58 protein-coding genes and 1 tRNA gene are annotated in these 54,912 nt (G+C 70.6%); 25 read left to right on the top strand and 34 right to left on the bottom strand.

All coding sequences use genetic code 11. The annotated features are described in order from the left end of the window. Positions 1-32: 32 nt before the first annotated feature. The gene (nth, locus tag ACF09C_RS11795; RefSeq protein WP_392091207.1) at positions 33-998 is read right to left on the bottom strand and encodes an endonuclease III; all 966 of its coding nucleotides are present in this window, start codon (positions 996-998) and stop codon (positions 33-35) included. Positions 999-1,251: 253 nt separating this feature from the next. Here nth and ACF09C_RS11790 point away from each other — a divergent pair, with 253 nt between their 5' ends. Continuing rightward, on the top strand, positions 1,252-1,926 hold the full coding sequence (locus ACF09C_RS11790) for a Crp/Fnr family transcriptional regulator (RefSeq protein ID WP_015034542.1): 675 nt from the start codon (positions 1,252-1,254) through the stop codon (positions 1,924-1,926). Between the two features lie 114 nt (positions 1,927-2,040). Here ACF09C_RS11790 and ACF09C_RS11785 read toward each other — a convergent pair whose 3' ends face one another. From ACF09C_RS11785 to ACF09C_RS11765, 5 genes are all read right to left on the bottom strand, one after another. Beyond that, positions 2,041-2,925 carry a prohibitin family protein gene (locus ACF09C_RS11785; RefSeq protein ID WP_392091206.1) on the bottom strand — a complete coding sequence of 295 codons (885 nt, stop codon included), beginning with the start codon at positions 2,923-2,925 and terminating at the stop codon, positions 2,041-2,043. Positions 2,926-3,019: 94 nt separating this feature from the next. After that, positions 3,020-3,850, bottom strand: coding sequence for an MBL fold metallo-hydrolase (locus tag ACF09C_RS11780; RefSeq protein WP_362414897.1), 831 nt, complete (start codon positions 3,848-3,850; stop codon positions 3,020-3,022). Beyond that, on the bottom strand, positions 3,847-4,731 hold the full coding sequence (locus ACF09C_RS11775; RefSeq protein WP_392091205.1) for an NUDIX hydrolase: 885 nt from the start codon (positions 4,729-4,731) through the stop codon (positions 3,847-3,849). The genes ACF09C_RS11780 and ACF09C_RS11775 overlap by 4 nt, the downstream gene beginning before the upstream one ends. Before the next feature lie 87 nt (positions 4,732-4,818). Continuing rightward, on the bottom strand, positions 4,819-5,307 hold the full coding sequence (locus ACF09C_RS11770) for a RidA family protein (protein ID WP_392091204.1): 489 nt from the start codon (positions 5,305-5,307) through the stop codon (positions 4,819-4,821). Beyond that, positions 5,307-5,465, bottom strand: coding sequence for a DUF4177 domain-containing protein (locus tag ACF09C_RS11765; protein ID WP_017947820.1), 159 nt, complete (start codon positions 5,463-5,465; stop codon positions 5,307-5,309). The genes ACF09C_RS11770 and ACF09C_RS11765 overlap by 1 nt, the downstream gene beginning before the upstream one ends. A 72-nt stretch (positions 5,466-5,537) precedes the next feature. Here ACF09C_RS11765 and ACF09C_RS11760 point away from each other — a divergent pair, with 72 nt between their 5' ends. Both ACF09C_RS11760 and ACF09C_RS11755 read left to right on the top strand, forming a co-directional pair. Beyond that, positions 5,538-6,500, top strand: a complete 963-nt coding sequence (locus ACF09C_RS11760) for an ArsA family ATPase (protein ID WP_392091203.1) — start codon at positions 5,538-5,540, stop codon at positions 6,498-6,500. Then, positions 6,497-7,933 carry an ArsA family ATPase gene (locus tag ACF09C_RS11755; RefSeq protein ID WP_392091202.1) on the top strand — a complete coding sequence of 479 codons (1,437 nt, stop codon included), beginning with the start codon at positions 6,497-6,499 and terminating at the stop codon, positions 7,931-7,933. The genes ACF09C_RS11760 and ACF09C_RS11755 overlap by 4 nt, the downstream gene beginning before the upstream one ends. A 92-nt stretch (positions 7,934-8,025) precedes the next feature. Here ACF09C_RS11755 and ACF09C_RS11750 read toward each other — a convergent pair whose 3' ends face one another. After that, the gene (locus ACF09C_RS11750; RefSeq protein ID WP_181924596.1) at positions 8,026-8,370 is read right to left on the bottom strand and encodes a WhiB family transcriptional regulator; all 345 of its coding nucleotides are present in this window, start codon (positions 8,368-8,370) and stop codon (positions 8,026-8,028) included. 550 nt (positions 8,371-8,920) lie between these two features. Here ACF09C_RS11750 and ACF09C_RS11745 point away from each other — a divergent pair. After that, on the top strand, positions 8,921-11,158 hold the full coding sequence (locus tag ACF09C_RS11745) for a transglycosylase domain-containing protein (protein WP_392091201.1): 2,238 nt from the start codon (positions 8,921-8,923) through the stop codon (positions 11,156-11,158). A 102-nt stretch (positions 11,159-11,260) separates the two neighbouring features. Here the strand turns inward: ACF09C_RS11745 and ACF09C_RS11740 are convergent, their stop codons facing one another. Beyond that, positions 11,261-11,725, bottom strand: a complete 465-nt coding sequence (locus ACF09C_RS11740) for a GatB/YqeY domain-containing protein (RefSeq protein WP_362414911.1) — start codon at positions 11,723-11,725, stop codon at positions 11,261-11,263. A gap of 73 nt (positions 11,726-11,798) precedes the next feature. Here ACF09C_RS11740 and ACF09C_RS11735 point away from each other — a divergent pair, with 73 nt between their 5' ends. The 6 genes from ACF09C_RS11735 to ACF09C_RS11710 all read left to right on the top strand — a co-directional run bounded on the left by ACF09C_RS11735 (position 11,799) and on the right by ACF09C_RS11710 (position 15,605). Further along, on the top strand, positions 11,799-12,740 hold the full coding sequence (locus ACF09C_RS11735) for a metallophosphoesterase (RefSeq protein ID WP_392091200.1): 942 nt from the start codon (positions 11,799-11,801) through the stop codon (positions 12,738-12,740). A 37-nt stretch (positions 12,741-12,777) separates the two neighbouring features. After that, positions 12,778-13,059 (top strand): hypothetical protein, encoded by a 282-nt coding sequence (locus ACF09C_RS11730; RefSeq protein ID WP_392091199.1) that lies wholly within the window; start codon positions 12,778-12,780, stop codon positions 13,057-13,059. A gap of 38 nt (positions 13,060-13,097) precedes the next feature. Further along, a tRNA-Pro gene (locus tag ACF09C_RS11725) sits at positions 13,098-13,171 on the top strand. A 447-nt stretch (positions 13,172-13,618) separates the two neighbouring features. Beyond that, positions 13,619-14,335: a glycosyltransferase family 2 protein gene (locus ACF09C_RS11720; protein ID WP_392091198.1), complete on the top strand. Its 717-nt coding sequence runs from the start codon at positions 13,619-13,621 to the stop codon at positions 14,333-14,335. After that, positions 14,332-14,952, top strand: coding sequence for a DUF2064 domain-containing protein (locus ACF09C_RS11715; RefSeq protein ID WP_392091197.1), 621 nt, complete (start codon positions 14,332-14,334; stop codon positions 14,950-14,952). The genes ACF09C_RS11720 and ACF09C_RS11715 overlap by 4 nt, the downstream gene beginning before the upstream one ends. Further along, entirely contained in the window at positions 14,949-15,605 is a 657-nt protein-coding gene (locus ACF09C_RS11710; protein ID WP_392091196.1) for a class I SAM-dependent methyltransferase, read from the top strand. The genes ACF09C_RS11715 and ACF09C_RS11710 overlap by 4 nt, the downstream gene beginning before the upstream one ends. A gap of 150 nt (positions 15,606-15,755) precedes the next feature. Here the strand turns inward: ACF09C_RS11710 and ACF09C_RS11705 are convergent, their stop codons facing one another. The 3 genes from ACF09C_RS11705 to ACF09C_RS11695 are packed head-to-tail and all read right to left on the bottom strand — an operon-like array spanning position 15,756 to position 17,002. Continuing rightward, positions 15,756-15,893 carry a hypothetical protein gene (locus ACF09C_RS11705; protein ID WP_392091195.1) on the bottom strand — a complete coding sequence of 46 codons (138 nt, stop codon included), beginning with the start codon at positions 15,891-15,893 and terminating at the stop codon, positions 15,756-15,758. Between the two features lie 51 nt (positions 15,894-15,944). Further along, positions 15,945-16,442, bottom strand: coding sequence for a transmembrane transport protein (locus ACF09C_RS11700; protein WP_392091194.1), 498 nt, complete (start codon positions 16,440-16,442; stop codon positions 15,945-15,947). Further along, positions 16,439-17,002, bottom strand: coding sequence for an RNA polymerase sigma factor (locus ACF09C_RS11695; protein ID WP_392091193.1), 564 nt, complete (start codon positions 17,000-17,002; stop codon positions 16,439-16,441). Before ACF09C_RS11695 ends, ACF09C_RS11700 begins: the two co-directional genes overlap by 4 nt. Before the next feature lie 221 nt (positions 17,003-17,223). Here ACF09C_RS11695 and ACF09C_RS11690 point away from each other — a divergent pair, with 221 nt between their 5' ends. After that, positions 17,224-18,672, top strand: coding sequence for a glycosyltransferase 87 family protein (locus ACF09C_RS11690; RefSeq protein ID WP_392091192.1), 1,449 nt, complete (start codon positions 17,224-17,226; stop codon positions 18,670-18,672). Here ACF09C_RS11690 and ACF09C_RS11685 read toward each other — a convergent pair. Continuing rightward, positions 18,594-19,061: an SRPBCC domain-containing protein gene (locus tag ACF09C_RS11685; protein WP_392091191.1), complete on the bottom strand. Its 468-nt coding sequence runs from the start codon at positions 19,059-19,061 to the stop codon at positions 18,594-18,596. The two genes, ACF09C_RS11690 and ACF09C_RS11685, sit on opposite strands and share 79 nt — an antisense overlap. Then, positions 19,061-19,369, bottom strand: a complete 309-nt coding sequence (locus tag ACF09C_RS11680; protein ID WP_392091190.1) for an ArsR/SmtB family transcription factor — start codon at positions 19,367-19,369, stop codon at positions 19,061-19,063. The genes ACF09C_RS11685 and ACF09C_RS11680 overlap by 1 nt, the downstream gene beginning before the upstream one ends. Positions 19,370-19,474: 105 nt before the next feature. Between ACF09C_RS11680 and ACF09C_RS11675 the strand changes: the two genes are divergently transcribed. Together ACF09C_RS11675 and ACF09C_RS11670 are read left to right on the top strand one after the other, a co-directional pair. After that, positions 19,475-19,894: an SRPBCC domain-containing protein gene (locus tag ACF09C_RS11675; protein ID WP_392091189.1), complete on the top strand. Its 420-nt coding sequence runs from the start codon at positions 19,475-19,477 to the stop codon at positions 19,892-19,894. Between the two features lie 17 nt (positions 19,895-19,911). After that, positions 19,912-20,361, top strand: a complete 450-nt coding sequence (locus ACF09C_RS11670; protein ID WP_392091188.1) for an SRPBCC family protein — start codon at positions 19,912-19,914, stop codon at positions 20,359-20,361. A gap of 48 nt (positions 20,362-20,409) precedes the next feature. On the opposite strand, the gene ACF09C_RS11665 is transcribed toward ACF09C_RS11670, so the two are convergent. The 3 genes from ACF09C_RS11665 to ACF09C_RS11655 form a co-directional block, all read right to left on the bottom strand. After that, a complete protein-coding gene (locus tag ACF09C_RS11665; RefSeq protein ID WP_392091187.1) occupies positions 20,410-20,739 on the bottom strand; it encodes a TfoX/Sxy family protein in 330 nt (109 codons plus the stop codon). Between the two features lie 101 nt (positions 20,740-20,840). Next, a complete protein-coding gene (locus ACF09C_RS11660; RefSeq protein WP_392091421.1) occupies positions 20,841-21,344 on the bottom strand; it encodes a hypothetical protein in 504 nt (167 codons plus the stop codon). 5 nt (positions 21,345-21,349) lie between these two features. After that, positions 21,350-22,612, bottom strand: a complete 1,263-nt coding sequence (locus ACF09C_RS11655) for a molybdopterin-dependent oxidoreductase (RefSeq protein WP_392091420.1) — start codon at positions 22,610-22,612, stop codon at positions 21,350-21,352. A 430-nt stretch (positions 22,613-23,042) separates the two neighbouring features. Between ACF09C_RS11655 and ACF09C_RS11650 the strand changes: the two genes are divergently transcribed. Together ACF09C_RS11650 and ACF09C_RS11645 are read left to right on the top strand one after the other, a co-directional pair. Next, positions 23,043-24,041: a PP2C family protein-serine/threonine phosphatase gene (locus tag ACF09C_RS11650; protein ID WP_392091186.1), complete on the top strand. Its 999-nt coding sequence runs from the start codon at positions 23,043-23,045 to the stop codon at positions 24,039-24,041. A gap of 35 nt (positions 24,042-24,076) precedes the next feature. After that, positions 24,077-24,607 carry a MarR family winged helix-turn-helix transcriptional regulator gene (locus ACF09C_RS11645; RefSeq protein ID WP_392091184.1) on the top strand — a complete coding sequence of 177 codons (531 nt, stop codon included), beginning with the start codon at positions 24,077-24,079 and terminating at the stop codon, positions 24,605-24,607. Here the strand turns inward: ACF09C_RS11645 and ACF09C_RS11640 are convergent. Further along, the gene (locus tag ACF09C_RS11640) at positions 24,526-25,221 is read right to left on the bottom strand and encodes a hypothetical protein (RefSeq protein ID WP_392091183.1); all 696 of its coding nucleotides are present in this window, start codon (positions 25,219-25,221) and stop codon (positions 24,526-24,528) included. The two genes, ACF09C_RS11645 and ACF09C_RS11640, sit on opposite strands and share 82 nt — an antisense overlap. Before the next feature lie 104 nt (positions 25,222-25,325). On the opposite strand from ACF09C_RS11640, the gene ACF09C_RS11635 reads away from it, so the two are divergent. Then, a complete protein-coding gene (locus ACF09C_RS11635; protein WP_392091181.1) occupies positions 25,326-25,811 on the top strand; it encodes a nitroreductase family deazaflavin-dependent oxidoreductase in 486 nt (161 codons plus the stop codon). A gap of 6 nt (positions 25,812-25,817) precedes the next feature. Here the strand turns inward: ACF09C_RS11635 and ACF09C_RS11630 are convergent, their stop codons facing one another. From ACF09C_RS11630 to ACF09C_RS11585, 10 genes are all read right to left on the bottom strand, one after another. Beyond that, a complete protein-coding gene (locus ACF09C_RS11630; protein WP_392091180.1) occupies positions 25,818-26,081 on the bottom strand; it encodes a hypothetical protein in 264 nt (87 codons plus the stop codon). A 32-nt stretch (positions 26,082-26,113) separates the two neighbouring features. Next, on the bottom strand, positions 26,114-26,566 hold the full coding sequence (locus ACF09C_RS11625; protein ID WP_392091179.1) for a hypothetical protein: 453 nt from the start codon (positions 26,564-26,566) through the stop codon (positions 26,114-26,116). After that, entirely contained in the window at positions 26,553-27,815 is a 1,263-nt protein-coding gene (locus ACF09C_RS11620; protein WP_392091178.1) for a cation:proton antiporter, read from the bottom strand. The genes ACF09C_RS11625 and ACF09C_RS11620 overlap by 14 nt, the downstream gene beginning before the upstream one ends. Positions 27,816-28,017: 202 nt before the next feature. Continuing rightward, a complete protein-coding gene (locus tag ACF09C_RS11615) occupies positions 28,018-28,896 on the bottom strand; it encodes a hypothetical protein (protein ID WP_392091176.1) in 879 nt (292 codons plus the stop codon). A gap of 315 nt (positions 28,897-29,211) precedes the next feature. Further along, the gene (locus ACF09C_RS11610) at positions 29,212-29,481 is read right to left on the bottom strand and encodes a hypothetical protein (RefSeq protein ID WP_392091175.1); all 270 of its coding nucleotides are present in this window, start codon (positions 29,479-29,481) and stop codon (positions 29,212-29,214) included. Then, positions 29,478-30,776 (bottom strand): Na+/H+ antiporter NhaA, encoded by a 1,299-nt coding sequence (nhaA, locus tag ACF09C_RS11605; RefSeq protein WP_392091174.1) that lies wholly within the window; start codon positions 30,774-30,776, stop codon positions 29,478-29,480. Before nhaA ends, ACF09C_RS11610 begins: the two co-directional genes overlap by 4 nt. Positions 30,777-31,004: 228 nt before the next feature. Then, on the bottom strand, positions 31,005-32,543 hold the full coding sequence (locus ACF09C_RS11600; protein ID WP_392091172.1) for an alanine/glycine:cation symporter family protein: 1,539 nt from the start codon (positions 32,541-32,543) through the stop codon (positions 31,005-31,007). Between the two features lie 326 nt (positions 32,544-32,869). Further along, positions 32,870-37,711 (bottom strand): DNA repair ATPase, encoded by a 4,842-nt coding sequence (locus ACF09C_RS11595; RefSeq protein ID WP_392091171.1) that lies wholly within the window; start codon positions 37,709-37,711, stop codon positions 32,870-32,872. A gap of 99 nt (positions 37,712-37,810) precedes the next feature. Further along, a complete protein-coding gene (locus ACF09C_RS11590) occupies positions 37,811-39,817 on the bottom strand; it encodes an SPFH domain-containing protein (protein WP_392091169.1) in 2,007 nt (668 codons plus the stop codon). Positions 39,818-39,917: 100 nt separating this feature from the next. Then, positions 39,918-40,391 carry a hypothetical protein gene (locus tag ACF09C_RS11585; RefSeq protein WP_392091168.1) on the bottom strand — a complete coding sequence of 158 codons (474 nt, stop codon included), beginning with the start codon at positions 40,389-40,391 and terminating at the stop codon, positions 39,918-39,920. Positions 40,392-40,617: 226 nt separating this feature from the next. Here ACF09C_RS11585 and ACF09C_RS11580 point away from each other — a divergent pair, with 226 nt between their 5' ends. Together ACF09C_RS11580 and ACF09C_RS11575 are read left to right on the top strand one after the other, a co-directional pair. Beyond that, positions 40,618-41,679, top strand: a complete 1,062-nt coding sequence (locus tag ACF09C_RS11580; RefSeq protein ID WP_392091166.1) for a PucR family transcriptional regulator — start codon at positions 40,618-40,620, stop codon at positions 41,677-41,679. 79 nt (positions 41,680-41,758) lie between these two features. Beyond that, positions 41,759-42,061, top strand: a complete 303-nt coding sequence (locus ACF09C_RS11575) for a DUF3040 domain-containing protein (protein WP_392091165.1) — start codon at positions 41,759-41,761, stop codon at positions 42,059-42,061. 6 nt (positions 42,062-42,067) lie between these two features. Here ACF09C_RS11575 and ACF09C_RS11570 read toward each other — a convergent pair whose 3' ends face one another. Genes ACF09C_RS11570 through ACF09C_RS11555 form a run of 4 tightly spaced genes read right to left on the bottom strand, consistent with a single transcriptional unit; the run spans position 42,068 to position 44,815 of the window. Then, on the bottom strand, positions 42,068-42,379 hold the full coding sequence (locus ACF09C_RS11570) for a hypothetical protein (protein ID WP_392091163.1): 312 nt from the start codon (positions 42,377-42,379) through the stop codon (positions 42,068-42,070). Continuing rightward, positions 42,376-42,723, bottom strand: coding sequence for a hypothetical protein (locus ACF09C_RS11565; RefSeq protein ID WP_392091162.1), 348 nt, complete (start codon positions 42,721-42,723; stop codon positions 42,376-42,378). The genes ACF09C_RS11570 and ACF09C_RS11565 overlap by 4 nt, the downstream gene beginning before the upstream one ends. 18 nt (positions 42,724-42,741) lie before the next feature. Next, positions 42,742-43,461: a potassium channel family protein gene (locus tag ACF09C_RS11560; protein WP_392091161.1), complete on the bottom strand. Its 720-nt coding sequence runs from the start codon at positions 43,459-43,461 to the stop codon at positions 42,742-42,744. Further along, positions 43,454-44,815: a TrkH family potassium uptake protein gene (locus ACF09C_RS11555; RefSeq protein WP_392091160.1), complete on the bottom strand. Its 1,362-nt coding sequence runs from the start codon at positions 44,813-44,815 to the stop codon at positions 43,454-43,456. Before ACF09C_RS11555 ends, ACF09C_RS11560 begins: the two co-directional genes overlap by 8 nt. Positions 44,816-44,968: 153 nt before the next feature. Here ACF09C_RS11555 and ACF09C_RS11550 point away from each other — a divergent pair, with 153 nt between their 5' ends. The 5 genes from ACF09C_RS11550 to ACF09C_RS11530 all read left to right on the top strand — a co-directional run bounded on the left by ACF09C_RS11550 (position 44,969) and on the right by ACF09C_RS11530 (position 49,774). Then, positions 44,969-45,835, top strand: coding sequence for an alpha/beta fold hydrolase (locus ACF09C_RS11550; RefSeq protein ID WP_392091159.1), 867 nt, complete (start codon positions 44,969-44,971; stop codon positions 45,833-45,835). 95 nt (positions 45,836-45,930) lie between these two features. Then, positions 45,931-46,476, top strand: coding sequence for a hypothetical protein (locus ACF09C_RS11545; protein ID WP_392091158.1), 546 nt, complete (start codon positions 45,931-45,933; stop codon positions 46,474-46,476). Between the two features lie 257 nt (positions 46,477-46,733). Further along, positions 46,734-47,207 carry a hypothetical protein gene (locus ACF09C_RS11540; RefSeq protein WP_392091157.1) on the top strand — a complete coding sequence of 158 codons (474 nt, stop codon included), beginning with the start codon at positions 46,734-46,736 and terminating at the stop codon, positions 47,205-47,207. 110 nt (positions 47,208-47,317) lie between these two features. Then, positions 47,318-49,180, top strand: coding sequence for an NAD-binding protein (locus ACF09C_RS11535; protein WP_392091418.1), 1,863 nt, complete (start codon positions 47,318-47,320; stop codon positions 49,178-49,180). A 126-nt stretch (positions 49,181-49,306) separates the two neighbouring features. Continuing rightward, positions 49,307-49,774 carry a universal stress protein gene (locus ACF09C_RS11530; protein ID WP_392091155.1) on the top strand — a complete coding sequence of 156 codons (468 nt, stop codon included), beginning with the start codon at positions 49,307-49,309 and terminating at the stop codon, positions 49,772-49,774. 81 nt (positions 49,775-49,855) lie between these two features. Here ACF09C_RS11530 and ACF09C_RS11525 read toward each other — a convergent pair whose 3' ends face one another. The 3 genes from ACF09C_RS11525 to ACF09C_RS11515 all read right to left on the bottom strand — a co-directional run bounded on the left by ACF09C_RS11525 (position 49,856) and on the right by ACF09C_RS11515 (position 52,886). Next, a complete protein-coding gene (locus ACF09C_RS11525; protein WP_392091154.1) occupies positions 49,856-50,455 on the bottom strand; it encodes a DM13 domain-containing protein in 600 nt (199 codons plus the stop codon). A 145-nt stretch (positions 50,456-50,600) separates the two neighbouring features. Beyond that, on the bottom strand, positions 50,601-52,103 hold the full coding sequence (locus ACF09C_RS11520) for a LacI family DNA-binding transcriptional regulator (RefSeq protein WP_392091153.1): 1,503 nt from the start codon (positions 52,101-52,103) through the stop codon (positions 50,601-50,603). 498 nt (positions 52,104-52,601) lie between these two features. Then, positions 52,602-52,886: a helix-turn-helix domain-containing protein gene (locus ACF09C_RS11515; protein ID WP_392091152.1), complete on the bottom strand. Its 285-nt coding sequence runs from the start codon at positions 52,884-52,886 to the stop codon at positions 52,602-52,604. Between the two features lie 254 nt (positions 52,887-53,140). On the opposite strand from ACF09C_RS11515, the gene ACF09C_RS11510 reads away from it, so the two are divergent. Together ACF09C_RS11510 and ACF09C_RS11505 are read left to right on the top strand one after the other, a co-directional pair. Beyond that, entirely contained in the window at positions 53,141-54,028 is an 888-nt protein-coding gene (locus ACF09C_RS11510) for a hypothetical protein (protein ID WP_392091417.1), read from the top strand. After that, positions 54,025-54,723 carry an ATP-binding protein gene (locus tag ACF09C_RS11505; RefSeq protein WP_392091150.1) on the top strand — a complete coding sequence of 233 codons (699 nt, stop codon included), beginning with the start codon at positions 54,025-54,027 and terminating at the stop codon, positions 54,721-54,723. Before ACF09C_RS11510 ends, ACF09C_RS11505 begins: the two co-directional genes overlap by 4 nt. Positions 54,724-54,912: the final 189 nt, after the last annotated feature.

The following is a 54,912-nucleotide window of genomic DNA, read 5'->3' as shown; positions in this document are numbered from 1 at the left end:
ATCCGTGCGCCGGTTCGTTCCCCGGCCAGGTCTCACTCGGCGCCCGGGGCCACGCCGGTGGCGGGGGCGGCCGGTCGGCCGGGGTAGTCCGGCGGCGGGCTGAGGCGCTGGCCCGGATAGCCGCCCTTCTCGTACTTCAGGAGCTTCTTCGCCTTCTCCGGGTCCGTCTCGCCCTCGCCGTACGCCGGGCAGAGCGGGGCGATCGGGCAGGCGCCGCAGGCCGGCTTGCGGGCGTGGCAGATGCGGCGGCCGTGGAAGATCACCCGGTGCGAGAGCATCGTCCACTCGCTCTTCGGGAAGATCTCGGCGACCTCGGCCTCGATCTTGACCGGGTCGTCGCTCTCGGTCCACTTCCAGCGGCGGGCGAGGCGCATGAAGTGGGTGTCGACGGTGATCCCGGGCACCCCGAAGGCGTTGCCGAGGACGACGAAGGCGGTCTTGCGGCCCACCCCGGGCAGTTTGACCAGGTCGTCGAGGCGGCCGGGGACCTCGCCGCCGAAGTCGTCCCTGAGGGCGGCCGCGAGGCCCATGATCGACTTGGTCTTCGCACGGAAGAAGCCGGTGGGCCTGATCAGTTCCTCGACCTCCTCGGGCACGGCGGCGGCCAGGTCCTCGGGCGTCGGGTACGCGGCGAAGAGCGCGGGGGTGGTCTGGTTGACCCGCAGGTCCGTGGTCTGGGCGGAGAGGACCGTCGCGACGAGCAGCTCGAAGGGGTTCCGGAAGTCCAGCTCGGGGTGGGCGTACGGAAAGACCTCGGCCAGCTCCCGGTTGATCTTCCGGGCCCGGCGGACCATCCCGAGCCGGGATTCCGGTTTCGCGGCCTTGGGGGCGGCCGTCTTCGGGGCGGTCTTCGCGCCCGCCTTCCCGCCGGCCGCCTTCGGGCCCGCCTTCGCCGTGCTCTTCGCGGGCTTCCGGTCGGGCTTCCGGTCGGGCTCTGGGGCAGCCTCTGTCGTGCGTTTAGCGGCATTTGTCCGCTTCGGCGCACCCTGTTCGCCCACAGCGGAATTACCCTTCGCGGACACTCTTCCAGCCCCCTTGGCCTGCGCTCTCACCGGCGAGTTGGACACCCGGCCAGCCTAAGGGCCGCCACTGACATCCGCCCCGGGCACGACCGATGAGGACCCAATCGGGGCCCTGACGTACGGACGGGCGGTTCGGTACGTCAAACTTGTTGTGATTGATCGCACTGTTTTGTGCGTCCGGCATCATGGGATCAAGGTCCCCTGAGCAGGTCGACATAGGAGAGAACTCGTGGACGACGTTCTGCGGCGCGCCCCGCTCTTCGCGGCGCTCGATGACGAGCAGGCCGCGGAGCTGCGCGCCTCGATGAGTGAAGCGACGCTCGCCCGTGGCGACGCGCTCTTCCACGAGGGAGACCCCGGCGACCGCCTGTACGTGGTCACCGAGGGCAAGGTGAAGCTCCACCGCACGTCCCCCGACGGCCGCGAGAACATGCTCGCCGTCCTCGGCCCCGGCGAGCTGATCGGCGAGCTGTCCCTCTTCGACCCGGGCCCGCGCACCGCCACCGCGACCGCGCTGACCGAGGTCAAGCTGCTCGGCCTCGGCCACGGCGACCTCCAGCCCTGGCTGAACGCCCGCCCCGAGGTGGCCACCGCCCTGCTGCGCGCGGTCGCCCGCCGGCTCCGCAAGACCAACGACCAGATGTCCGACCTGGTCTTCTCCGACGTGCCGGGCCGCGTCGCCCGCGCGCTCCTCGACCTGTCGCGCCGCTTCGGCGTGCAGTCCGAGGAGGGCATCCACGTCGTCCACGACCTCACCCAGGAGGAGCTGGCCCAGCTGGTGGGCGCCTCCCGCGAGACGGTCAACAAGGCCCTCGCGGACTTCGCCCAGCGCGGCTGGCTGCGCCTGGAGGCCCGCGCCGTGATCCTGCTGGACGTGGAGCGGCTCGCGAAGCGCTCGCGGTAACCCTCCCGTACGGACGAGAAGGCCGCCCCGGTCAGGAACCGGGGCGGCCTTCTCGCATAGGGACCCGTAAGGACCCGTCGAGACCCGTAAGGACCCGTCAGGAGTGACGGGTGACTAGCGCTTCGAACCGTCCACGATCACCGGGGTGCCCGTGCCGCTGCCGCACGGGACCGCGTACACCGGGTTCTTCGCCGCGGCCTCCTTGTACGCGTCGATGCACTGGTTCGCCAGGACCTTGTCGGTCAGCGACTCGTTGAGGATCTTGTTGGCGCGGGCGATGCCCTCGGCCTCGATACGGCGCCGGTCCGCCTCGGCCTTGGCGGTGCGGGCCGCCTCGGTGGCGCGCTCGGTCGCCTGCTGCTGCTGGATCTTGCGGTCGATCTGGGTCTGCAGCGCCGCCGAGGGCTTCACGTTGCGCAGGTTGACGGCGGTGACGTCGATCCCGCGCGGGGCGAGGCGCTCCTTGATGAGCGCGCCGATCTCGGCGTTGATCTTCTCGCGGTCGCTCGCGTAGCCCTGCTCGCTCGTGTAGCGGGCGAAGACGTTACGGACGATCTCCCGGCTGTCCGGGTAGACGAGCCGCGTCTGGATCGACTCCTCGCTGCCCGCGAGCCGGTACAGCTCCACGGCCTTGGCGGGCGTGACCGCCCACTTCACGGTCACCTCGACCTCCATCACGCCACCCTGCGAGGAACGGACCTCGACCACGTCCTTGTCGGAGAGGTTGAGGTCGACCGGGCGGGTGGAGAAGGTCGTGACATCGGTGAACGGCGACTTGACGTGCATGCCCGAGGTCATCGGCTGGCCCACCTTGCCGAAGGCGACCGGGACACCGACCTCGTACGCGCTGACGACGTACGTCATGGAGGCGACGAGCGAGAACGCGCCGGCGAGGACCGCACCGACCGCGCCCAGCTTCAGCCCCTTCGAGTCGTTGGACCGGCCGACGAAGAACAGCACGACCGCTGCGACGAGCAGCAGAATCGATATGACGAACACAGGCTTTCCCCCCGAGGACTACGGTCAAAAGGTAAGCGGAGCGTAAAGCACGCTCCGGGCGCCGCGCGCCCTCGGGGGTGGATGGGGCGAGCGGTCAGATCAGACCGTGCTCCCGCAGGTACTCCAGCTGCGCCCGCACGGAGAGTTCGGCGGCCGGCCACAGCGAGCGGTCCACGTCCGCGTACACGTGGGCGACCACCTCCGACGGCGTCCGGTGACCGTTCTCGACCGCCGTCTCCACCTGGGCGAGCCGTCCCGCGCGGTGCGCGAGGTAGAACTCCACGGCGCCCTGGGCGTCCTCCAGGACCGGCCCGTGGCCCGGCAGCACGGTGTGCACCCCGTCGTCGACGGTGAGCGAACGCAGCCGGCGCAGCGAGTCCAGATAGTCGCCGAGCCGCCCGTCGGGGTGGGCGACGATCGTCGTGCCGCGCCCCAGGATCGTGTCGCCGGTCAGGACCGCCCGGTCGGCGGGCAGATGGAAGGAGAGCGAGTCCGAGGTGTGGCCGGGCGTCGGTACGACGCGCAGCTCCAGGCCGCCGACGGTGATGACGTCCCCCGCGCCGAGACCCTCGTCGCCGAGGCGCAGCGCCGGGTCCAGGGCGCGCACCCGCGTACCGGTCAGCTCGGCGAACCGGCCGGCGCCCTCGGCGTGATCGGGGTGGCCGTGCGTGAGGAGGGTGAGCGCGACCCGCTTGCCCAGCTTCTCGGCGGTCGCGACGACATGGTGGAGGTGGCCGTCGTCGAGCGGGCCCGGGTCGATGACGACGGCCAGGTCGGAGTCGGGCTCGGAGACGATCCAGGTGTTGGTGCCGTCGAGGGTCATCGCGGACGGGTTGGGCGCGAGGACGTTGACGGTACGGGCGGTCGCGGGACCGGACAGCACCCCGCCCCGCGGCTGCCCCGGCAGCGAACCGGCGGCGGTCACCGCGCACCTCCGCTCTCCGGAGCGGGCCCCGTCGGGATGTGCTTGGTGAACTCCTCGTGGCCCGGCCAGCTCAGGATCAGCTCGTCCCCTTCGAGGCGGGCCTGCGCGAGTACGGGGGTCAGGTCCTGGTCCACGGCGGCGGCCAGCGCCCCGGCGGCCGTACCGAAGCGTTCGAGGCCGCGCAGGGTCGAGATCGTCGGCGGCATCATCGTCAGCTCGCCCCGGTCGTAGCCGGCCGCGCCGTCGGCCGGGCGGATCCAGACCGTGCGGTCCGCCTCCGTCGAGACGTCCCGGGTGCGCTGGCCGGCCGGCAGGGCGGCCACGAAGAACCAGGTGTCGTACCGCCGGGACTCGAACTCGGGCGTGATCCAGCGCGCCCACGCGCCGAGCAGGTCCGAGCGCAGGACGAGCCCGCGCCGGTCCAGGAAGTCGGCGAAGGACAGCTCGCGGGCGACCAGCGCCTCGCGGTCCTTCTCCCAGTCCTCCCCCGTCGTGTCGTCGACGACGGAGTCCGCGGTCTCCCCGGCGAGGAGGACGCCCGCCTCCTCGAAGGTCTCGCGCACGGCCGCGCAGACGATCGCCTGCGCCTCCTGGGTACCCGTGACACCGAGTCGCCCGGCCCAGCTCTCCAGGGAGGGCCCGGCCCAGCGCACCGGGTGCTCGTCGCGCGGGTCGACCCCGCCACCGGGGTACGCGTACGCGCCGCCCGCGAAGGCCATGGACGTGCGCCGCCGCAGCATGTGGACGTGCGGCCCGTCGGCGGCGTCGCGCAGCAGCAGGACGGTCGCCGCCCGCCTGGGGGCCGCGGGCGTGAGCTCGCCCGCCGCGAGGGCGCGGATGCGGTCGGGCCATTCCGGTGGGTACCACTGACCATTCGGCATGGCCGGATGGTATGCGCAACTACCGTGATGCACGAGAGCCGATTCCCCCTGCGCGGGAGAACCGGCTCTTGACGGACGTACGGGCGGTCAGGCCTCGGCCAGCTCCACCTGGACCTCGACCTCGACCGGGGCGTCGAGCGGGAGGACCGCCACACCGACGGCGCTGCGCGCGTGCACGCCCTTGTCGCCGAGGACCGCGCCGAGCAGCTCGCTGGCGCCGTTGATGACGCCGGGCTGGCCGGTGAAGTCGGCGGCCGAGGCGACGAAGCCGACGACCTTCACGACCCGCTTGATCCGGTCCAGGTCACCGGCGACCGACTTCACGGCCGCGAGGGCGTTCAGCGCGCAGGTGGCGGCGAGCTGCTTGGCCTCCTCGGCGGTGACCTCGGCGCCGACCTTGCCGGTCACCGGAAGCTTGCCCTGCACCATCGGGAGCTGGCCCGAGGTGTAGACGTACACGCCCGACTGCACGGCCGGCTGGTAGGCGGCCAGCGGAGGCACGACCTCCGGCAGGGTCAGGCCCAGTTCGGCGAGCTTCGCCTCGACGGTGCCGGTCCCGTTCGCGGCGCCGCTCATCAGGACTTCTCCCGCTTCAGGTAGGCCACGAGCTGCTCGGGGTTGTTCGGGCCGGGAACGACCTGGACGAGCTCCCACCCGTCCTCGCCCCAGGTGTCCAGAATCTGCTTCGTCGCGTGCACGAGAAGGGGCACGGTCGCGTATTCCCACTTGGTCATGGAGCCGACTGTATCCGCTGCCACAGGCAGCCTCCTGCTTAGGCGAGCGCTCCAGTGGTTAGGCTCGAAGGCGTGAGCAGGCTCCAGGTCGTCAGCGGCAAGGGCGGTACCGGTAAGACGACGGTCGCCGCCGCCCTCGCGCTCGCCCTCGCGACGGAGGGCAAACGGACCCTCCTCGTCGAGGTCGAAGGCAGACAGGGCATCGCACAGCTCTTCGAGACGGAGGCGCTTCCGTACGAGGAGCGCAAGATCGCCGTTGCCCCGGGCGGCGGGGAGGTCTTCGCGCTGGCCATCGACGCCGAGCGGGCCCTCCTCGACTACCTCCAGATGTTCTACAAGCTGGGCACCGCGGGCCGTGCCCTGAAGAAGCTCGGCGCGATCGACTTCGCGACGACGATCGCGCCCGGCGTACGGGACGTGCTGCTGACCGGCAAGGCGTGCGAGGCGGTCAGGCGGCGCGAGAAGCACGGCGGCTACACCTACGACCATGTGGTCATGGACGCGCCTCCGACGGGCCGCATCACCCGCTTCCTCAACGTCAACGACGAGGTGGCCGGGCTGGCCAGGATCGGCCCGATACACAATCAGGCCCAGGCCGTGATGCGCGTCCTGAAGTCCCCGGAGACCGCCGTGCACCTGGTGACGCTCCTGGAGGAGATGCCGGTCCAGGAGACCGCGGACGGCATCGCGGAGCTGCAGGCGGCCGAACTGCCGGTGGGCCGTGTCATCGTGAACATGGTCCGTCCGCACGTCCTCGACGAGGCGGCGGTACGGGCGGCCTCCGGCGACCACCGGGACGCCGTCGCGCGCACACTGGCCGCCGCGGGCGTCCGGGGCGGCACGAAGCTGGTCGAGCCGCTCCTGGAGCAGGCTGCCGAGCACGCGCAGCGGGTGGAGCTGGAGCGCGAGCAGCGGGCGGTGCTGACGGGGCTCGACGTACCGGCGTACGAACTCCCGTTCCTGGGGGACGGGGCGGACATCGCGGGCCTGTACCGGCTGGCGAAGGAGCTGCGGAAACAAGGGGTGGGCGCGTGACGGGTCCGGTGAACGGCACGGCGAACGGTCTGGACTCCGTACCCGTCCTCGAACTCGATCCGCTCATCGACGACCGGGGCACCCGGATCATCGTCTGCTGCGGGGCGGGCGGTGTCGGGAAGACGACGACCGCGGCGGCCCTGGGCGTTCGGGCGGCGGAGCGGGGCCGCAGGGTCGTCGTCCTGACGATCGACCCGGCGCGCCGGCTCGCGCAGTCGATGGGGATCGACTCGCTGGACAACGTGCCGCGCAAGGTCGACGGGATCAAGGGGTCCGACGGCGGCGAACTGCACGCCATGATGCTCGACATGAAGCGGACCTTCGACGAGATCGTCGAGGCGCACGCGGACGCCGAGCGGGCCCGGGCGATCCTGGAGAACCCGTTCTACCAGTCCCTGTCGGCCGGCTTCGCCGGCACGCAGGAGTACATGGCGATGGAGAAGCTCGGGCAGCTGCGGGCCCGGGACGAGTGGGACCTGATCGTCGTCGACACCCCTCCGTCGCGGTCCGCGCTCGACTTCCTGGACGCGCCGAAGCGGCTCGGGTCCTTCCTGGACGGGAAGTTCATCAAGCTCCTGATGGCGCCGGCGAAGATGGGCGGCCGGGCGGGGATGAAGTTCCTGAACGTCGGGATGTCGATGATGACGGGGACCCTGGGCAAGCTGCTGGGGGGTCAGTTCCTCAAGGACGTGCAGACGTTCGTGGCCGCGATGGACACCATGTTCGGTGGCTTCCGGACCCGGGCGGACGCGACGTACAAGCTGCTCCAGGCGCCGGGTACGGCGTTCCTGGTGGTCGCGACGCCGGAGCGGGACGCGCTGCGGGAGGCGGCGTACTTCGTGGAGCGTCTCGCGGCCGAGGAGATGCCGCTGGCGGGCCTCGTCCTGAACCGCGTCCACGGCAGTGGCGCCGCCCGGCTCTCGGCCGAGCGGGCGCGGGCCGCGGCGGAAAATCTTGACGAGGGGCGCATGGTGGATCAGGGCGCCGGGAAGACTGGAGGGCGTGGCTCCCGCGCCACCGCCACCGCCACCGACGAGCCGTCGGACAACGAGCTGTCCGACTCAGCGACCGCCGCCGACACGACGACAGGCATCACCGCAGGCACGACTGCAGTCACCACCGCAGGCACGACCGCAGGCATCAGCGCGGACATCGCCCCGAGCACCGAGGCTGCCCCCACAGCCGACGAGGCCGATGTTCCTGCCGACCCCGACGCAGCGGACATCCAGCGACTGACCGCCGGCCTGCTCCGGCTCCATGCGGAGCGGATGCAGGTGCTCGCGCGCGAGCAGCGCACACGAGACCGGTTCACGGCGCTCCACCCCGAGGTGGCCGTCGCCGAAGTGGCCGCCCTGCCGGGCGACGTACACGACCTGTCCGGACTCCGCGCCATCGGCGACCGCCTCACGGCGGGCCGCATGCCGTCGTCCTGACAGTCGATCGCGCTCCGACAGTCGATCGCGCCGACAGCCGACGCTCTGGCAGCCGATCGCTCCGGCAGCCGATCGGTCCGAACGGCGGGCGGTCAGCCCACCGCCGCGTACGCCTCGTACGTCGCGTCGTCGTCGATCGCCACGGGCAGCAGGCCCGCTCCCCGCTCGTACTCCGTCCGCGCGGTCTCCAGCAGGCGCCGCCACGAGGTGACGGTCGGCCGCCGGCGCAGCAGGGCACGGCGCTCGCGCTCCGTCATGCCGCCCCACACACCGAACTCCACACGGTTGTCGAGGGCATCGGCCAGGCACTCGGTCCGCACCGGACAGCCGGTGCACACCGCCTTCGCCCTGTTCTGCGCCGCTCCCTGCACGAAAAGTTCATCCGGATCGGTAGTGCGGCAGGCCGCCTGCGCACTCCAGTCAGCTACCCAGCCCATACCGGCGCCGTCCTCTCCCGAATCGAGGCTCCCCCACGGCGGTAGCGGCATATTCACCGCTGCCAGTTGGTGACGTTACGGAAGGTGGGCACAGCGCAACACCCCCTTCGGGCCCAATCTTGAATGGCCCGAACGGACTATGCGTACGCGGCAGATCACCCAGGGGAGTGACCGATGGACATGCGTGTCGAATCGGGCGAACCGGTACAGTTCGCCCGGCTGAGTCGGTGCCACTTAGGGCGTCGAGTGACGCATGGGGCGGAATCGGACAGGGGGTTCCCAGGGTTCGGGGCCAAGGGATTCCTGCCGATGTCACGCCCGGGGTCTTGCCTGGACCTTGATGCGAAACCACACTGCTGTGACAGTTGGGAGCAGCTTAGGCCAAGGCATTCCCGTCTGTCCGGCGAATGCGAACGTCGACACGTCATGTCCGCGTCGTCATGGGCCCGGACCTGCCACGACCGGCCCGGATGTCACGGTCTCGTACTCGAACGCTCCGAGAGGCCCCCGCTCCTACGGAACGCTCATCACTACGGATTAGGCTGCCCCCATGGCAAAGAAGCGCTCGGGCGGAGGTCTGACCGGGACCCAGCAGGCCGCCAAGTTCCTCGGTGTCAGTGTGCTCGCGGGAGCGGTGCTGGCGGGCATCGCCCTGCCCGCGGCCGGTGCACTGGGTCTTGCGGCGAAGGGGACGGTCGAGGGGTTCGACGAGATTCCGTCGAACCTGAAGACGCCACCCCTGAGTCAGCGCACCACCATCCTCGACTCGGACGGCGGCGTCCTCGCCACCGTCTACTCCCGCGACCGGAAGGTCGTGCCGCTGGAGAAGATCTCTCCGTACATGCAGAAGGCGATCGTCGCGATCGAGGACTCGCGCTTCTACGAGCACGGCGCGATCGACCTCAAGGGCGTGCTGCGCGCGATCAACCGCAACGCCCAGTCGGGCGGCGTGGCCCAGGGCGCGTCCACGCTCACGCAGCAGTACGTGAAGAACGTCTTCGTCGAGGAGGCCGGTGACGACCCGGAGAAGGTCGCCGCCGCCACCCAGCAGACCATCGGCCGCAAGGTGCGCGAACTGAAGTACGCGATCCAGGTCGAGGAGGAGCTGGGGAAGAAGAAGATCCTCGAGAACTACCTCAACATCACCTTCTTCGGTCAGCAGGCCTACGGCATCGAGGCGGCGTCCCAGCGCTACTTCTCCAAGCCCGCCGCCGACCTGAAGCTGGAGGAGGCCGCGATGATGGCCGGCCTCGTCCAGTCGCCGAGCCGCTACGACCCGATCAACGACCTCCAGGAAGCCACCAAGCGCCGCAACGTGGTCCTCCAGCGGATGGCCGACGTGAAGGACATCAGCCAGGCCGAGGCGGACAAGGCGATCGCCGCGCCGATCAAGCTGAAGGTGAAGACCCCGAAGAACGGCTGCATCACCGCCGTCGACGGCGCCGGCTTCTTCTGCGACTACGTGCGCAAGACGATCCTCACCAACCCGGTCTTCGGCAAGACGGTCGAGGAGCGGCAGAAGCTGTGGAACCTCGGCGGCCTGACCGTCCGGACCACGCTCGACCCGCGCGCGCAGGAGGCGGCCAACGAGGCCGCCGTCGCCCACGTCAACGAGGACGACAAGGTCGCCGCCTCTGTCGTCCAGGTCCAGCCGGGCAGCGGCAAGATCCTGTCGATGGGTCAGTCGCGGCCGTACGGTCTCGACCAGAAGCAGCACCAGACCACGCTCAACCTGGCCGTGGGCAGCAAGATGGGCGGCACGACGTACGGCTTCCAGACCGGTTCGACGTTCAAGCCGATCACGGCCGCGGCCGCCCTGGAGAAGGGGCTGAGCCCCGCGCAGAGCTTCTCCACCGGCTACGAGATCTCCGTCCCGGAGAACTCGTACACCCGCTGCGACGGCAAGCCGGCCGGGTACGCGGACTGGAAGGTCGGCAACGAGCTCAAGTCCGAGACCGGCACCTGGGACATGACGAGCGCGCTCGGCAAGTCCATCAACACCTACTTCGCCAAGCTGGAGCAGATGGCCGGCCTGTGCGAGACGGTGACGATGGCGAAGAACGTCGGCTACGAGCGGGAGCTGGGCAAGAAGGTCAAGGAGAGCCCCTCGATCACGCTGGGCGCCATCGAAGCCACCCCGCTCGACATGGCCGCCGCCTACGCGACCTTCGCCAACCGGGGTACGTACTGCACGCCGATCGCCATCGAGTCGATCAAGACGGCGGGCGGCGAGCAGCTGAAGGTGCCCCAGACCGAGTGCTCGCGGGCGATGAGCGAGCGGACGGCCGACACCATCAACCAGATGCTGAAGGGCGTCGTCGAGGACGGCACCGGTACGAGGGCGGGTCTGAGCGACCGCGACAACGCGGGCAAGACGGGTACGACGAACGACCGCAAGGACGCCTGGTTCGTCGGGTACACGCCGAACCTGTCCACGGCCGTCTGGGTCGGCGACGACGTCGGCGAGAAGGTGTCGATGTTCAACATCACCATCGGCGGCCAGTACTACCCGAAGGTCTGTGGCGGCTGCCTCCCCGGCCCGATCTGGAAGATCGCGATGCGCGGGGCGCTCGACGCCTCCGAGACGCCGCGGTTCGCCCCCATCTCCGTACCGCGCGGCGAGAAGCCGGAGGAGAAGGACAAGGACAAGCCCGGCGACGACGGCAAGCCGAACAAGCCCAACAAGCCCAACCGGCCGAACCTCCCCGGGATCACGCTCCCGCCGGGTGTGATCGGCGGCGGGGACGGTGGCGGAGACGGCCGGGGCGGCGGCGGCAACGGCCCGTAGCACCGGCAGGGACATGACTGAGGGCGCCTCCCGCGCGGCGGGGGCGCCCTCAGTCGTCCGTACTGTCCGAACCGTCGGCACCGTCGGTACCGACGTCGCCCGCTAGCCGGCGAGCAGCTTCTTCACCGCGGCCGCCACGCGCCCGCCCTCGGCCTGGCCCGCGACCTTCGGGTTCACGATCTTCATGACGGCGCCCATCGCGCGCGGGCCCTCGGCGCCGGCGGCCTTGGCCTCGGCGACGGCCGCGGCCACGATCTGCTCGAGCTCCGCGTCGTCGAGCTGCTTCGGCAGGTACGCGTCGAGGATCTCGCCCTCCGCCTTCTCCCGCTCGGCCGACTCGGCGCGGCCGCCCTGGGCGAAGGCCTCGGCGGCCTCGCGGCGCTTCTTCGCCTCCTTGGCGATCACCTTCTGCACCTCGTCGTCGGAGAGCTCGCGCTTGGTGGTGCCCGAGACCTCCTCCTTGGTGATCGCGGTGAGGGTGAGCCGGAGCGTCGAGGAGCGCAGCTCGTCGCGCTCCTTGATGGCGGCGTTGAGGTCGTCCTGAAGCGTGGCCTTGAGCGTGGTCATGCCCCAAGTGTGTCAGGTGTCCCACCCCACCCGCCCGCGCATTTCCGCCCATCGGGTCTGCGACGATGGGGGGATGCGCGCACGGTACGGGATCCCCCTGAAGGTCACGGCAGGTCTCACGGCGACGGCCGCGGCCGGAATCGTCTACGCGGCAGGCTTCGAGGCCCGCTCGTTCCGGCTGCGCCGGGTGACGATCCCGGTTCTCCCGCGCGGGATGCGGGATCTGCGGGTCCTTCAGGTCTCCGACATCCACATGGTGTGCGGGCAGCGGAAGAAGCGCGCCTGGCTGCAGAAGCTCGCGGGGCTGCGTCCCGACTTCGTCGTGAACACCGGCGACAACCTCTCCGACACGGACGCGGTGCCGGAGGCCCTGGACGCGCTCGGCCCGCTGATGGAGTACCCGGGTGTGTACGTCTTCGGCTCCAACGACTACTACGGGCCGAGGCTGCGCAACCCCGCCCGCTACCTCCTGGAGAAGGCCCAGGGGCGGCACGGCCTGAACGGCAACAAGCCGGTGGTGGGCGCGGTGCACAACCCGTGGGAGGAACTGCGGGACGCGTTCGACGAGGCGGGCTGGGTGAACCTCACCAACACCCGCGGCCGGCTGAAGCTGCCCGGTGGTCTCGACCTGGCCTTCACCGGGCTCGACGACCCGCACATCAAGCGGGACCGGTACGAGCGGGTGGCCGGCGGTCCTGACGCGTCGGCGGACTTCTCGATGGGCGTGGTGCACGCCCCGTACCTCCGCAGCCTCGACGCCTTCACGGCGGACGGCTACGAGCTGGTCCTCGCGGGGCACACGCACGGCGGCCAGCTGTGCATCCCCTTCTACGGCGCGCTGGTGACCAACTGCGACCTGGACACGGACCGGGTGAAGGGCCTCTCCACGCACACGGTGGCGGGCCGGACGTCGTTCCTGCACGTCTCGGCCGGCTGCGGCACGAACCGCTTCACGCCGGTCCGCTTCGCCTGCCCCCCCGAGGCGACGCTGCTGACGCTGACGGCGCGGGACTGAGCCTGCGGACCACCGCGCGACGCCCGTACGGTGGGGGATGCTCACGCCGAACCCCGCCTCGGCCGCGGTACCGGCCGCCGCCGTCGTACCCGCCGTCCGCCGGCCCGTGGCCGCCGTCCTCCGCGGGCTGATCGCGCTCGCGGCGGCGACGGGCGTGGTGATCGAGTGCGTTCTCGGGAGCGTGGCGGTCAACGCCGTCGTCCTGGGCCTCGCCTTCTCCGCGCTCGGCCTCGCGGTCGTGGCCCTGGACCGCGTCCGACCTGCGGTGAGGGGCCGCGAAAACCGGATTTCGTCTCAGGGCGCGGGTGGGCTAAAGTAATCGATGTCGCCGCGACGTGAAGAACTGAGCAGTGACATCGGGGTGTAGCGCAGCTTGGCAGCGCGCTTCGTTCGGGACGAAGAGGTCGTGGGTTCAAATCCCGCCACCCCGACAGAGTAAGACCAGGTCAGGGGCCTGATTCGAGAGATCGAATCAGGCCCCTGACTGGCTTTGTAGATCGTTTGGGAGAAATCTGGGAGACGATCTTGGTCGGGGTCTCCCAGGACGGTGCACGGTGGGGAGTGGGTGGCACGGCCGTGACGTCCGGCCCTCCTGTGCGTTCGTGAATCGCCACCGCTCATCGACCGATACGTGCCTCGTAGTCAGGACGGCAAGACAACGCAGGTCGTGTGAGATCCAGGCGACGAGTTCGCGGCATCGCCGTGCGACCTGACGGCCCAGAAGCAGCGCGGTGGCCGGCGACACAGCGGCCGCCCCAGGTTGCCACCCGCCCGGCCGGCCGCGGCTCTGGCACAAGTACCCCTCCCCGGGATGACGTCCGCGTTTCGTAAGGACCGGAAGGGCCGTTTCCCGCTTGTCGGTTCCTACGGTGTGGAGGGTGACTTCATCTGCTTGCGCACCGCCCGTCGCGGACCTCGTACTGCCGTGCCTCGACGAGGCCGAAGCGCTCCCCTGGGTGCTGGCGCGGGTGCCCGCCGGGTGGCGGGCCATCGTCGTCGACAACGGCTCGACCGATGGCTCCGCGGAGATCGCCCGAAGCCTCGGTGCGACCGTCGTACACGAGAGCCGACGTGGTTTCGGGGCCGCCTGCCACGCCGGGCTGCTCGCGTCCCGCGCCGACCTGGTCTGCTTCTGCGACTGCGACGCCTCGATGGACCCGGGGCTGCTCGTCCCGATGGCCGCCCGTGTGGCCTCGGGTGAGGCCGATCTGGTGCTCGGGCGTCGGCTCCCGCAGGGGCGAGGCGCCTGGCCCCCTCATGCCCGCGCCGGGAACCTGGCCCTCGCGCACATGCTGCGTCACCGCACGGGACTCCGGCTGCACGACCTCGGGCCGATGCGGGTGGCACGACGAGACGCACTGCTCGGGCTGGGGCTGACCGACCGGCGCAGCGGCTACCCGCTCCAGATGGTGGTACGTGCCTCGGATGCGGGCTGGCGGGTCACCGAGACGGACGTCCCGTACCTGCCCCGCTCGGGGAAGTCGAAGGTCACCGGGACCTGGCGGGGCACCTGGCATGCCGTGCGCGACATGCGCCGGGTACTCGCCGAGCCGCCCGGCGCACCGTCCGTCGCGGCCGGGGAGGTCTCCGTATGAGCACCCTTCTCGTCATCGCCAAGGCACCCGTGGCGGGGCGGGTCAAGACGCGTCTGACCCCGCACTTCACCCCGGAGCAGGCGGCCGAGCTGGCCCGCGGCGCCCTCCAGGACACGCTCGATGCCGTGCTCGGGGCCCCCGCCGAGCGCCGTGTTCTCGTTCTCGACGGGCGACCGGGGTCCTGGGTGCCCGAGGGCATCGAGGTCCTTCCGCAAGGTGCCGGCGGCCTCGACTCCCGACTGGCCGCGGCCTTCTCCCACGTCGACGGGCCGGCCCTGCTCATCGGCATGGACACCCCCCAGGTCACCCCGGATCTCCTCGCCCAGGGCCTCGACTTCAGCGAGACGGATGCCTGGTTCGGCCCGGCCGAAGACGGCGGGTTCTGGGCACTCGGCCTGGCCGAGCCCGACCCGGCGCTGATCCTCGGCGTCCCCATGTCGGTGGCGCACACCGGGCGGGAGCAGCGCCGACGGCTGACCGCGTCCGGGCGGGTGGTACGGGACCTGCCCGAGCTGCGCGACGTGGACTCCCCGGCCGACGCGGCACAGGTCGCGGCCGCCATACCCGGCAGCCGCTTCGCCACCCGTCACCGTGCCCTTTGCGCGGTGGCTCGATGACCGCCCAGCTGGCCGAACCCGCCCTCGCCTGGCGGGCCGACCCGTACGCCGAGGCACTCCGCACCGGCCGGGGCCCTCTCTACCTGCGCCGAGGCGACGGCTGGCTGCTGCCCCTGGAGGTCGAGCGTTGGTGTGCCGAACCCGACGAGGCCGATGCCACCGTCCTCGACCGCTGCACGGGGCCCGTCCTGGACATCGGGTGTGGCCCCGGCCGCCTCGTCACCGCCCTCGCCGCACGCGGACATCGGGCTCTGGGAGTGGACGTCACCCCCGAGGCGGTGGCCCGCACGGTGCGTGCGGGAGGCAGCGCCCTGTGCAGATCGGTCTTCGATCCCCTGCCTCGTGAGGGGCGCTGGGACACCGTCCTGCTCGTCGACGGCAACGTCGGCATCGGAGGCGATCCGGCCGTCCTGCTCCGCCGCGCCGCCGAACTCGCCTCACCCTCCGGCTCCCTGCTGGTCGAGGTGGCCACCGTCGACGTCGACGAACGCGTCGAGGTCCACGTCGACGACGGCCGCGGCGGGCGCGGAGCGCCGTTCCGGTGGGCCCGGCTCGGCGCCCGGGCGCTCTGCGCCGAGGCCCCGAAAGCCGGCTGGACCCGATCCCTCACCTGGCAGGCAGCGGGCCGCAACTTCGTGGAGCTACGCCGCTGACGAGACGAAGGAACGGCTCGATCAACTCCCACTCATCGTCAGCGAGTTCCCTGCGTGCCATCCCCGACCTCTGCCAGCTGCCCTGTGTCATTGAATTCTCGGGTGTGTCACCGAGGTCTCACCGGTGCAACCTCGCTCCCGGTCGCAAGCTCAGGTCAGGAGCAGGCCGATGCCGATCAGCAGGGCGGAACCGGCCAGGGCCGCGACGACCAGGACGGTGCGCTTGCTTGCACCGCGCAGGCGGAGCGCGAAGGCCAGCGGGCCGATCGGAGGAGTCTTGTGGTCCATGTCTGTCTCCCTGATGATGTGGGTGATCTTGGATTGGGCGAATTCGGTGGTTCAGGGGGCGTCTTGTCGCAAGGCATCCCGCAGTCGCAGTAGTTCGCGTCGGCGGCGCCGCGCCCGTACCAGGGTGAGCATCGCGGCGGCGGTGAAGACGACCCCGCCCGCGGCGGTGGCCACCAGGTCCGCGGTGCTGCCGCGGACTGCAGCCAGCGCCACCCCGGCCAGGGCGGTCACCACGGTTGCCGCCAGCGCGATCCGGGCGGACAGCACCCGGTCCCGGGCGAACAATGGCCGACGCCTGCTCAGCACCCAGCCGGCGAACACGGCCCAGGCCAGCCCGATGGCGATCAGCCCGGCGAAGACGGCCTGGGTACGCGCCGGCAGAGCATTCGGCTCGGTGGCCCACAGCACCGCGATCACGGCCGCGCCGCATCCCCCGGCCAGGCCCACTGCCACGTGGCGCAGCCGGGACCGCAGTGACACCTCCGTGGCCAGCACGCGCTCCAGCTGCTCGGGCACCGCCCGCTGCGCTGCGCGGTTCTGCTCGCTCATGCCTCGTATCCCTTCTCGGCAAGGTGGTTGCGCAGCATGCGCCGGGCGCGGTGCAGCCTGCTCTTGACCGTGCCGGCCGGTACGCCGAGCACCTCCGCACACGAAGCCAGCGGCAGGTCCTCCAGATGGAAGAGGATCAGCACCTCGCGCTCCAAGGGCGGCAGACCAGCAAGACCTGCCTCGATCTGCATCGTGGTGAGCACACCGCTGAGCTCGTCGTCGGCGACGACAGTCGTGGCCTCCTCCATGGCTGTCTCCGGCGCCCTGTACGTCTGCCGCAGATGGTCGGTGACCGTGCGCCGGGCGATGGTGAACAGCCACGGGGCGAACCGCTCCGGCTGCCGCAGCCGCGGCAGGCCGCGCACCACAGCGACCCACGCCTCCTGAGCAAGATCGTCCGCGAGGTGCGGCGAGCCGACCATGCCCCGGACATAGCGCCACAGCGGGGGGTGCCACATGGCCACCAGTTCGCGGAACGCCTCCCGCTCCCCAAGCTGGCAGCGCACCACCAGCAACCCGTCGCTGCCCACCACGCCTCCCTGCTCTGCACCGTCCGTCACACAGACAGTCGGCATTCCGGGCGGAAAGGTTCACGGAATCCCGAGCATCCGGTCGAAACACCGGCCGTAGGAGGAATCTCACCCCTTGATCACGACTTCAGACAGGCCCAAGCCCATGGCGCCCCGTCAACGCCCCAGTGGGTGGCCTGAACACCTTACGAAACATGGACACACAGGGTGACCGACCGCACTTCCGCGCCCGTTCCTGGAACGCTGCGGTCGTGAACTCGCGCACCGCCCTCACCGCCACGGTCCTCGCCGCGCTCACCACGGTCCTCGTCCTCACCGTCCGGTACGACGGCTATTTCGCCGACCCCGGCGGGCTGTTCTGGTGGTACGCGGCGTGCTGGGTGCTGTTCGTCGGTGCTCTGCTCGCGCTGCGGCGGGTTCCGTCCTCCCACGTCGTACCCCTGATCGCGGCCGGGGCCATCGCCGTCACGGTAACCGGCCTGGTCGCGCAGCCCCGGACCAGCACCGACTCGTACCGCTACGTCTGGGACGGCCGCGTCCAGTCGGCCGGCGTCTCCCCCTACGACCACGCTCCGCAGGACCCGGAGCTGATCCGGCTGCGCGACTCATGGCTCTTTCCCACGGGGGCGGCCTGCACCGGCCCGGACCGCGCCCGTATCCCCGGTGCCGGGCCTGTACCGCACTGCACACGTCTCAACCGGCCCACCGTGCACACCATCTACCCGCCCGTCGCCGAGGCGTACTTCCTGGCCGTCGACCAGCTCTCCCCGGAGGGGGCCCGGCACAAGCCCCTCCAGATCGGCTCCGGCCTGATCGCCCTGGGCGTGACCGGTGCGGTGCTGCTGATCCTGCGTCGCAGGGGTACGGACCCGCGCCGGGCCGCGTACTGGGCGTGGTGCCCCGTCGTGCCCATCGAGGCGGTCAACAACACGCATGTGGACGTCCTCGGGGCGCTCCTGACCGTGATCGGACTCGGACTCCTCGCCGTCCTCCCGCATCGCCGGTCCGCCGGCGGGCTTGTCCTCGGTGCCGCCATCGCCACCAAGCTCATGCCAGCCATCGTGCTGCCGGGCGCGCTGTCCGGAGTCCGCCGCGTCCGCGACGCGACCGCAGTGCTGCTGCCCGCCGCCGCGTTCACCGTGCTCGCCTACCTCCCGTACGTCCTCCTCTCGGACGGGTCCGTCTTCGGCTACCTGGGCGGCTACGTGGAGGAGGAAGGCTACGACGACCCCGCCGCCGGACCCCGATACGCGCTCCTCCGCCTGGTCCTGCCCGACAGCTGGGCGTTGCCCGTGGTCCTCGCCGTCATGGCAGGCGTGTCCCTGTACGTGATGTGGCGCGGTGACCCGCAACGGCCGTGGAGCGGCGCACTCCTGGTCACGGGCTGGGCCTTCGCCCTCCTCACGCCCGGCTACTCCTGGTACGCCCTCCTCCTGGTCGCCCTCGCGGCACTGGACGGGCGCTGGGAGTGGCTGGGCCTCGCCCTCGCGGGCCCAGCCGTCTATGTCTTCGGCCGGGCGTTCGACGACCGGGAGCTGACGGCCTCGATCGCGTACGGGCTCGCGGCCCTCCTCGTCATCGCGGCCACCGCCGTGCGGCGGCACCGCGGAACCGGCGGGCGTCAGCCCGAGGACGGCTCCATCCACGCATCGGCGCCCGGGTCGCCACCCTCGGCTCGAACCGCGAGCCGGCCGACGTAGTGCTGCCAGCCCTCGGCATGCGCGGCGCACGCTTCCGGAGAGGGGAGTCCACTGTGGACCAGGCGCAGCAAGGTGCCGCCGGCGGAGGGCTCGAGGGTGATCTCCACTGTGCTGGATCCGGGCGGGACGGGCATGGGGCCCGTCTCCCAGCCCCAGGTGAAGACGAGCCGCCTGGGCGGGTCCACGGTGAGGAAGCGGCCGGAGGCGACATTCTCGCCGGTGACGCGGGTGCGGTAGGCGCCGCCGGGTTCGAAGGAGAAGGTGCCGTCGGCGCCCATCCATGACAGCCACATCTCGCGGTCGGTGAAGAAAGCGAAGACGGTCTCGGGGCGGGCGGCGATGTGCCGTTCCACGGTGACGGTGTCCGTGGCGGGCGAGGGTGTCGTCATCAGGAGGTCTCGTTCCGTTCGGCCTCTTCGGCGAGCCGGGCCAGGGTGTCGAGCTTCGTGGCCCACATGGCCTGGAGGTAGTCGGCGAGCGGGCCCAGCACCTCCCGGTCCGCCCGGTAGAACCGCTTCGTCCCGTCCTTGCGCAGCGTAACGAGACCGGTGTCCCGCAGCACCTTGAGGTGCTGGGAGACCGCCCCGAAGGTGACCTCGAAACGTGCCGCGATGTCCCCCGCGGACAGCTCGTCGTCCCAGATCAGCCGGAGAATCTCGCGCCGCCTGGGTTCGGCTATCACCTGTACCGCGTCCATGCCTCGAATTTTAGTCGAGGCTTCAGCTTGCCGCCTCGAAGGTCTTATTTTAGCCTGAACTCAAATAAGCCCCCCACGGGATCCCAGCACGAGCAGGAGCACTCCATGACCGCCATCACCTACGAGACCGACGTCGCCACCGACCGGGCCACGGTCCTGGAGGCGCTCAACACCCACGACGGCCTCACCGGCTGGTGGACGAACGACGTGAACCGCAAGGACGACGTCCTCTTCTTCAACTTCCCCGGCATCCCCGAGCCCTTCCGGCTCCGCCGCGACCGGGCCGACGAGGACCGCGTCGTCTGGGTGAACATCGGCGCCTTCCCGCCCCACTGGGCCGGCACCACCATCACGTGGGAGCTCTCCGACGCCCCCGGCGGCGGCACCCGCCTCGCCTTCTCCCACTCCGGCTTCCCGGACGGCGAGCCCGAGATCCCGATGATCAGCGAGACCTGGGGCACCCTGATGACCCGCCTGAAGGACTACGCCGAGACGGGCGAGCCCAAGCCCTTCTTCACGGTCTGAGGATTCCGAGGATTCCGATGAAGGTCGATGTCCTGACCGGGGCGGTGATCGCCGTCCCGTCCGACCGGGTCGCCGCCTACGCGGCCGACCCCACGCACGCGCCGGAGTGGTACGCCAACATCGACTCCGTCGCCTGGCAGACCCCGCCGCCCGTCGCGATCGGCTCCCGCATCGCGTTCACCGCGCGCTTCCTCGGCCGGCGCCTCGCCTACACCTACGAGATCACCGCCTACCAGCCCGGCCGAAGGCTGGTGATGCGGACGAGCGAGGGCCCCTTCCCCATGGAGACCACCTATGCGTGGGAACCGCACGGGGTAACGGGCGACCGCACCCGCATGACGCTGCGGAACCGGGGCGAGCCCAGCGGCTTCGCCGCACTGGCCGCCCCCGTGATGGAAGCCGCGATGCGCCGCGCCCAGAACAAGGACCTGGCCCGCCTCAAGGCGCTCCTGGAGCGGAACACCTGAGTCCGGGCGACGTAGATCGGGTCCCCGGTCGCGTGGCCTCACGTGCGGTCACTTCGACGGGAGCGTGCTCGCGAAACCCACGGCCGTGGTGATCCAGTGGTCGAGGACCTGATCCTCCCCGAGCGCGGGGCCGCCGACGGTCACCCAGCCGCGCATCGGCTTGCCCGTGAAGTCCATCGGGCGGGCCTCCGGGCGGGCCAGCGCCTCCTCGGCGCGCTCGGGGCCCACCCGGGCGATGAGCTCGTCGCCGACCACGCCCACGGTCATGTTCCCGCCCAGCAGGAAGGCCAGGCCGCCGAACATCCGCTTCTCGGTGAGGCCCGACCGCTCACCGAGCCGCTCCCTGATCCGCTGGGCCAGACCTTCGTCGTACGTCATGGAACCCACTCTCCCGCACGGCCCCGCGACGCGCTGCCCGGGAAGCGGCCAGGTCCGGTGGGAGACACGCAGTCCGAAGGGGCGCCGCGCCGGCGTGTCCGTTACTTCGCGGGGCGGCGCGCCCGGCGCTGACGTCGTGCGGCACGTCGTCGAGGCGCCGATTCACGCCACCTCCGGACGACGAGGGTCGCTGCCGAGGCGACGAAGAGGGCAGCTGTGATCAGCAGCCAGCGTCCCAGGAACCCGTCGGCCGGAAGCCCCGTGTACGCCGTGTAGCGGTCGACCTGGCCCAGGATCAGCGGCCACCAGACCAACAGCAGAAGCGCCGAGACGAAGACGGGGACACGCACGTAGTTGACGCTCGGCCTCGGCGGCCTCTGTCCCGGGATCTCCCGGAACAGGCGCTGCGCGGCCCGGTCCGTCACCGCGTACAGGGGGAGCAGGACAAGGTCGTGCACGAGTGCCGCCCCGACGAACCACAGGGCCACGCCCAGGGTGTCCCCCTTGAGCAGTCGGACCCCGGCGTAGGCGGCGAGGGCGAACGAGGCCAGCACGAGGAGCAGGTGGAGCGGGGAGGCTCCGTAGCGGCGGCGGAAGACGGCCATGGCGCTCATGCCGGCTCTCCGAAGGTGATCCGGGTGACCCACTTGGTGTTGTGGACGCCGGGCGCGCCGGGGACGATCACGCGGGCCGGGTAGCCGTGGTCCTGCGAGAGGACGGCTCCGTTGACGCGTACGGCCAGGAGCGAGCGGTGGTCGCGTACCTGGTTGTCCCTCAGCACGACCGAGCTGAACGCCCCTCCCCGCTGTACCGATTCCACCAAAGCCCGTGGGGTGTCCGTGCCCCGCCCGACCAGTGCGGCCAGGTCCGTGAGCCGAACGCCGCTCCACAGCTGGTCCGGAGTCGACCAGCCCTCCACGCAGGCAATGGGCAGTGCCGCTTCCTGCTGCTCCATTGCCAGCAGCTCGTCTCGGGTCAGGACGACCTGGCGGCCCGCGCCGCGTACGGTCAGCCGCCAGGCGGGGCCGATGTCATCGGGCCGGATCCCCACGGACGCCGCGGTCTTGTTGATCTGGAAGCCGTTCGGCCCGGAGCCGGGATCCGTGCCGTGCGGGGCGAGCAGCGCCGTCTGGCGCCACCAGCCGCCCACGCTCTGCCCGGCCGTCACCACGAACAGCGCCAGGGACCCCAGTCCGACCATGCCCAGGGCGCCCCGCCTTGAGATGGTCGGCGGCGCCGGCCGGGGCGACTTGAGTCCGGCCGCTTCCTCCGTACCGGCTTCCGGCAGCTCGCGTCCGTACCTCACCGCGCGCAGGGCACGCGGCAGCCGGAAGGCCACGTGCACGACGAAGGCCCCGATGAACACCCACGCCCCGTAGAAGTGCAGGACGTAGAAGGAGCCCGGGAAGATGTAGTGCAGCTGCACGTTGAGGATGCCGGTGGCGAACTCGAAGAGCGCGCCACCCACCAGCAGGAGCAGGGAGAGACGCTCGATGCCGTGGCCGACCGACCGCACGGGCGGCCACTGGAACAGCTTGGGGATGACCGACCACAACTTCGCCAGCAGCACCGGCACGAGAACGACGCCCAGGACCACGTGCACGCCCTGGTTCACCCGGTAGAGCCAGTACGGCGAGGTCGGCCAGGAGAACAGGTAGAAGCCGAGCCACCCCTTGTCCGGCGTCTGGTCGTTGACCGGTGACAGATCCGGGTTGTACGCGGCGTACGACACCAGGCCCGTCACGAAGAGCAGCGTGATGCCGACCAGCAGGACGAGCCCGAGCACGGCGGTCAGCCACAGCCCCCGCAGCGGGCTGCGCCAGAACTCCGGCCGCGACGACCCCGGCGGCGGCACCGACACGGCAGCCCGCAGACGCGTCAGCGGAGCCGGCCCCTTCGGAGGCTCCGACGGCGCCCGGGACGGAGGCTCGGGCCGATTCCGCTTGCCGTCGCTCTCCTCCACCGGGACACCTCCGCACATCGCAGTCGCCGGGACGAACATCCCGCACCGGAGGGCGGACCGGGGCCATGACACGCCCGCCCGAGGCTCCCCTTGACCTCCCATGGGCTGGCACACATCTGGTTCCGACGCGGGAATCGATTCGGTAACCCCTGCGCGAACGCGGCCCGACGCACACAGGATCGTTGCATAGGCTAAAGGTAGCCAGGCGCTCTCGCCGGGGTCCGCCGCACGGAACGTGCCGGGCGGGCCCCAAGGGTGCCACCGCCCGATCCCGGGGAGCATCTTGTCCGACCTGCCGCCGCCCGGAACTCGCGCTCTGTCCGTCCTTCCCTATCTCGTCATGGCAGTCACGGCGCTGGCCGACGTCACTGCGGGGCCCACCGTCGGTCTGCTGCCCCTGGTCGCACTGGGACCCGCGTTCGCCGGACTCACCGGCGGACCGCGCCGCACCGCCGCGATCGGGGCGCTAGCTCTCGTGCTGTGCCTGGCACTCGGCTGGTACGACGGCCTGTTTCCGGGGCGGCGCGGGACGACGGCGCTGGTGTCGGTGGCCGGGGTCACCGCCGCCGGTCTGGTCGCCGCCGTGATGCGCAGGCGCCGCGAGGCGGAGCTGGCCAGTGTCCGCTCGATCGCCGAGGTGGCACAGCGGGTTCTGCTCCGCCCCGTGCCCCGCACCGCCGGAAAGCTGAGTGTCGCTGTCTCGTACACGGCCGCCGTCGCCGAGGCCCGTATCGGCGGGGACCTGTACGAGGTGGTGACCTCGCCCGGAGGCGTACGGGTCATCGTCGGCGACGTCCAGGGGAAGGGGCTCGACGCCGTGGAGACGGCGGCCGACGTGCTCGGCGCCTTTCGGGAAGCCGCTCACGACGAGCCCGACCTCACGGGCGTCAGCACCCGGTTGGAGCGGGCGATGAACCGAGCTCTGTGCGGGGAGCGGTTCGTCACCGCGGTGATCGCCGAGATCCGGGAGGACCGGACCGTGGCGCTGCTCAACTACGGGCATCCGTCCCCGCTGCTGGTCCACGCCGACGGGACGGCTCGGTTCCTCGCGCCGGAGACACGAGCGATGCCTCTCGGGCTCGGCATACATGGAGCGCAGTCCCCCGAGACGCTGAGTACGGCGTTCCACCCCGGCGACCAGCTTCTGCTGTACACGGACGGTGTCACGGAGGCCCGGGACGGGCGGGGAGAGTTCTACCCCCTGGACTCCCGGCTCCACCTGTTGGAGGCCGACAGCCCCGAACTCGCCCTCGACGCCCTGCACAGCGACATCGTCGCGCACGCCGGCGGTCCGCTCGGGGACGATGCCGCCATGCTGCTGCTGCGCTACCGCGCATGACGACCGCTCTCCCGGCGCACGGTACAAAGGTTCGTATGCGAGAGCACGAGGAGACCGACCCGGCCCAGGATGACATCGAAGCCGTGACGCGTGCCGTGCTCACGGCATCGCGGTTGCTGGTGGCGGTCTCGGCCCGGTCGTTGGCGACGGTCGAGGAGAGCATCACCCTGCCGCAGTTCCGGATGCTCGTGGTGCTGTCCACCCGCGGTCCGTCGAAGCTCGTGGCGCTGGCCGACCACCTCGGCGTAAAGCCTTCCACCGCCATGCGGATGGTGGACCGGCTGATCGCCTCCGGCCTGATGGACCGTCGGACGAACCAGGACAACCGCCGCGAGACCGTCCTGCGCCTCACCGAGGAGGGGAGCCGCGTCGTCCAGGATGTGACCTCCCGGCGTCGTACGGAGATCACGGCCATTCTCCGTCGCCTCGAGCCCGCTCAACGCAGCGCCCTCGTGGAGGCTCTCGGCGCCTTCAACTCCGCCGGTCAGGAACCGGCCTTCGGGGACGGGGACGTGGGCCCCCACCCCCTCGGGTGGTCCGACTGGGCGGACGGCGGCACGCAGTAGGACCGCACGACGGCGACGAAGCAGACCACGGCGAAGGTCAGAAGGAGCATGGCCGCCCTGGCGAGTCCCCACAGCAGCGCGCCGGGACCTTCGATCCCGCGCGGAGCCACTCTCCCCGCCGGGTCGTAGACCATGCCGATCAGGTCTCCTGGGGCCACGGTGGGGCCGCATCCCCGCCACAGCCTGGCCCCGACGGGAGCGCCGTCCTGGTGGCGGACGGAGCAGTAGTACGCGGGGCTGCCCGCCGGCTCGTGGGCGACTGCCGTTACGACCACGTCCTGGGTGCGCCCTGCCCCGGTCAGCACGGCCTCCGTGGCTACCCCCGAGACGCCGGGGGAGAGCAGGATCCCGAGTAGCGCGGTCCCCGCCACCAGCAGGTGCCCCGCTCGCGTGATCAGGAGGTAGAGCGCGACGGCGGCCACGGCCACCGCGACAGCGGCTGTGGCCTGGGCGGGAGACAAGCCGGCGAGAACGGCCAGGGCACCGGAAGCGGCCACCAGGGCGGCGCCTGTGGCGGCGACGACGAGACCCTCGGTCACCAACCACAGCGGAGGGCTGCCCTCGTATGCGGCGGAGCCGAGGAGCCTGTCGCTCAGTCGTGCCCACGCCCTCACCTTTAGACTATGCAATGGTTCCGCCTCATCGAGTAACACCCGCCCACCAGCTGTTATCGAACCGACGCCGCCCGGTAGCCATAGCCGCGCAGGAGAGCCGCCGCATGCGAACCGCACCCCAGCGCCCCCGTCCTCCCTCCGGCTGGAGGCGCCGCCTCCTCCGGCTCCCGGTGAGCCTCTTCCGCGGCGGTCTCGGCCCGCTGTTCCGAGGGCGACTGCTGCTCCTCATCCACACGGGCCGGACGTCCGGCCGATCACGCGAGGTGGTCCTGGAAGTGGTCGCCCACGACGGCGACCAGGGCACGTGGACCGTCGCCTCCGGATTCGGCCCGGACGCCCAGTGGTACCGGAACCTCCGCCACACGCCCCAGGCGACGATCCAGTTCGGTCGCCGATACCAGGTGGTCACCGCGCGCTTCCCCTCCCCCGAGGAGGGCGGGCGGGTCATGGCCGAGTACGCCCGCCGGCACCCACGGGCCGCACGGACCCTCTGCCACTACATGGGCTTCACGGTCGACGGCAGCGAGGCCGCCTACCGCGCGGCGGGTGAGCGGATCCCGTTCGTCCGGCTGGAGGCCGCAGACCGCTGACGCCTCTCACGGCTGCGCGGAAGGCGCAGAGCTCGGGGCCTGTGGACGAGGCGAGAAGGTCCACGACTCGTCGTACGCGGGCGGGCTCCAGGTGGGAGTGGCGGGCGGCGCGAACGGGCCCGCGCGGTTCTCCATCATCACCATCCTCACGATGACCAGGGCCACGCTGGCGAAGATCAGGAAGAGACCGATGGGGTTGTTCGGGTTGTAGTAGTAGCGGTTCGTCCCCCATGCACTCTTCTTGAAGACGGGCTCGTCGTCGTTGTTCACGCGTGCTCCTTGGTGGTCGGGTGCCGAGGCCGTCAGCGGAAATGCGCGAGCAGCGTGGCCGCCGTGACGGTCCCCAGCAGGTGCGGGCGCTCGTCGCCGTCGTACTCGACGACCGCGACGACGGTGCTGCCGGTCCGGGCCATGACGGCGGACATCTGCAGCGGCGAGGCATGGGGGCTGACGAGCGCGAGGGCGGGCCGGCGTCTGGGCAACACGTCGGCGACCGTCAACGTGGCCATGCTCGAACGGACTTCGTGATCGAGGCGGTCGGCCACGACAATGGCTCGCAGATGGTCGTCGCGCACCGCGTCGGGGAGGGTTCCGGCCAGGATGTGACGGCCCTCCAGGATCGCGAAGGGGTGCCCCTCGCCGGTCACCACCACGATCTCGGCCGCGCCCTCGTCCGCCAGCAGCTCGACGGCCCGGAGGACCGGCTCGTCGGCGGACAGAGAGGCGCACCGCCTGGCGAGGTCACGTGCGCGCATGGGCGCCCGCCTCCGCGTCGGCGGCCTCCCTGTCGGCGGCGTCCGAGCGAACCTGCGTCCGCTCCCCGCCGGCCTCGACGAGGTCGTCGACGTGGAAGAGACGGGCGATCGGGACGTCCGTGCTGCTGTGGGCGATGATCGAGAAGGCGATGCAGACGGCGATCAGCGTGTACGCCTCGTGCCCCTGCGGGATGCCGGCCTGAAGGACCAGGAGGCCGTAGACGACCGACGCGAAGCCCTTCGGACCGAACCAGGCCGCGACCAGCTTCTCCCTGCGGTCGATCCGCGTGCCCCACAGCGACAGCAGCAGCGAACCCGGCCGGACCAGCACGATCGCGAGGACCACGGCCACGTACCCGCCGAGCGACAGCTCCCCGAAGAGCTGCGGGGTGAGCAGTGCGCCGAACACCAGCAGGGCCGCGAACTTGGCGAGCTCCGCGAGCGACTCGCCCAGCGGCTCGAACGCCTTGTGCGACTCGGGCGAGACAGCTGCGAGAACCGCACCCGCGGAGAAGGCGGCGAGGTAGGGGTTGGCGTGGGTGAGGTGACAGGCCGCGTAGAGGATGACGCCGGTGGCCAGCGGCAGCAGCGGCTGGAGCTTCGGCTCGGCGCCGAGGAACCTCACCCGGGTGAGCAAGTTGACGAGCAGCGGCAGAGCCACGCCGAAGGCGAGACCGAGCCCCAGCTCCAGACCGATCTTCCCGAAAGACGCCTCGGCGTGCGGCGAGGTCGGGCCGGCCACGGCGATGAGGATCAGGACGACCGGGAGGGCGAGCCCGTCGTTGATGCCGCTTTCCACGTTGAGGAGTTCACGCAGCCTGGCGGGAACTTCCTTGCGGCCCACGATCGCCGAGGCGAACACCGGGTCGGTCGGTGCGAGAACGGCTCCGACGAGGAAGGACGTCGTCCAGTCCAGACCCACGAGGTAGTGGGTGATCAGAGCCATCCCCACGCAGGCGAGCGGCATCCCCAGCCCCAAGGCCCGTACCGGGTTGCGCCAGTTGGCGCGCAGCTTCGCGAACGAGACGTGCATGCCGTCCGTGAACAGCACGGCGAACAGAGCGAGATCGGCCGTGACCGACACGATCTCGCTCTCGGGCGTGATGTGGATCAGCCCGAGGAACCCGTCGCTGACCAGCGCCCCGCCGACCAGGAAGAGCAGCGACGTGGACAGTACGGTCCGGGCCGCGAGCCCGGAGAGCAGGACTGCGATGAGCAGCGCGGCTCCGAAGACGGCAACGAGCACCATGGCAGAAGTCCCCCTGTCGGCAGCTGAGAACAGAGACGTCTCCTCTGTTCGCCGACCAGACTTCCCGGCACACCGCTACCGACCTTATACGTTCCTTACGCATTATTGACAGGCCCTTGACACGCAACGAGAAACAGGGCGAACTTGCCGGTGCTCGGCAAGTTCGCCGCTGCCTATCTCGTACTCGGCAGCCGATCTGTACTTACCGTGGGCAACCGTGCCTCTCGGCAGATGCGGCGGCGAAGCGCTCCAGCAACTTCTGCGGGTCGCCGACGGCTCCTCGCCCAGCCGGTTCGGCGCTGTCCGACGCACCGGACGGCCTGTAGTGGACGAGCTTGTAGTACGCCGTCTCCATGGCCCCACGGCACGTGTGCGGGCGCATCAGCGCGCCCTTCACGCTGCCTGGGTACCGGGTGTCCAGATGGATCTCCTGCTTGGCCGACGCCCCGTAGTACGCGGTCAGACGGTAGCGACCTCCCCCGGCGGTCTCCACCGAGCACGACTCGGTCAGCGCCCGCCCGGCCGGCTTCTCCGTGACCGTGGTGATTCCGGCCCGGCTCGCGGCACGGGTGTCCACCACGCCTCGGCACGTCCCAGCAGCCGAGGCGGGGCTCCGCTTCTGCCAGTCGGTCCGGTCGACCCGCGCGGGACGCTCACCCAGGGTGCCCTGGCAACCGAAGTGCTTCGCCGCGAGACGGGCGCTCTCGGTCGCGAAGCGCGCCACCTGGATTACCTGCTGCTCGGACAGGTCCTCGACATCCTCAGCCGACTCGGTCAGAACCAGCAGTCCTTTGCCCGGAAGGGAGTCGCAGTCCACGAGCACGGCGGCCTCCGGGTTCTTGCGTATGAGGAACGAGCCGTTCCAGCCGTGACCGAGCGGGGTCGCCGACGCCTCCTCGGCGGCTCCGCTGGTCCGGTGGGCCGCCACTGGCCGGATCTGCAGGCGCAGGACCGGACCGCTCGCGTCCGAGCGCGCCCAGACGGAGCACCGCTCGACATCGTGCCCGACCCATTCGGAGGTGTGGCCGCGGGCCTTCAGGTCCGCTCCTGAGAAGAAGGCGCGGGCCTCGTCCGTTGCCATCAACCCACGGCAGGCACCCTCCAGATCGTCCCCCGAAGCCTCATCCGCTCCGCCCGCGACACGGAACAGAACACCGCCCGCGAGCACCATGAGGAGCACTCCGATGACTGCTTTCGCGCGTGTGCTGATGACTTCCACCCCGTCTGATCGTTGCGCGGCCGACGAACTCGCCGGTCGCAGGTTGCCGCCCTATCGACCCGGCAGCGCTCTTGCTGCCCCGTCGGTTCCGGATTCAGCGCGATGTGGCGAGGCCATCCCGATGGGCACCAGGCTGGCCGTACACAGCACGATCCACACGACCTGAAACATCATCAGTCACTTTCCGCTGCTGAAGATCCGAGCTGCCAGGAGCCCGGCGAGGACGGCCCATGGGGCGGCTGCCGGTCCGGACTGCGCCCAGCCCACTGTGCCGAGGACCAGGGCCGTGGCGGCGGCGATGGCCAGGGACCGCCGTTGTCGGAGGGCGGCCCACTCGCGGCGGGCGCTCCCGGGCTCCCGCATCTCTCGTATGGCGGTGCGGATGACCAGGATGGCCACCACGACAGCCGTGCCGAGAAGTGCCGGTCCCGCGTCCCCCGTGGTCACCGGCCGCCGCCTGCTGGCCCTGTCTGGTAGATGTCGGGGATGCCGTCCGCGTTGTCGTCGCGCTCCTCGTCCTCCCACAGGCGCCGGTACAGGGTGTTGCGGCGACGCAGGAACACGGCGGCGAGGACGGCGGCGGTGAGGGAGCCGAGCAGGACGGCGGCCTTGATGTGCTCGGCCGCGGCGGCGTCGGGGAAGGCGAGTTCGCCGATGAGGAGGGCGACGGTGAAGCCGATGCCGGCCAGGGTGGCGAGGCCGAGGACGTCGGCCCAGGCGAGGTCGGGGTTGAGTTGGGCGCGCGTGAAGCGGGCGGCGAGGTAGGTGCCGAGGAAGATGCCGAGGACCTTGCCGACGACGAGGCCGAAGAAGACCCCGAGGGGCTCCGGATCGGTGAAGACGTGGGTGAGCGCGGCGCCGGAGATGCCGACTCCTGCGGCGAAGAGGGCGAAGAGGGGGACGGCCACGCCCGCGGAGAAGGGGTGGACGAGGTGGGAGACACGCGCACCCGGGGACACGGCTTCGCCCTTGTCGCGGGTGGTGCGGAGGATGAGGCCCATGGCGACGCCGGCGACGGTGGCGTGGACGCCGGAGTTGTACATCAGCGCCCAGATGGTGAGGCCGAGGGGCACGTACCACCACCAGCCGCGCACGCGGAGGCGCTGGAGGGCGTAGAAGAGGACCAAGCCGGCGAAGGCTCCGCCCAGGGCCCAGAAGTTGAGGTCGCTGGTGAAGAAGATCGCGATGATGAGGATGGCGCCGAGGTCGTCGACGACGGCGAGGGTGAGCAGGAACGCCCGCAGGGCGGAGGGCAGATGGGTGCTGATGACGGCCAGGACGGCGAGGGCGAAGGCGATGTCGGTGGCCATGGGGACGGCCCAGCCGTCGAGACTTCCGCCACCAGACGCGGCGATGAAGGTGTAGACGCCCGCCGGTACCACCATGCCGCACAGGGCGGCTATCACGGGGAGGGCCGCCGTGGCGGGGGTGCGCAGTTCGCCGACGACGAGTTCGCGCTTCAGCTCGATGCCGGCGACCAGGAAGAAGATCGCGAGGAGTCCGTCTGCGGTCCAGTGAGCGACCGACAGGTCCAGACCCAGGGCGGGGATGCCGAAGTGGAAGTCCCTTACGGACTCGTACGCCTCGCTCCACGGGCTGTTCGCCCAGACGAGGGCAACGACGGCCGCCGCGAGGAGGACCAATCCACCGACCGTCTCGGTCCGCAGGGCCTCGGCCACCGCCTGGCGTTCGGGCCAGGGCAGGAGTCCGAAGACGGTCTTGCGCGGGCGTGCCTGGGTCATGAGGGGAAGCCTCCGGGGCATGTCGACAGATGGGCGCAAAGGCCCCTCGGACGCCGACCAGACTTCCCGGCACACCAGCATCGTCTTGATGCGTTCTTAACACCCTATCGGGTGACCGGGGGTCTCACCAGGCGTCTCTCACCTGCTGGAACAAGGGTGAGGGCCCTGTCCCCACCAAGGCGCGAGGTGGGGTCAGGGCCCTTCGGGAGCCGGGCCGCCGGGGGGCGGTCAGACGGTGGTCTTCACCGGCTCCTGGTCGGTGTCGTCGTCCGCGTCGAGGCCGGCGTCGCGGCGCTTGACGAAGGCGAGGAAGGAGTTCAGCTCGCGCTTGACGACCGGGGCGAGGAGGTACAGGCCGATGATGTTGATGACGGCGAGCATGAAGAGCACCGCGTCGGCCATGTCGATCAGGGTCTGCAGCGTGAGCAGCGAGCCCGCGACCGCGAACAGGGTGTAGAAGATCTTGAAGGTCACCTCGCTGACCTTGCTGCGGCCGAACAGGTGCGTCCACGCCTTCATGCAGTAGTAGCCCCAGGTCAGCACCGTGGACACCGCGAACAGCATCACCGCGATGGTGAGGATGTACGGGAACCAGGGCAGGACGGTGGCGAAGGCATCGGAGGTGATGGTGACGCCGCCGATGGAATCGCCACCCTGACGGACCTCGACGTAGCTGGCCGGGTTGGCGATGACGATGGTCAGCGCGGTCATCGTGCAGATGACGACCGTGTCGATGAACGGCTCCAGCAGCGCGACCAGGCCCTCGCTCGCGGGGTGCTTGGTCTTCACCGCGGAGTGCGCGATCGGGGCGGAGCCGAGACCGGCCTCGTTGGAGAACGCGGCCCGCTTGAAGCCGATGATGAGGGCGCCGAGGACACCACCCGCGACACCCTGCGGGTTGAAAGCGCCCTCGATGATCGTCGAGATGGCGGTCGGCACGGCGGTGACGTTCACGGCGATGACGACGAGGCAGGCAGCGATGTAGATGCCGGCCATCGCGGGCACGAGCTTGCTGGTGACCGAGGCGATCGAGCGGATGCCGCCGAGGAGGACGATGCCGACCAGGGCCGCGATCAGGATGCCGAAGAACAGCGCGCCGCCGGAGCCGCCCATCAGGCCGCTCTCGCCGCCGGTGACGGAGACGAGCTGGGCGTAGGACTGGTTGACCTGGAAGAGGTTGCCGCCGAAGAGGCCGAAGAACAGCACGAAGAGGGAGGCGAGGACGGCGAGGATCTTGCCGAGGGTCTTGCCGTTCTTGCCGAAGCGCTCGGCGAGGCCCTTGGGCAGGTAGTGCATCGGACCGCCGGAGACGGTGCCGTCGGCATGCACCTCGCGGTACTTCACACCGAGGGTGACCTCGACGAACTTCGTCGCCATGCCCAGCAGACCGCACAGGATCATCCAGAACGTGGCACCCGGGCCGCCGATGGAGACGGCGACGGCCACACCCGCGATGTTGCCGAGTCCGACCGTGCCGGAGACAGCGGCGGTCAGCGCCTGGAAGTGGTTGACCTCACCGGCCGACCCCTTCTCGTCGTACTTGCCCCGCACCACGTTCACAGCGAGCTTGAACTTGCGCAGCTGGACGAGGCCGAACCATCCGGTGAAGACCAGACCGGCGACGACGAGCCACGCCACGATGAGGGGAAGCTCCGTACCGCCGACGGGCACGGAGTAGAAGACGATCTCGCCCAGCCACTTGGCTATGGGCTCGAAGAATCCGCTGACAGCCTTGTCGACGGACTGGGTGAAGGAATCGAGTGACACGGTGGGGACCTCAGTAACGCAGGACCGACGCGCGGGAGGTGCGCCGGTGGGGAGTGCGGTCTGTGAGCGAACGCCGTTGTCCGATCGGCGAGCGGGGTGACGACCTCCGCGGACTCGGAGCGTGATCACCTCGGTCGTGCTGCCGGTGCGTACCGGCACCTCGAGGGAGGGGCGAGGGGTGGTGCCCACCTGCGAAGTTGCGCATTCCTAACACATTCTTGACGGCTTCCGTGTGACACGGATCACGTCACGCAAGGCGATCGAGAGAATCGCCAGCGAGCGTGACGTGACCGTTATCCGAACAACCGCGTCCGTTCACAGTGCACCTATTTCTGCTGGTCAGGAGCTTGCTGGATGATGCTCCTGTCTCGACTCCCGGTCAGGAGGTGGGACGGATCGGTCGCCCGGCTGATCGCCGCTTCGACGGCGGTGATGCGGTCGGCGAGCAGGCCGAGGGCACCGACGGCCCGGCTCAGCGGGTCCTCTCCGGCTCCACCGAGTGCCTGGCTCCGCGTGTAGGCAGCGGTGACCTCCGACCAGCGGACGACCTGTTCGGCGGTGAGGGTTCCCCGCAGCGCGGCGAGCTTCAGAAGGTTGGCCTCGGCCTCGGTCGTGAGGGTCTGTGCTTCGGCTGCGTAGTGGTCGTCGATGACGGCGACCAGTTCGGCGTCGTTCATGGCGGCCGAGATGCGCCCCGCGATCTTGTTCATGTTCCGGTACGAGCCCTGGAGCCGGAAGGGCGGTTCGGTGCGGGCGTCGTCGGACTGGGCCGCGGAGGCGATGTAGGCGGCGTTGACGGCGAGGACGGTCGCGCGGGCGGTCAGCAGGTGGCGCAGAACGGAGAGGACGCGGTCGAGTTCGGCGGGGGCGTAGGGATGGGCGAGCCGGTCGCGCCGTGCTGTCGGGTCGTCCGTCGCCAGCCGGGTCAGGAGCTCCAGGTCCGCCCGGTCGCGGCCGGCGAGCGGAGCGAGGACCGGGTGGGAGGTGAGCGCGTTCTCGACGAAGCTCAGGGCGAAGGCGTCCTCCTTGCCGGTCAGCACGTCACCGAGGTTCCACACGTCGGCCCGGTTGGCGAGCATGTCGGGGACGCGGAACCGCTGCCCGGACTCGGTGTAGGGGTTGCCCGCCATGCAGACGGCGAATCGCTTCCCCCGCAGGTCGTGGCCGCCCAGCGTGCGCGTGGCGTCGCAGAGCGGGATGAACTTCTGCAGGAACTCCGGCGTCGTGTGCTGGATGTCGTCCACGTACAGCAGGACGTTGTTGCCCGCCGCGAGCGCGAAGGCGATCTTCTCCAGCTCCCGGCGCGCCGCGGCGTCGGGGGCGTCGCCGGGGTCCAGCGACGTCGTGCCCTGGCCGAGAGCCGGTCCGTCGACCTTGACCAGGAGCAGGCCGAGGCGGTCGGCGACGTACTCGACCAGCGTGGTCTTGCCGTAGCCGGGCGGGGAGAGGAGCAGGAGCAGGCCGTGGGAGTCGGTTCGTTTCGCGTCGCCGGCCGCGCCGAGCTGCTTGGCGAGGTTGTCGCCGATCAGCGGCAGATAGACCTCGTCGACGAGCCGGTTACGGACGAAGGACGACATGACCCGGGGCCGGTACTCGTCCACCCGCAGCCGTGCGCGCTCGGCCGCGACGAGCTCTGTCCGGTGCCGCTGGTAGGCGCGGAAGGCGGGCACGTCGAGGTCCGCGAAGGCCCGCGTCCTGGCCAGGTACTCGTCGAGCCGCAGCTCCAGTGCGCGGCCCCGCACACGGGGGTGGGTGCCGAGGAGTCCGGCGACCGTGGCCGTGGTCGGGGCGCCCATCTCGTAGCGGGCGAGATCCGGGCTCAGCTCGACGGCGACGGCCTCTGCCAGTACTCCCTCGTCGAGCTGCTCGCCGCACGCCGAAACGTACGAACTCAGCCATGCCTCGACGAGCTGTCGGCGCGCGCCCGGCTCCGTGAGAGCGGCGAGGGTCTCGCGGTACGCGGAGGCGCCGACGGCGTGGCGGAACTTGTCCAGCAGCGCGTGCGCCTCGGCTTCGACCGCGAAACCCGCCGGACCGGAGGCCAGTTCGGCGATCAGGTACGCGGCGGCGCTCTCGTTGCCGATCTCCCCGGCCAGCTCGCGCTGGAGTCCGTCCAGGGCCGATGCCGAGCCGAAGAGATCACGGGCTTGCGTGAGTGACACCGCGCGTCGGGTCCACTGGTCGCGGTCTTCGGAGGTGGTGGAGTGCGCCCAGAACATCTGGGCGGCGGCGCGCGCCTTCGCCGGGTGACCGAGAAGGCCGGCGCCCTCCTGGAGCCTGAGCACCGTCTCCAGGATCGCCGCCGCGTCGTGGTCGTGGACACCGCGCTCGTAGCCCTCGTCGTAGGCGGCCTCGGCAGCACGGCGTGCGAGTCCTGCCAGGTCGGCGCCGGCCAGGCCGTCCGCGCCGTGTTCGGCCAGCAGGCGGGCGGCCAGATGCTCGGCGCGGTAGACCTCCGGCGACTCGGACGGCAGCGTCCGGTTCCAGAACGGCCGGGTCGCGGCGAACTCCGGGTCGGCGACCGGGGCACGGTAGTCGGTCCCGGTCAACGCGAACGCGAGTGTCTCCCCGTGCGGTACGAGCGTCAGCTCGGGTGCCTGCCGGTTGACGGCGAAGTGGTGCCTGCCGAGCTGGATCGTGTCGCCGCCATCGGAGAACAGCTCGGTGCGGTCCCGCAGGGTTCGGCCTGCCTCCTGGCGGGCGGCGGCGAGGCGGCCGTCAAGCTCCTCCGCCCGTACCTGGTCACCGAGTTCCCGCAGGTCCGCGACGAGGCGCCGGACCTTGGTGACCATGGGGTCGGAGGCGAAGTACGTGTGCACCTCGTCGACGTCATCCAGGGCGGAGGCGCGCCGGGTGATCGCCTCAAGCACCCGCACCGCCGACTCGGCGAGGCGCTCCGCGCGGCGGGCACGGGAGTCCTGGAGCGACTGCTTGCGCGCCGTGAAGGCGTCGTAGATCTCGGTCCGCTTGGCGCCGATGTCGGCCAGGAAGCCGTCGTGCTCGGCGAAGCGGGACTCCAGGTTCTCCAGCTGGAGCAGCAGCCTGCCGAGCTGGTCGTCGCAGCGGTCCGGGGTGTCCGAAGCCGCCAGAGCGCCGGTGACGGCCTGGCCGAGCAGGGCGAGCTCGGCGGCGAACTCCGCCCGGCCCTCTTGGTCGAGGAGTTCCGCGCGCCGCGAGGTCAGGACGGCGCGGGCGCGGTTGAGCGAGCCGAGGACGTCTCCGATCCGCTCCAGGATCGACGTGCGGACGGTCGCGTCGCCGATGTCCAGACCGGCGACGATCTCGCTGAGCGTCCGCAGGCCGAGAGTGTGCGTGTCGATTTGCTCGCCAACAGGGACGGCAGCGGCGACGGTTGTCAGCTCCTGGGCCTCGACGGCGAGGCGTTCGGCGTCCCTGTGGTGGCCGGTGAAGGCGTCCTCGCACTGGAGGAACACGACAGCCCGCTGCGCGGCCGAGGCGATATCGGCCTCGACGTCCCCCGTGAGCGTGTCGATCCGCTCCGTGTCGGCGTAGCGCATCTCCTTCAGGGTCACCAGGTGCCCTTGGGCCTGACGGAGTTCGGTGATTCGAGCGACCCACTCCTCGGCGCCGGCGGGCGCCTCGCCCCGGACACGTCGGACCAGCTGGGAGATCCGCTGGGCGGACTCCGCCAGCGCCTCGGCCGCCTGACGGGTGAGTGTGGTCACGGTCTCGAACTCGTCGAGGACCTGAGCGGCGGTGTCCTTCAGCGCGGCCAGCGGTCCGTGCAGGTCGCCCGTCTCCTGATCGCCCAACCAGTGGTGGAGATCGGCAGTCCGTTCGCACGCGCCGACCAGCGACACGTACACCGCACCGGTGGGCGTCGTTTCGGTGGCCTGCCGGGCGATGGCGAGACAGTCGGAGATGCCTCGGACGAGATCCGCGTTGCCGATGCGGGCCAGCGGTCCGGTCCCGGCCGGAGCGAGGTGGGTGTCGGCCACGTACGGGGTCTGCCAGATCTGCACGGGGTGCACGCGGCCGGGCTCCCCGTCCTCGACACGCAGCACGACCATCGTTCCGTCGTCGAGGAGCGCGTATCCGCGGCAGGCGACCGGGTTGGCGATCTCCTTCCGGATCAGGTTGTACGGGAGAAGAAGGCTTCGGTCGGCCTCCTGGGCCTGGAAGACGAAGAGGATGTCCTCGCCGTTGGGTGAGCGGACCGCCCGCTCGAACGTCAGCCCGGACGAGTTCGTGTCGAAGGTCTTCACCGGTCCGGAGGCAAGGCAGTAGCCGCCCGGGAACACGATCCCCTCGTCCTCCGGCAACCGCAGACACGCCTGTCCGATGCCGTCGAGCCTGACCACCGTGCCGGTCAGGATGTTGAAGACGAGGTGTCGCCGGACCTCCTCCTTGTACGGGCGGACCCGCACGAGTATCAGGGCGCCCACGGTCGCGTACGCGACCTCCGCGTCGGCCAGGGACTGCAGCGGCTCGTCGACGGGCTCGCTGTGGACGCCTTCGGCGGTCTCCGTGTCGTTCTCCGTCTTCACCGTCAGCGCCCTGCCGACCGTGGACACGAAGAGACGGCCGCCGAGCGAGATGTGCGGATGCCGGCCCAGTACGTGATCGTCTCGGGTCGTCTCCACCCAGTCGACGTCGTGGGAGGGCGGGAAGACGTGGTCGCGCTCGCCCTGGGCATCGAGGAAACTCAGCTCGCCCGACGGCCCGACGGACCACCGCAGGACACGCAGGTCGTCGGCCTGCTCCCCCGTCTGGAAGACCGCGAGAAGACGCCCTTCCAGGCGGCGCAGCCGCAGCAGGCGCGTGCCACGGAAGTAGCGGTGCAGGCCGGTGAACTCCCGTACGAAGTCCGGGTCGTCGAGGAGGCCGGGCACCGCGCCCTCGGGCAGTGGGTTCAGCGCGCGGTCGTACAGCGTGAAGACGTCGGAGACCGAGGTCTCAGCCCGCCGTCCGGAGGTCGTGTGGCGGCCGAAGAGCAGGACACCGTCGCCGACGGCGACGACGTCCCGGGCCAGGCCGTTGCTCCCGGCGCGGATACGGTCGGTGCCCGTGAGGGTCAGCTCGCCCGAACCGAACTCCGCGATCCGCGCCCGGTTGAGGGCCTCCGTACGCCGGGCCAGCTCACCGGCCTGCGCGACGAGGCGGTCGCGCAGCACCGCGTACGTGTCCTGGTCGATTCCCGCGCTCATCCGTTCCGCTCCTTGTACCGTGGGTGATGCGGGACCGGTGCCGGTAACTCCCCCGTTTCCCGGCACCGGACCCGCGCCTGACCACACCCCCGTGGGTGGTCAGCTCTTGGCGGCGCCGTTCAGAGCGCCGGTCTCGGCGGCGTCGCCGCCCTTGTCGAGGACGCCCGACTTCATGACCTTGGCCAGCAGCGCCGAGACGCTCAGGTTCTGCACGTCAGCGGTGGACAGGGAGCCGAGCACCTTGGTCAGGTCCTCCGTGAAGGAGCCGTCGCCGTTCAGCCACGGGCCGGCGAGTGCCCGGGCGGTCTGCGAGTGCTCCACGAAACCGTCGACGGACTTGCCGAGCGCGATCGACTGGACCAGCCGGTCGAGGAAGACCGACTCGCCACCGACGATGTTGATGTCGGCGTTCTCCAGGCCGGTGGCGAGCACCGTGGCCTGTGCCTCGGCGACCTGCCGCTGCACGTCGAGCCCGGCCAGCCGGATGTCCTTCTCCGCCTCCAGACGCAGCCGGAACTCCTCGTGCGTACGGGACGCCTCGTCGAGCGCGGCCATCGCCGCCGCCTTCTCGGTCAGACCGGCCGCCTCGGCCTTGAGCTTCTCCCCGATGGCGGTCGCCTCCGCCAGGGCCTTCTCCCGCGTGCCGACTGCTTCGGCGCGCAGCCGCGCCTCGGTGGCCTCCGCCTCTGCGCGGCCGGCCTTCTCGATCGCGTCCGCCTCCTTCTCCCGAACCTGCACGGCCGCGAGCCCTTCGGCGGCGGCCTCGGCCTGGATGCCCTCGGCGAGGCGGATCTTGGCACGGGCGTCCATGTCGGCTGCCTTGTTCCGGGCCTCGGCGAGGGTCAGCTCCTCGGCGGCGCGGTGCACGGCCGCCTGCTCGGCGGCCTCGGCGGCCTTGATGTCCTTGACCAGCTTCTCCTGCGCCTCGGCCTCGGCCGCGATGATGACCGCCTGCCGCTCGCGCTCGGCCTCCTCGACCGCCCGCAGCCGCTTGATCGACTCCTCCTGCTCGGCAACCGTACGGTCCACGGCGACCCGCTCCCGGATCACCTCGGCGATCTCCCGGCGCTCCGCCTCGACCTCCTTGTCGGCGGAGATGCGGGTCAGTTCGGTCTCCCGGTCCCTGGCGATGACTTCGAGCAGCCGGTCCTTCTCGATCCGCTCGTTCTCGATCGCGATGACGCGCTCGCGGTTCTTCTGCGCGACGGCGACCTCGCGGGCCTGGTTCTCGCGCTGGATCCCGAGCTGCTCCTCGGTGCGGAGGAAGGCGCTCTGCGCGCGCAACCGCTCCTCCTCCACCACCCGTGCGGTCTCGGCCTCCTCCCGGGCGCGTACGGTGTCGATCTCCCGCTTCTGCTTGATCTCCGCGTCCGCCTGCCGCCGCTCCAGCTCCAGGATGGCCTCGCGGGCGTCGACGTTCTGGCGGGTGATCTCCTTCTGCTCGTGCTGACGGAACTCGTTGGTCCGGACGTTCTCGACGGCCGTCAGCTCGGTGATCTTTCGGATGCCCTGGGCGTCCAGGATATTGCCGGGGTCGAGGTGGGAGAGCGGAGTCTGCTCCAGGTGGTCGATCGCCGCGTCCTCAAGGCTGTAGCCGTTGAGATCGATGCCGATCAGCTCGATGATCTTGAAGCGCAGCTCTTCGCGCTTGGTGTAGAGATCGGTGAAGTCCATCTGCTTCCCGACCGTCTTCAGCGCCTCGGAGAACTTGGCGTTGAACAGCTCCTGCAGCGTCTCCTTGTCGCTGGCCCGAGCGGTTCCGATGGCCTGCGCGACCTTGATGACGTCCTCGACCGTCTTGTTGACGCGCACGAAGAACGAGATGCGGATGTCCGCCCGGATGTTGTCCCGACAGATCAACCCGTCGCGACCGGTGCGGGAGATCTCGATCGTCTTCACCGAGATGTCCATGAGCTCGGCCTTGTGCAGGACGGGCAGCACGACCTGTCCGGTGAAGGTGACGTCGACCTTCCGCATCTTGGACACGATCAGGGCCTTGCCCTGCTCCACCTTCCGGAAGAGCCGGGTGACGGCGAAGAGCAGAGCGACGGCGATGAGCAGGACAACGGCGATGAGCACGCCGATGCCCGGGGTGATGGCATTCATGAGAAACCCCGTGTCGATAGAAGAAAAATGGGGAGCCGCAGGCGCGAGCGGCGGCGTTACGGGGGGGCGAGCGCCCTATGGGCGGCGTGCCCCGGACGAGCTACCGGCCTCGGCGTACGGGCGCGGCGGCTCGACGCTCCCCGCGGGCAGCGGATCGGTCCCGTTCGGGTGGGCCTGACAGACCCGTGACGCCCGACGGAGACCGCCCGGGTTCATCGGGGAACAGCCGCGCCAGTGGCCGTACGAGCCGTCGCGTGACCAGCCAGGAGAGGAGCGGGGCCGCCAGCAGCAGAGCCGTGGAGAGCAGGTGCGAAAGGAAGCCAGGCAGGCCGGCACGCGTGAGGAGCACCGAACCGCCCACGCTCAGGAGCCAGCCGACCACGATCGCCAGGGTCGCGGCCACGGAGACCGGCACTCCGTCGAGACGCAGGGCCTCGACGTCCACATCGGAGTCGAAGCCGTCGCGCTCCGCCACACCGAACAGGACCAACAGCCAGAAGCCCGCGACGACGATCAGGGCGGCGGTGAACAGCATGGTCGGGAAGCCGACGGCGGCGTCCAGGAACGGCCCCATCCTTCCCCCTGTCGGCTCGAAATTTCCGGGTCCAGGCATCGACTCGATGCCCCTGCCCTCTCGCGAGACCATTCTGGCGCAGCGGAGACCGCGTCGGCATTGCCGTGAACCGGCAGCCTTTGACGTCTTCTTGATGCCAGAGACACCCCCCAACGGGCAGCGTGCGAGTCTTGGTCCGCGCGCGTCAGGAACTCGTCAGCCGCGCGTCAGGATTTCGGGAGAGGCAATGACGGAGCGAGAGATCGACGAACAGTATCTGGAGGGGTATGCCGAGATCCTGTCCAGTGTCTGCGCAACGCGCCGCAGGCTCACGCGCGACGAGAGGGAAGCGCTGCGGTCCCAGGGAGAGCGGGCCGCGGAGGCCGGTATCGGGCTGCGGAGCCTCATCCGGGCGCATCTCTCCGCTGCGGAGCGTCTCCACCCCGAGCTGCCGCATGCGGCTGCCGCCCATCTCCTGAGCGCCGTCGGAGAGGCCGTGGACTCCTTCGCCGAGGGACACGAGCGTGCGCAGCACCTGGCGATGCGCCAGGAAGAGGCGGCGCGACGAGAGTTCATCGACGATCTCCTCTACGGCCGCAGCGACCTCGGGAGGCTCGCCGAACGGGCCGAACGCTTCGGACTGCTCCTCTCCCACGCCCACGCGGTGGCCGTCGCACAGGGTCCGGAGCCGTACGACGACGGCTACGCGGTCACCCGTGCCGTCGAGTCCTCGCTCGTCGCCCGCTTCGGCAACCGTCGCATCCTGCTCACCACCAAGGACGGCCGGCTCATATGCATCGCGCCGGCCGACGAGCCCGAGGTGCTGGCCCACTTCGCCAAGCAGGCGTACGCCGCCACCGACGGCGGCCAGGTCGCCATCGGGCGGTCCCACCCCGGCGCCGGCGGGGTCGTCCACTCCTACGAGGAAGCCCTCAACGCCCTGGACCTCGCCGCCCGCATGAACCTGAGCGAACCGGTCCTGCACGCCGCCGACCTGCTCGTCTACCCCGTCCTGACCCGCGACCGGCAGGCCATGGCCGACCTCGTGCGCAGCATCCTCGGACCCCTCCAGCACTCCCGCGGCGGCGCCCAGCCGCTCCTGGACACCCTCACCGCGTACTTCGACACCGGCTGCGTCACCGCACAGGCGGCCCGCCACCTCAACCTCAGCGTGCGGGCCATGACGTACCGACTCGCCCGCATCCAACGCCTGACAGGCGCCGACCCCGGCGACCCCGTCCAGCGCTACACCCTCCAGACCGCCGTCATCGGAGCACGCCTCCTCGGCTGGCCCGACCAGGAGCTATGACCGCTCGACGCGTCGAGTCGGCACCGGACGGGCACACTGACAGTAGGACTTCCCGCAGCGGCCGGTGGAGGGGGTCACCATGAGTCACCCCGCAGATGACGAGCGCATCCTTGCCGACATGGAGCGGGGACTCACCCACGACGACCCCGCACTTAAGGCCACGCTGGAGACGCTGAACCAGCAGTTTCCCAAGCAACCGGAACAATCCGTGAAGGCCCGCCTCTCACGACGCGATCCACGACTCGTGACCGCCGTCGTTCTGGCCGTCATCGCCCTGCTGGGACTGATCCTCACGGCCGCCCTGAACTCATCGCCCGCGCCTCCCGCCGGTGAGATCACCCGGCCGGCGGCGCACTCCGCCGCGCTGACCACGTACCGATGACAGGGCTCAGCGACGCTTCGACCGCGAAGGCTGCGCCAAGTGGTCGTAGAGGACCACGAGGGCCGTGGCCAAGGCGACAAGCCCCAGAGCCGTGTACGCGCACGCAGCGCGCACGTCGGCCGACGTGCCGGCCAGGCGCGGGACCTCTCCGGCCAGCACCACCCCGTACAGCGCCACGCCCGCCGAGCCGAGCAAAGACACAGGCCCCTCGGACCACCACAAGCCGCCAGGTCTCCAGCCTCGGAGCAGGGCGACGCTCGGCACGAGGACGAAGACGGCACCAGTGGCCAGGAGCGTCCAGCTCGCCCATGGGCTCACGCCGACTCTCCCTGCGCGACCCCGTCCGCACGTGCGCGGTGCCGACGTATTTCGAGAACGCCGACGATCGCGGTGGCCGCGTTCAGCGGAAACGCGAAGGTCTCCGCGACGACGGTCGTGCCCGTGGCCCGGCTGAGGCTCGCGGCCACAGCAGCACAGAGCAGAAGCGCCGGTATCGCGCGGCGCCATCGAGGCAGGTGGGTCAGCCGCCAGACCCGCACGGCGATGACAGTGTTGAACGTCAGGAAAGCGAGGGCCCACAGGGCGATCAGGACGAGGGTGAGGGGCATGGTGGCTGCTTCCGGGCAGGCGGAGGACTGTGCCGACCAGGCTTCCCGGCTCACCGCAGGGGATCCTAACGGTCAGGGGAGATCTGTGAAGGTCTCGACAGCCGCCGTCTTGCCGGTGACGACGATGATGTCGCCCTTCTCGACGACGGTGTCGGCGGTGGCGTACGTGAAGTCCTCACCGGGGCGCTTGATGCCGACGACGGTGATGCCGTAGCGGCTGCGGACCTGGGACTGTCCGAGCGGCCGGCCGGTCGCCACCTGCGGGGCGACGGTCTTGACCAGGGCGTAGTCGTCGTCGAACTCGATGAAGTCGAGCATCCGGCCGGTGACGAGGTGGGCGACCCGCTCGCCCATCTCGTGTTCGGGGAGGACGACATGGTGGACGCCGAGGCGTTCGAGGATCTTGCCGTGCTGGCGGCTGATCGCCTTGGCCCAGATGTTCGGGACGCCTGCTTCGAGGAGGTTGGAGCTGACCAGGATGCTGGCCTCGATATCGGTGCCGATACCGACGACGGCGCTGGTGAACTCATGGACGCCGAGCTGGCCCAGGGTGTCCGGGTCGGTGGAGTCGGCGACGACGGCGTGGGTGAGCAGGTCGCTGTACTTCTGGACGAGGCGGGCGTCGGTGTCGATGCCGAGGACGTCCCAGCCCCGGTGCATCAGCTCGTTGGCGAGGGAGAAGCCGAAGCGCCCGAGCCCGATGACGGCGACGCGCTGGTCCGCGGAGACCTGGGGCTGCTCGGCCATCCGCCGCCGTCGGCGCTTGCGCAGGTTGTGCAGGTAGTCAGCCAATGACAGGTCGCTCCTCGGGCAGTTCGTAGCGTCGGGTGCGTTCGCGCAGGGCGAGCGCGGAGACGAGGGTGATGGGGCCGATGCGGCCGATGAACATCAGGCCGATGAGGATGAGCTGCCCGAGTGCGGGCAGGTCGGCGGTGATGCCGGTGGACAGGCCGACGGTGGCGAAGGCGGACACCGTCTCGAAGAGGACGGCGTCGAGCTGTTCGTCGCTCACGGACAGCAGCGCGAGGGTGGCGGCCATGACCAGGCCCACGCCGAGGAGCGCCACGGTGAGCGCCTGGCGCAGCACGTGCGGGGCGAGCCGGCGGCCGAGGACGACGGAGTTCGGCTCGCCGCGTACCTCGGCCAGGATCGCGGCCGCCAGGACGGCGAAGGTGGTGACCTTGATACCGCCGGCCGTTCCGGCGCTGCCGCCGCCGATGAACATCAGGACGCAGGTCATCAGGAGCGTGGAGGATTCCAGTGCGCCGATGTCGAGGGAGTTGAATCCGGCCGTGCGGCTCATCGACGAGTAGAAGAAGCTGTTCAGGAGCTTGCCCCAGACGTCGTGCGGCCCGAGCGTGGCGGGGTTGGTCCACTCCAGCAGGCCCGTGAGCACCGTCCCGACGACCAGCAGGACCACAGTCGTGACGACGGTGAGTTTCGTGTGCAGGGTCCAGTTCCTACGGCCGGTCGTGCGCGCCCGGTGGCGGTGGCGCAGCAGTTCCAGCATGACCGGGAAGCCGATGCCGCCGAGGATGACGGCGAGGGCGATCGGCAGGGTGACCCACGGGTCCTGGGCATAGCGGGTGAGGCTGTCGGCGTGCAGACCGAATCCGGCGTTGTTGAAGGCCGACACCGCGTGGAAGTACCCCAGGTAGGCGGATTCGCCGAAGCCGTTGTCGTACCCGAAACGGAACCGCAGCGCGAGGAACGCGCCGACGGCCAGCTCCACGGCCAGCGTCGTGCCGGCCACGCCGAGGAGGACCTTGCGTACGTCTCCAATGCCGAGGCTCTTCGTCTCCGCCTGGGCCGTCAGCTGCATCCGCAGCCGGAGCCGTCCCGAGACGAGGAGGGCGAGCAGTGAGGCCATGGTCATGATGCCGAAGCCGCCGACCTGGATGAGCACGAGGATGACGCCCTCGCCGAAACCGCTCCAGTAGGTGCCGGTGTCGACGACCGCGAGGCCGGTGACGCACACGGCGGAGGTCGAGGTGAACAGGGCGGTCAGCAGATCGGTGGCACCACCGTCCTGCGTCGCGAGCGGCAGCATCAGCAGGACCGTGCCGATCGCGACCACACTCGCGAACCCGAGCACCACCGTTCGGGCGGGATGGGTGGTGAAGAGGGCTCGTGCGCGCTGGGGCACGGTTACTACCACCGGCACTGTCCCTTTTCGGCAGGTCGTTGTTGATGTGGCGTCAAGAGGGCGTCAATGACGGTCGCAACAGTACGCCCGCACCGCGCCGGACTCGACGTCCGGCGCGGTGCGGTCCCGGTTACGCGGCTCTACGATGCCGCGATGCGATCGATCTACCGCAGCCCGGCCGCTCACGACCGCGTACGCGACTGGTGCGAGCAGCGCCTCGGCGCGTGGCCGGTGCCCCACACCCGCGCGTATGTCGGCACCTCTGCGGGAGCCACTCATGTGACGACGGTCGGGGCCGCCCCGGCTCCAGGGACTCCGAGCATCGTCCTCGTACCGGGCACGAACATGAACGCGGCCGTCTCCCTGGAGACTCTGGAGTCCCTGACAGCGGTCGGTCAGGTCATCGCGCTCGACGTTCCAGGGCAGCCCGGTCTCAGTGCGGACGTGCGGCCCAGGCGCGACCGTACGGCCTGGTACGGGCGCTGGCTGTCGGAGGTCGTGGACCGGGTCGCGCCCCGGGGCGCGGTGGTCGTGGGGCATTCGCTGGGTGGCGCGATCGCGCTCGCCTGCCGATCGGAGCGGATCACGGCCCGCGTACTGGTGTCGCCGGCGGGACTGGTCAGGCTGCGAGTCAGCCCCGCCGTCCTCGGAGCGACCCTTCCGTGGCTGCTGCGTCCGACTGTCGGCCACGCCGAGCGACTCCTGCAGCACATGGTGTCCCCCGGTACCCAGCCGCCTCGCATCCTGGCCGACTGGATGGCGCTCGTGGGCGCGTCCTGTCGAAGCAGCCTCGCGCCCCCTCCGCTGCCGCGGTCCGTACTGACGGCTGCCCGGACGACTCAGGCGTTCGTGCTCGTGGGGGCACACGACGTCTTCCTGCCGGCGTCTGCGCTGCGTCGTGCCGCAGGACTCCGCCTCGGCGCCGACCTGCTCGAGATCGGCGACGCGGGGCACCTGGCCCTGGACGAGGCGGCGGACCGGGTCGCCACGGTCGTGCGGGAGGCGCTGGGCGTGCGCTAGCGGCATCAGGAACGCGTAAAGAACTGCCGGACTCCGGCAGTGAACTCCTGTGCGGTTCGGTGGCAGCATCTGTCACGGATCCGACGGGGGACGGTGTGAAGAGAAGCTACGAAGTACACGCGGGGCTGCAGTTGGCCCTGGCCACAGTGGCGCTCCTGGCGGCCGCCTACAGCGCCGTCCCCTACCTTCCGCCCTTCACCCGCGAGGGAATTCTCTTCGGCGTCGGCTTCGCGCTGCTCTTCCCGCTCCACGCCGCGACGATCTTCCGCAGCATCTCGCTCGAGTTCCGCGCCAGAGGCTTCGCGAGCAGCAAGTCGAACCAGTGGCATGCCCTGAAAGCCCTGCCGGGCCGGGTGCACGCCCTGCTCATCGCACTGGCCCTGTCGGGAGCCGCCCTGGTCACCGGCGCGTTCTCGGACGACTCGGGTCTCCAGGCGACCGACAGCGTCCGGGGACGCTACTACGCGGTCGACACGACCGACCCGCAACGCCAGAGGATCGAGGTGACCAGAAGCCAGTACGAGGCGCTGAGCAAGCAGGGCCAGCGGACCATGTTCGCGATCTACGGCCTCATCGCGGCAGGCGGCGGCGCTGTGACCCTCGTCTTCGCGAAGCTGGACGATTGGGCGACCCGGCCGTGACATCGGCCCCACGACGCGGCAAACCGTACGACAGAACGCGGCTTCGCATACGGGCGGCCCTGCTCGGGCTCGCCGGAGCGGCAGCCCTCGTCGCGGGCACGCTGCTGTTCGCACGGCTCCCCCACTGGGTGGCCGAGGAAAGCGCGTTCAGGGCGGCGCGCGAGTGCCGTGGGGCCGTGACGGGAGACTGCCTGCGAGCAGCCTGGTTCACCGTCGATTCCGTTCGAGTGCACCGTGGCAAGAGTCCGGGAGGCTGGGTGGAGGTCTCCGGATCCGACGCGGCCGGCGGGGAGGTGACGTTCAGCGGCGTCAGCGAGTTCCTGAACCAGGTGCGCCCGGGCGATCGGGTCGCGGGCACGATATGGCGGGGCGAGATCATCGTGCTCTGGAAGGGCGACGCCGGACAACGAACCGACGCCTATCCAGAAGGTGCCGCGCAGTCCTCCGCCGGAGTCGGCATCATCCTCCTGCTGGGCGGCGGGTGGGGCGTTCACGCGTCGCGGTGGTTCCTGCGGGACCATGAGCCCGCCGTGCACCGGCGGAACTCGCATCCGCTCGCCAGGAGCGGCTGGGCCGTGGCCGGCCTGAGCGCCTGGACGTTCCTGCTGTTGCTCGTACTCGACGGGTGGGACCTGACCCTCGGCACATTCGTCGCCGTGTGGACTCCCACCACCCTGGCGGCCGTCGCGTTCCTCGTCCACCGTGGTCGGCGAGGCCGTGCACGCCAGTGACAGCAGTCCGCGCCCAGCCGCCGCATTTCACGCATCTCGACGACGCCGCAGGGGGAGACATGACGGCGCTGCCGCACCAGGGAAGCACGCGTGCGCATGCCGGGGGACACATGGTGGTCTGCGGCGACGACGGGCTCGCCCGACGACTCGCCGACGAGCTGCGGGAGGTCTACCGGCAGCGTGTCGTCCTGGTCGTCACGGAGGAAGCGGTCGAGGAACCGGCGGCCGAGCTGGTCGCGGAGCCGGGTACAACGAGCGGCGGCACGATCGTCCCCGTACAGGTGACGACCGCGCCGGCGCCCACACGGGAGGCTCTGCTCCGGGCCGGTGTGGACCGTGCGGAGGCGCTGGCGTTGCTGTACGAGGACGACGAGACCAACCTGCGTGCCGCACTCGCCGCCCGCCGCCTCAGCCCCGGGCTGCGGCTCGTCGTCCGCATGTACAACCGCAAGCTCGGCCAGCACCTGGAGGAGCTGCTCGACCAGGCGGCGCTCGTGCACTCCCCCGGGATGGACCGGGCCGTCCTGGACGCCTCGACGACCGTCCTGTCCGACGCCGACACCGCGGCCCCGGCCCTCGCTGCCACCGCCGTCGCCGGCACGAGCAAGGTCGTCCAGGCCGACGGGGTCCTGCTACGTGCCGCCGAGCGCACTCCGCCCGGGCGCGGCGAGGTGCCGGAGGCCGGCCTGTGCACGCTGGCGCTGCTGTCGTCCACGACGGCCGACCCGGCGGGTGCCGAGGGCTCGGAGGTCAGCGGGCCGCAAGGCCCCGTCCTCCTGCCGGACGACCGGACCGTGGCGGGCAGCACCGGGCGCGGCAGCGTCGTCCTGGAAACCGTCCAGTACGCCGGTCCCTCCCTGCCCGCGCGCCGCCTCGCCCGCCGGGGGGCACCGCTGCGCGAGCTCTTCTCCCGCCGGCTGCGCTGGGCGCTCGCCGGCATCGTCGCCTCCGTACTCGCCCTGACCCTCACCACCACCGCGCTCACCGACGCCGACCCGGTGCACGCCGCGTACATCACGCTGCTCGACCTGTTCTCCATCAACGACCCGGCCCTCGACGCGTCCGTCACCCACCAGGTCCTCCAACTGCTGTCCGGTCTCGTCGGCCTCGCTCTGCTCCCGCTCCTCATCGCGGCGGCGCTGGAAGCACTGGGCACGTTCCGCGCTGCCGGCGCCCTGAGGCGACCGCCTCGCGGACTGTCCGGCCACGTCGTCCTGCTCGGCCTCGGCAAGATCGGCAGCCGGGTGCTGACCCGCCTGCGCGAACTCGACATCCCCGTCGTGTGCGTCGAGGAGGACCCCGACGCGCGTGGCATCCCCCTCGCCCGCAGTCTGGGCGTGCCCGTCGTCCTGGGAGACGTCACCGAGGAAGGCGTACTCGAAGCAGCCAAAATCCACCGGGCGCACGCGCTGCTCGCCCTCACCAGTTTCGACACCACCAACCTGGAAGCCGCCCTCTACGCCCGGACCGTGAAGGCCGATCTGCGCGTGGCCCTGCGGCTGTACGACGACGAGTTCGCCACCGCCGTCTACCGCACTCTGCGCACCGCTCACCCCGAGGCCCTCACCCGCAGCCGCAGCGTGACCCACCTGGCGGCGCCCGCGTTCGCAGGGGCCATGATGGGGCGCCAGATCCTCGGCGCGATCCCGGTCGAGCGCAAGGTCCTGCTCTTCGCCGCCCTCCTGGTCGCCGGGCATCCTCAGTTCGAGGGCCGCACCGTCGCCGAGTCCTTCCGCTCCGGTGCCTGGCGCGTCCACGCCCTCGACACCGCCTCCCCAGGCTCACGCCGTCCGGACCTCGCCTCCACCCGTCACGACGGTGAGCAACCCCAACTGCTGTGGGACCTCCACCCCGGCTACGTGCTGCGGCCCGAGGACCGCGTCGTCATCGCGGCCACCCGCCGCGGCCTCGCCGAACTGCTGGGAAGACACGGCGCGAGGGCACGCGACACGGACACGCCATCCCCGGGCTGATCTGCGGGTGCGTGGACATCGACCATCCGCTCATGGATACGGAGCAGCTGGGTGGGAAGCCGCCCTTTTAGAGGAGATTCGTGGCTTTCGAACGCCATCGTCGGCCATCGAAGGGAGTGACCTGAGATGCAGGCCGAAGCAGGTGGTAAGCGCGTCGTCGTGGGCATCGACGGCTCCCCGGCCTCCTACGCGGCGCTGCGCTGGGCCGTGGATTACGCGCGGATGGCCGGAGCGGGAGTCGAGGCGGTGGCGGCGTACGACGTGGCAGGAGGGATCGGCTGGTCGGCCCCCGCGGTGGACGCGGCCCTCGATGCCGAAGAGGCAAGGCGGAAACTGGGGGCCGAGATCAGAGACGTGCTCGGCACGCTCCATGACGTACCGGTGGAGGAGCACATGGTGCGTGGGAACGCCGTCGAGGCACTGATCACCGCATCCGAGGGCGCCGAGCTGCTGGTCGTCGGAAATCGAGGCCGGGGCGGCTTCGCCCGGCTGCTGCTCGGTTCCGTGAGCCAGCAGTGCGCCCTGCACGCCTCGTGTCCCGTCGTGATCCTCCGTGCGCCGGAGGACGGCCGCGACGCGGCTGCGAAGGCGTAGCCCGACAGCACAGACAGGGACGTGAAATGGCTGGTGGGCGGGAACTCCCGCCCACCAGCCCAGCCCAGGGGACGCCAGTAGCTATGCCAGCTTGGCGGCACCGAAGGAGACGTCGAAGCGGTCGCACCAGATGGCGACACTGGTGAGGCCGGACAGGTCGGCGCCTGCGGGGACGGTGTAGTTCTGGTCCCCCTTGTTGCCCTTCAGCTTGCCCAGGCTGACGTACTTCCCGTCGTCGAAGACGTGCCAGCCCGCCTTGCCCTCCTTGACCGGGGCGTCGGTCAGCCAGACGCGCAGGTCGGGGCCGTTACTGGTGTCCAGGTTCTCCAGCCGCACCGTGTGCGAGCCGTCGGGCAGCCGGATGAGCTTCACCGTCCCGGTGGTCGTGTGCTCGTGGCTGATCAGGGACCCCTGTGCGACGGTCCGAGGCCCCTCCTCCTCCGTCGGAGACGGAGACGCAGACGCAGACGCGGACGCGGACGCGGACGCGGACGGGACGACGGACGTCGTCGGCTCCGGTCCTGCCGCTGTCGGAGCCACGCTCGGAAGCGCCTCCTCGACTGTCTCGTCCTGCCACAGCTTCCACGGCTGGAACCAGTAGAGCCCGACGCCTCCGAGGACGATCGCCACGATCAGCCCGCCCGCCAACAGCGGACCGCGCCGTCTGCCACCCCGACCCATGTTCTTCCTCCCGCATCCGAGCCTTGTCGCCCACATTGAACGATGCCGGGCGCGCGGTCGGCCACTCCTCAGCGGGTGACAAGAGTCTTACGTTCATCCGTGCACCTTGGCCGTCGCTCCGCCGGCCGACCCCGAGGACTCGAGGTCATCGCATGGCGAGGAGGCGGTCCAGCACGCGCACCGGCGAGCGCGGGCACATCAGACGGCGGGCATCGAGGGCCGTCTCCCACTGGTCGGTCAGGCCGGCGAGGAGACGGCGGCGCATGCCGGGGGTCACGTGCGCGTAGCGAGCCGAGACCGAGCCGTCGAGATGTCCCATCCGATCGTCCATGAGGACCTTCTCCGTGCCGAGGTCCTCCATGACGGTGCGGTGGGAGTGCCGCAGGCCGTGCGGCGTGAGGCCCTTGGCGATGGGGAGCCAGCAGGCGTCGGCGCGTTGGCTGGCGTTCCGGCCCCGGACAGGGACTCCAGGCCAGGGATCGCCGAGGAGCGGGACGGGGCGCGGCTCCTGGGGTGCCTTCTTCGGGTACCAGCCGGTGACGGCCGGCTGGAAGAGCCACGTGGCGAAGCCGTTGCGACGCCAGTGGGCAGCTTCTTGGGAGGGAGCGGCATTGCGTACGAACCCGAGGTCGGCGACGGCAAGTTCAACTCGGGCGCGTGTCTCCTCCCGTACGCGCTCGGGGTGGTTGAGCACGTTGGAGACCGTGCCCGTGGACACTCCGGCCCGGCGAGCGACGTCGACGAGCTTCGCGCCGTGATGTCCCCCGGTACGGGCGGCTCCCTGGCCCCGGAACACGTAGGACCTGCCGTGGCAGGGGCACGGGATCGGCTTCGTACGGGCGAGGTGGTCGGCGACGAGGGCGGACAGCCAGTCCGTGGCGTCGATGGTGCGGTAGCTGTCGTCCTTCGGCGGCACGCGCACCAGCTCACCCGAGTCGAGTTCGTACAGCTGCCACTCGACGCGGATGGCGCCCGGCCGGGCGAACTCGGTCTCCAGACCGACGACTTCTCCCCACCTCATGCCGGTGTACGCCTTGAGGATGACGGCCACGAACTCGTCGTCGCGCCCGGACAGGAGCGCCGCACGCTCGGCGATCAACAAGGCGCCGAGGGGGTCGGTGATCACCTTCTCGGGTCCTCGGTCGCGGGAGCGGCCGGCTCGCTTGCCGCGCCCGCGCCGACGGGCGGCAGGGTTGGACGTGATCAGCCCCTCGTCGATCGCGTCCTCGAGGATGAGGTGCAGGGTCGAGCGCCAGGTCTTCACGCTGGAGGCCGCGTACACGGACCTCTCCGCCTTCTCCCAGCGCTCCACGTCCGAGCGGAGGATGCCGGACAAGGACCTGTCCGCGAAGGTGGGGAGGAGATGCTCCTCGATGTGACGCCTGTAGTTCTGCATGGTCGACGCCGCGAGGTCCTGGTCGGCGTACCAGCGGCTGGCGTACTCGCCGAAGGTCTCCTGACCGAGGGCGGGGTTCCGCCACTCACCGCGCCGAACGGTGACTTCCTCGGCGTCGGCCGCCTGCTTGGCCTCCCGTTTCGTGGCGAACCTGATCACGGTGCCCGTCGGGTCGGAGACGGTCCCGTACTTGCCGTCGGCGAGCTTGTACCGGCCTCGCCAGTAGGTGGCGCGCTTCTCCGCGTACCCCAAGTGTTCACTCCCTATCTCTCGTTGAGCCTGTCTAGGCGGTGATGCCGTACTCGGACTGGGACTGGGGCTGGGACTTGAGCAGCCGACGTGGGGGCCGAGCGGTGAGCGCGGGGCCGGACGGGACGGCGCCGGGCTCACCGCTGGGGCGCACAGGTGCAGGCGGGGCGGGTCGCTGCGGAGCGCGTGCGGGGAATTCCTCGTGAAGGCGCACGATTTCCGTCACGTGTTCAGCTGTGAAGCGATAGGCGCCACCCACGTACGTGAAGGGAATGAGACGGCGCCTGGCACGCTCTTTGACCCACCAGACGGAACAGCCCAGAGCTTCGGCGACTTCTCGGGCGGTATGGAGCCGTGGAAGCGCGGAGGATATTCCAGGAGCGGACAACGCAGGATTCCAATCCGGGGACTCGACAAAGAGTTCCCCATTGCAGGCAGGCGGGTTCGGCGACAGGACAATGATCCGGAGAATCCCCGGTTTGGCTAACCGGCGATCGTCGGCTATGTTGCGCCCGCTCCGACCGGATCCAGGCACGCGCGAGGGTCGGCGAGGAGGGCCTGGGGCGGGGTGCCAAGGGCGGCAGCAATGGCGACGAGGTCGTCGATGTCGCAGCGCCGGACGGTACGTTCGATGCGGGAGAGCGCGGTGAACGTCATGGGCCGGCCGAGGGCGGTGACGCGGGCGGCGAGCTGGCGCTGGGAGTAGCCGCGGGCGGTGCGGGTGCGTTCGATGGCGTGGGCGGTGGCCCGTCCGGCGGGTCCGATTTCGAGGGGGCGTGGCGGCATTGGTGTGTTGTAGCTTGCGCGCCGGCCGCTTGGGAACACTTTCCTGTCTGCTGTGAGCGATGCGGGGCACTTCAGCGATTTCGAGGTCGGTTTGGTCAACCGCGATTCCGGGTCTACGGTTTTCCGGCCGACAAGAAGTTGTAGCGGGCTTCTGAACTAACCCTGGACTTTCTCGCCGTTGGTGTGGCTGTGTTGTCCACGCACCCCGGCCCCGCCGGTTTCCCTGCCCCGACACCGAAAGGCGGTCGATCGACATCGCCCGTATCCGCACCATCAAGCCCGAGGCGTTCGCGTCCGAGTCCCTCGCGGCGGTGTCCCTGTCCGCCGAGCGCACCTTCTTCGGCCTGCTCACCCAGGCCGACGACCAGGGCCGCTTCCGGGACCAAGCGGCCGTCATCGCCGGCCTGCTGTGGTCCTTGCGCCCCGATCACGGCCCCATGGGCGTCGAGGACGACCTGAACCAGCTCCACGCCGCCGACTTGATCTGCCGTTACGAGGGCGCGGACGGCAAGCGGTACCTGCACATCGTCACCTTCACGCAGCACCAGAAGATCAACCGCCCCAGTGGCATCCGGACCCCGGCCTGCCCGCACCACGACCTCAGCGTCTTGCGCGAACCCTCACCGCCGACGCACGGAGCGGTCATGGAGCACTCCGTGAATCGGCAGGGAGGAGTGACGGAGGCAGCAGCGAGCGACGAATCCGCAGGTCAGGAGGGATTCAGTGAGCCCTCACCGCCAATCCAGGGAGGACTCGTCGAGCCTGCGGTGAGCCCTCACGGTCCGGATCTAGGACCTAGGAACAGGGATCTAGGATCTACCCCGTTGGGGGGCGCAAGCGCCCCCGCGCCGCAGACCGTCTCGGCGAAGGATCTCATCGGCGAGTACGCCGCCGCGTGCACCCACCGCCCTCCCTCCGATGTGCTCGGGCATCTCGGCGGGCAGGTGCGCAAGCTCCTCGACGAGGGAATCGACCCTGCCCACGTACGAGCCGGTCTCGCCCGTCACCGGGCCAAGGGACTGCACCCGAGTACCCTGCCGAGCCTCGTGCACGAGGCCATGAACGCCTCCGCCCCCGAGGCCGCCCACCGACCGTGGACCAACCCCGCCGACGTCGCCGCCGCCTACGGTGGTGACCTGTGACCGCCGCCCTCGCCCAAGCCCCGCACCAGGTCGGCCGGATCGCCGACCGCCTCGGCGTCATCCTCAGCCAGCGTGGCATCAGCCCCGACGCCGCCGCGCTGGAGCCGCAGGCAGAGCCCGTCACCGCGCTGGAGCTGGCCGACGCCCGCATCCCCGCCCGCTACCGGTACGCCCTCGCCGACCATCCCCACGTCACGGCCTGGGTGAACGAGATCGCTCGCACAGGCCGCCCGGGACCGGCAGGCGCGCCCGGAATCTCGGAAGGACCGTCGCTGCTGATCGCCGGCCCCACCGGCACCGGCAAGACCCACCAGGCGTACGGCGCCATCCGCGCCCTCCTCGCCGCCGGAGTCAGGCTTCGCTGGGAGGCCGTCACCGCCGCCGACCTGTACGCCCGCCTGCGCCCCCGCTCCGGCCACGACGCGGAACGCGAGCTGCAGACAATGGCCAAGTGCCCGCTGCTGCTCCTGGACGACCTCGGAGCGGCCAAGACCAGCGAGTGGACCGAGGAGCTCACCTACCGGCTGATCAACCACCGGTACGAGCACCTGCGCCCCACTCTGATCACCACCAACCTCCCCACCGCCGACCTGCGCACCGCCCTCGGTGACCGCGTCGCCTCCCGCCTCGCCGAGATGACCGAGCGCGTCATCCTCGACGGCCCCGACCGCCGCCGCGCTCGCCCCTCCGCCTGACCGGCGACGACCAGCGGATCGGGGACCGGTCCCCCAACCGTCGGGGACCGAGTGGGACCCTCTGGGACCGGGGACACCGGGCAACGAGACCCGGGGACCGGGGACCGGGGACCGGGGACCGGGGACCGGGGACCGGGGACCGGGGACCGGGGACCGGGGACCGGGGACCGGGGACCGGGGACCGGGGAC

The organism is Streptomyces sp. NPDC014870, assembly GCF_043081505.1.
Taxonomy (GTDB): Bacteria; Actinomycetota; Actinomycetes; order Streptomycetales; family Streptomycetaceae; genus Streptomyces.
The sequence above is the reverse complement of the archived record's forward strand: the minus strand, read 5'-3'. Positions and strand labels throughout refer to the sequence as shown.

What these genes read in the sequence shown, in the direction of transcription:
- ACF09C_RS11700 (WP_392091194.1), bottom strand. Translation starts at nt 16,442, where the DNA reads ATGAGCGAGCAGAACCGCGCAGCGCAGCGGGCGGTGCCCGAGCAGCTG.
- ACF09C_RS11615 (WP_392091176.1), bottom strand. Translation starts at nt 28,896, where the DNA reads ATGGCAACGGACGAGGCCCGCGCCTTCTTCTCAGGAGCGGACCTGAAG.
- ACF09C_RS11635 (WP_392091181.1), top strand. Translation starts at nt 25,326, where the DNA reads ATGCGAACCGCACCCCAGCGCCCCCGTCCTCCCTCCGGCTGGAGGCGC.
- ACF09C_RS11710 (WP_392091196.1), top strand. Translation starts at nt 14,949, where the DNA reads ATGACCGCCCAGCTGGCCGAACCCGCCCTCGCCTGGCGGGCCGACCCG.
- ACF09C_RS11745 (WP_392091201.1), top strand. Translation starts at nt 8,921, where the DNA reads ATGGCAAAGAAGCGCTCGGGCGGAGGTCTGACCGGGACCCAGCAGGCC.
- ACF09C_RS11685 (WP_392091191.1), bottom strand. Translation starts at nt 19,061, where the DNA reads ATGACGACACCCTCGCCCGCCACGGACACCGTCACCGTGGAACGGCAC.
- ACF09C_RS11645 (WP_392091184.1), top strand. Translation starts at nt 24,077, where the DNA reads ATGCGAGAGCACGAGGAGACCGACCCGGCCCAGGATGACATCGAAGCC.
- ACF09C_RS11680 (WP_392091190.1), bottom strand. Translation starts at nt 19,369, where the DNA reads ATGGACGCGGTACAGGTGATAGCCGAACCCAGGCGGCGCGAGATTCTC.
- ACF09C_RS11535 (WP_392091418.1), top strand. Translation starts at nt 47,318, where the DNA reads ATGGTGGTCTGCGGCGACGACGGGCTCGCCCGACGACTCGCCGACGAG.
- ACF09C_RS11670 (WP_392091188.1), top strand. Translation starts at nt 19,912, where the DNA reads ATGAAGGTCGATGTCCTGACCGGGGCGGTGATCGCCGTCCCGTCCGAC.
- ACF09C_RS11530 (WP_392091155.1), top strand. Translation starts at nt 49,307, where the DNA reads ATGCAGGCCGAAGCAGGTGGTAAGCGCGTCGTCGTGGGCATCGACGGC.
- ACF09C_RS11580 (WP_392091166.1), top strand. Translation starts at nt 40,618, where the DNA reads ATGACGGAGCGAGAGATCGACGAACAGTATCTGGAGGGGTATGCCGAG.
- ACF09C_RS11665 (WP_392091187.1), bottom strand. Translation starts at nt 20,739, where the DNA reads ATGACGTACGACGAAGGTCTGGCCCAGCGGATCAGGGAGCGGCTCGGT.
- ACF09C_RS11550 (WP_392091159.1), top strand. Translation starts at nt 44,969, where the DNA reads ATGCGATCGATCTACCGCAGCCCGGCCGCTCACGACCGCGTACGCGAC.
- ACF09C_RS11525 (WP_392091154.1), bottom strand. Translation starts at nt 50,455, where the DNA reads ATGGGTCGGGGTGGCAGACGGCGCGGTCCGCTGTTGGCGGGCGGGCTG.
- ACF09C_RS11735 (WP_392091200.1), top strand. Translation starts at nt 11,799, where the DNA reads ATGCGCGCACGGTACGGGATCCCCCTGAAGGTCACGGCAGGTCTCACG.
- nhaA (WP_392091174.1), bottom strand. Translation starts at nt 30,776, where the DNA reads ATGACCCAGGCACGCCCGCGCAAGACCGTCTTCGGACTCCTGCCCTGG.
- ACF09C_RS11675 (WP_392091189.1), top strand. Translation starts at nt 19,475, where the DNA reads ATGACCGCCATCACCTACGAGACCGACGTCGCCACCGACCGGGCCACG.
- ACF09C_RS11595 (WP_392091171.1), bottom strand. Translation starts at nt 37,711, where the DNA reads ATGAGCGCGGGAATCGACCAGGACACGTACGCGGTGCTGCGCGACCGC.
- ACF09C_RS11705 (WP_392091195.1), bottom strand. Translation starts at nt 15,893, where the DNA reads ATGGACCACAAGACTCCTCCGATCGGCCCGCTGGCCTTCGCGCTCCGC.
- ACF09C_RS11765 (WP_017947820.1), bottom strand. Translation starts at nt 5,465, where the DNA reads ATGACCAAGTGGGAATACGCGACCGTGCCCCTTCTCGTGCACGCGACG.
- ACF09C_RS11620 (WP_392091178.1), bottom strand. Translation starts at nt 27,815, where the DNA reads ATGGTGCTCGTTGCCGTCTTCGGAGCCGCGCTGCTCATCGCAGTCCTG.
- ACF09C_RS11650 (WP_392091186.1), top strand. Translation starts at nt 23,043, where the DNA reads ATGGCAGTCACGGCGCTGGCCGACGTCACTGCGGGGCCCACCGTCGGT.
- ACF09C_RS11770 (WP_392091204.1), bottom strand. Translation starts at nt 5,307, where the DNA reads ATGAGCGGCGCCGCGAACGGGACCGGCACCGTCGAGGCGAAGCTCGCC.
- ACF09C_RS11730 (WP_392091199.1), top strand. Translation starts at nt 12,778, where the DNA reads ATGCTCACGCCGAACCCCGCCTCGGCCGCGGTACCGGCCGCCGCCGTC.
- ACF09C_RS11660 (WP_392091421.1), bottom strand. Translation starts at nt 21,344, where the DNA reads ATGGCCGTCTTCCGCCGCCGCTACGGAGCCTCCCCGCTCCACCTGCTC.
- ACF09C_RS11750 (WP_181924596.1), bottom strand. Translation starts at nt 8,370, where the DNA reads ATGGGCTGGGTAGCTGACTGGAGTGCGCAGGCGGCCTGCCGCACTACC.
- ACF09C_RS11775 (WP_392091205.1), bottom strand. Translation starts at nt 4,731, where the DNA reads ATGCCGAATGGTCAGTGGTACCCACCGGAATGGCCCGACCGCATCCGC.
- ACF09C_RS11585 (WP_392091168.1), bottom strand. Translation starts at nt 40,391, where the DNA reads ATGGGGCCGTTCCTGGACGCCGCCGTCGGCTTCCCGACCATGCTGTTC.
- ACF09C_RS11575 (WP_392091165.1), top strand. Translation starts at nt 41,759, where the DNA reads ATGAGTCACCCCGCAGATGACGAGCGCATCCTTGCCGACATGGAGCGG.
- ACF09C_RS11590 (WP_392091169.1), bottom strand. Translation starts at nt 39,817, where the DNA reads ATGAATGCCATCACCCCGGGCATCGGCGTGCTCATCGCCGTTGTCCTG.
- ACF09C_RS11515 (WP_392091152.1), bottom strand. Translation starts at nt 52,886, where the DNA reads ATGCCGCCACGCCCCCTCGAAATCGGACCCGCCGGACGGGCCACCGCC.
- ACF09C_RS11740 (WP_362414911.1), bottom strand. Translation starts at nt 11,725, where the DNA reads ATGACCACGCTCAAGGCCACGCTTCAGGACGACCTCAACGCCGCCATC.
- ACF09C_RS11625 (WP_392091179.1), bottom strand. Translation starts at nt 26,566, where the DNA reads ATGCGCGCACGTGACCTCGCCAGGCGGTGCGCCTCTCTGTCCGCCGAC.
- ACF09C_RS11715 (WP_392091197.1), top strand. Translation starts at nt 14,332, where the DNA reads ATGAGCACCCTTCTCGTCATCGCCAAGGCACCCGTGGCGGGGCGGGTC.